A 57,671-nucleotide genomic window follows, 5' to 3' on the forward strand; every position below is an offset into this window, starting at 1 on the left:
TTTTGATCTGAAATCGCCCCGTCAACCACGATGGCCGGCATTCCGGCCTTTACAAAAGTGACCCGTTGTAAGAGCGGAACCACTAGCCGCCGTTACCCAAATAACGGATATGCACCCCAAAAAAAACCGCACATCTGAAGCAAGCCCTACCCCATTCAGGCCTTCACCAATCTCGAAGCCAGCGCCTTGGCCTGAAGCGCCACATCCGTCACCGCCGTGCTTTCCCACCACATCCCGCGCAATGGCGGGCCCATGGCAAACAGGCGTTCACTGACCTGCCCCTGGGCATCCAGGACTGCGCCGGACACATCCGCCGCAATCCCCAACGCCAACGGCCCAGGCCTGATCAACCCGCGTTTGAGCAACTGCTGCGGCAACGGCCGGGCCACGCGGCGCCAGTCGTATTCGATGCCGCTGGAGTTGATCAGCGCTGCCCCCGACACTTGGGTGATCGCCTGTTCGCCTCGATAACGCAAGCGAATGGTTACGCCCTCGCCCGAAGGCTCCAGCCCTTTGAAAGACGCCGCTTGAATCCGCAAGCGCCCTTCCTCATGCAGCCGCGCTACCAACTCTGCGCTCAATGGCGGCGAGCGGTGGTGATGGCTTTCCCACCAGGGCCGCACATGCCGCACGAACTGACGTTTCTCCCGCTCGCTGGCCTGGCTCCACAACCGGCCGATATGGGCACGCACGGTGTCCAGCGGCGACTGCCAATCGATGCCCTGCTCCAGCGCGATCCGGCATTGCCGACGCACTTCGCGCAGCAACTGCCGAGGGCTGCGAAGGCCGTGGTCAGCGGCAAGAAAATCCTCCCAAGCCGGCGGTTGCCGGCGCACATGGGGCAACAAACCGTGGCGTGAGAAAACGTCGATAGGTCCGCGATGCCCGGCCTGTTCCAGGGACACCACCGCGTCGACCATGGTCAGCCCAGAACCGATGATCAGCACCCTGGACTGCGGGTCGAGTTGGGTCATGGCCTGCACATCCCACGGGTCCACCGCCGCGGCGTTCAAGCCGCTGGATTCGGTTTGTGGCGTGCGCGCCGCCGGGAACATGCCGGTGGCCAGTACGGCAAACGCACCGCGCAGTTGCTGGCCGTTGTCGAGGGTCAGCAGGGTTGAATCCGCGTTCACTTGCAGGTCGACCACTTGCGCCCTGACATGCTCCACCGTGGAAGCCGACAACACCTTGGCCTCAGCCAACCGTTGCTGCGCATACAGGCCAAAAATCCCGCGGGGCGGGAACAGTTCGCTGATGGGCACGTGCTGCTGGTCCGACTCCGGCCAGCCGCCAGCGCCGATGTAGTCAGTGAGCCATTGAGTCAGGTCATCGGCATTGTCCGGGTCAACACTCATGCGTGCCGCGTTGCCGTTCAGGGTGTGGCCCAACTCCACAGCGCTGTAGGCCTCGCCACGCCCGAGCTCGGCGCGCGGCTCGATCACCAGGATCCGACGCTGACCACCTAGACGCAGCAGTTGCACGGCCAGCATCGTCCCACTCAGGCCGCCGCCGACGATCAGTACATCAGCGTTGCGGATGGATTCACTCATGCAGGTTCGCCCTTACTGTTTACCCAGGTAAATATCATGCAAGTCACCCCGCGCCAGCAATTCAGCGGCGCTGCCGCTCAAGGCTACGCGCCCAGTATCCAGCACGTAACCCTGGGACGCATAGGTCAGCGCGACGTTGATGTTCTGCTCGGCGATCAGGAAGCTCACCTGCTGCTCGCGGTTGAGCTGCGCGATGATCTCGAAAATCTCCTGCACGATCATAGGCGCCAAACCCATGGATGGCTCGTCGAGCAGTACCAAAGTAGGACGAGTCATCAACGCACGGCCGATGGCGACCATCTGCTGCTCGCCGCCCGAGGTGAGCCCGGCGCGGGTGTGGCGCTTGGTCTTGAGCCGGGGGAACCAGGCGTAGATGCGCTCCAGGTCGTGCTCCATTTCCTTGCGGCTCAGGCGTCGCACAAAGCCGCCGCTGCGCAGGTTGTCTTCCACCGTCAGTTGGCCGAACACATGGCGCCCCTCCAGCACATGCACCATGCCCTGGCGCACGCGCTGGCTGGGGTCGACATCCGCCAGGTCCTTGCCTGCGTACTCAATCACACCTCGGCTGACCTCGGCGCGCTCGGCCCGCAACAGACCAGAGATGGCCTTGAGGGTGGTGCTCTTGCCGGCACCATTGGCACCGAGCAAAGCGACAATGGCGCCCTTGGGCACGCTCAGCGAGACCCCGGCCACCGCCAGGATTGCGCCGTCGTAGATCACTTCAATGTCATTGACCGTCAGCAGTGACGCGCTTTCGGCTTCAGTGGCAGGCTGGCTCATGGCTTATTCATCCCCCGTGCAGGTGCGTGGCGTGAGGCCTTTTTCCTTGGCGAACGCGGCGGATTTTTCATCGATCAACGGGCGCAGCAGCCCACGGTCGGCAGCGATCCATTCGCTGACCAGCGTCCAGTTGGCGCCGTCCCATTGCTGCACGCGCGCAGAACCGCCGCCTTCATGGTCGCGGCATGACAGCTTGAGGTTCTGCATCAGGCCCAGGTAACCCATGGCCTTGAGGCGTGCGTCGTCGATATTCAGGTGTTCCAGGCCCCAGCGGCCTTCTTCACCATTGAGTGGACGCTTTCCGAACTTGGCCTGACCGGTGCGGATCGCCTCTACGGCCACGGCCGCGTTCACCAAGCCGGAGTTGTAGTACACGCTGCCGAAGTTTTTCAGGTCCTTGAGGTCGCTGTGGCCCTTGTCGAGGATGTATTGCTTGAGGCGTTTGTGGATCTCAAAATCGGCGCCGGCCGGGTATGGCGTCAGCGCCAGGTAGCCCTTGGCGGCAGCGCCAGCGGGCAATACGTCTTCGCTGGAACTGGCCCAGATGTCGCCGATGATATGGTCAACCGGGAAGCCGAAGCGCGCGGCGGTCTTCACCGCCACCGGCGTCGACACGCCCCAGGTGCGCAGGAACACCCAGTCCGGGTTGGCCTGGCGTACCTGACGCCATTGCGCGGACTGTTCATTGCCGGGGTCAGCCACCGGAATCTGGATATTTTCAAAGCCGTATTTCTCGGCCAGCAATTTCAGCGGGCCGAGGGTTTCGCGCCCATAGGCCGAGTCGTGGTAGACCGTGGCGATCTTCTTGCCCTTGAGTTTGTCGAAGCCGCCTTCGCGCTGGGCAATATAGTTCACCAGGGTCGAGGCTTCGCTGTAGAAGGTCAGCATCACCGGGAAGTTGTAAGGGAACACCGTGCCGTCGGTGGCTTCGGTGCGACCGTACCCGAGGGTGATCAGCGGGATCTTGTCCACCTCGGCCCGCTCGCTCAAGGCATACGCCGCCGGCGCGCCGTTGGGCTGATACACCGCGACCGGCGCGCCATCCAGGCCATTCTTGAAGCGCTCGTAGCACTCGATGCCCTTCTCTGCCGTCCACTCGGTCTCGCATTCCTGCCACACCAGTTTCACGCCATTAATGCCGCCTTCGACCTCGTTGATATAGCGCAGGTAGTCGATCATCCCGGCCCACACCTGCACGCCGCTGGACGCGTAGGCGCCCACCCGGTAAGTCGCCAGGGGGAAGAACTGCTGGTCGGCCGAGGCCATCGCCTGGGGTACGGCAGCGGACAACGCCGCCAACGCAAAAGCCGCACTGACCAGGGATCGTTTTAAGGATGCACGCATGGAAATTCTCTTATATAGGTCAGAAACGTAGGGGCCACTGACGCAGCCGATCGCGAAGGTTGTGCAACAGGCGAATCAAGCCCTCGGGTTCCTTGATCAGGAACACGATGATCAACACGCCAAAAATGATTTTCTGCAGATTCTGCAACTGCCCCGCGTCCACCGCGCCGCCGAACAGCGCTTGCCCCGCGTGGCTGAGAAAGATCGGCAGCAAGCTGATAAACGCAGCCCCCACGAAGTTGCCGGCGATGCTGCCCATGCCACCGATAATGATGATGAACAGGATCTGGAAGGAGCGATTGATATCGAAGCTGCTGGCGCTGGCCGTGCCCAGGTAGGCAAACGCCCACAGCGCGCCGGCGATGCCGAGGTAAAACGAGCTGACCGCAAACGCCAGGCGCTTGTAGCGCACCACCGGGATGCCGACCACGGCGGCAGCGGTGTCCATGTCGCGGATCGCCATCCAGTTGCGCCCCACTTGGCTGCGCACCAGGTTGACGGCGGTCCAGGTCAACAGCAGCACCGTGACCAGCGTCAGCCAGTAGCGGCCCAGCGGCGTATTAAGGTCATGGCCGAACAGCGCCAGTTTCGGCGCCGAGATAGTCCCGGACGATCCGTAGTTGTAGAACCACGGGAATTTGACGAACAGCCATTCCAGGAAAAACTGCGCGGCTAACGTAGTGACCATCAGGTAGAAGCCTTTGATCCGCGAGCTGGGCAACCCGAACAACAGGCCGACCAAGGCGCTGATAATCCCGCCGCCCAGCAATGCCAGCGGCAATCCCAGCTCCGGCAAGCGCAGCAGAAATCCGTAGGTCGCGAAGGCGCCGACCGCCATGAAGCCGGCCGCGCCCACCGAGGTTTGCCCGGTGTAGCCGGTCAGCAGGTTCAAACCCAACCCGGCCAGCGACAGCACTAGAAACGGGATCAGGATCGCATTGAGCCAATAGTCATTGCCCCACAGCGGCACCACGATAAACGCCAACGCCAGCAGGCCGAGCAGGCCCCAGGGCACACGTCGCGGGACCAGCAACAACGGCGCGGTTTCTTGAGCAACAGGGATCGACATGGTTTCAGACTCGCTCAATAGCGCGCTCGCCGAACAGGCCGGCGGGACGGATATACAGGAAGGCCAGGGCCAAGACGTAGGCGAACCACGGCGTGATGCCGCCGCCGATCAGCGGGCCGATATACACCTCAGCCAGGTTTTCCGCAGCGCCGACAATCAGCCCGCCGACAATCGCGCCACCAATCGAGGTAAAGCCGCCGATGATCAACACCGGCAAAGCCTTGAGCACCACCAGCGACAGCGAAAACTGCACCCCCTGGCGCGCGCCCCATAACAGCCCGGCCACCAGCCCGACAATGCCGGCCACCGCCCAGACGATCTGCCAGATGCGGTTGAGGTTGATGCCGATGGACAGCGCCGCTGTGGTGTCATCCGCCACTGCGCGCAACGACACACCGATGCGGGTCTTGTTGAACAGCAGCGCGAGCACCGTCACCAGCACCACGGCAGCCGCTGCGGCGATCAGGTCGAACTGGCTGAGCATCAGCGGGCCGACAAACAGCGGCACGTCGTCGATGCCCAAGTCCAGGGCGCGCACTTGCGCCCCCATCAAGCCCTGGGCCAGGCCTTCGATAATGAATGACAAGCCGAGGGTGGCCATGAACAGGGTGATCTGAGAGCGGTTCACCAGCGGGCGCAGCACCAGGCGCTCGATGAGCAACGCGCCGACGATCATCACGATCACCGTCAGCAGCAACGCGAGGGCAAACGGCACGCCCTGGTCATGCAGGCTGACAAAGGTCAACGCCGCAAACAGCAGCATCGCGCCCTGAGCAAAATTGAACACACCGCTGGCTTTGTAGATCAGCACGAAGCCGATGGCGACGAGTGAATACATCGTGCCGGCGAGCAGGCCGCCAAGCAGGGTTTCGAGGAAGAAGGTCATCAGTGTACGGCTCCCAGGTAGGCGGCGATCACCTCGGGATTGGCCTGTACTTGCGCCGGCGTGCCGTCGCCGACCTTGCGCCCGTAGTCAAGCACCACCACGTGGTCGGACAGTCCCATCACCACGCCCATGTCGTGTTCGATCAACACCACGGTGGTGCCGAGGTCGCGGTTCACGTCAGCGACGAAGCGCGCCATGTCCTGTTTCTCTTCTGCGTTCATCCCGGCCATGGGTTCGTCGAGCAGCAACAGGCTAGGTCCGGCGATCAGTGCACGGCCCAACTCCACACGCTTTTGCAGGCCGTAGGACAGGTTGCCCACCAGCACATCGCGGTGTGCTTGCAGCTCAAGGAACTCAAGAATGCCTTGGCCCCGCTGGCGAAAGGCCGCGGCCTCGCGGCGCGCGCGTGGCAAGCCGAGGGCCTGCTCGATAAAGCTGCTGCGCATGTGCCGCGACAGGCCGGTGAGAAGGTTGTCGAGCACGCTCATTTTTTTGAACAGCGCGTTGTTCTGGAAGGTGCGGCCAATGCCTCGGCGCGCGGCGCCCAAGGGGTCGATGCGGTGGAAATGTTGCTGTTCGAAGACGATCTCGCCGGCGTCAAAGCGATACACGCCATTGAGCACATTGAGCAACGAACTTTTACCGGCGCCGTTAGGGCCGATCAACGCGCAGATCTCGCCGCGCTGCACGTCAAAAGACAAGGCATTGATGGCCTTGACCCCTTTGAATGACAGCGAGATATCGCGCACCTGAAGAATAGCGTCGCTCATGCGATATCCCGTTTGAGTTCAGCCAGCCACACGGGCTCGGCAGTGGATTTGAGTGGCTGCCAGATAGAGGCCAGGCGCTGGAAACCCAGCAGTTTGCGTACACGGTTCTTTAGTAAACGGCGCAGTCCGCTTTGAGGGTGGGCGATGGCCCAGTCGCACAGGCGTCGGCGCCAGGTGCCGCGGGGTGCAAGGCGGCTTTCGATCTCATCGGCCAGGTGCCGCAAACGCTCCGGCGACAGCAGCAAGCCGGTGGGCGCCACTTCACTGCGATCGCGCTGCGCCGAGGCAAGGCTTTCCGGGAAGGCCAGGCCGTGGCCGCTGCTCAGCCATTGCTCCAGCAGCACCGCCAGACCGCCTTGCCAATGGGTGCCCTCCTCGCTCCACAGTGCGGTTTCGCCGGAGGGTTGCCACCAGCGCTGCAAATGCTGCGCAGGCTCGACCGGGCCGAGCAATTGGGCGAAATCCAACCGCTGGGTGAACGTCCAATCGCGCTGACGACCTTGAGCGTAGGCGTGGCTGGGATGCATACGCCACAGGTGTTGCTCCAGGGCCTGCGGCTCAAGGTCATCGGCCAGCGTCAGCACTTGCGCGCCGACGGAATGGGCCGCCAACGCCAGCAACAGCAGGTTCGGCTCAAAGGCGCCGCTGAGCACCAAGCGAGACTGTTCACTTAAACCTTGCTGGCGCAAACCATCGGCCAGGCGCTCGACGTCGCGCAGGGTGTCGATCCAGCGCCAGGCATACCACTGGCCCTGGCGCTTGTGGCGCAGAGCGATGTGCAACGGCGTGAGTTGTGCCCAGCGTTGCAGGTGTTCCAGGAGGGCCTTGGGTTCGAGCACGCTCATAGGTGTTTGCTCCTATTGGGAGGTGTGCGTGCGGTGGTCCGCTGGCTTGATTATTTGGATCGACACGGGACAACTGTGGGAGGGGCGGTGCGACGATTCGACTTGCTCCCGATGGCGGTGGGTCAGTTAGACCACCTTTGACTGAGCCACCGCTATCCGCGGCAAGCCCCCTCCCACATTGGATTTATGTGCATTGGAAAGATCGCGATAGCTGGCGCCCGGGTGGTTGGCTCCCAGTCGCGCACCGTCGCCAAACAACTTCTCGCGCAACGTGCCTTCGGCGTATTCGGTCTTGTACACCCCACGCTTCTGCAACTCCGGCACCAGCCATTCCACAGCGTCGATAAAGGTTTCGTGGGTCAGCGCATAGGCCAGGTTGAAGCCGTCGACGTCGGTCTCTTCGACCCATTCCTGCAACAGGTCTGCCACCGTCTCCGGACCGCCGACAAACAGCGGACCGAAGCCACCGATGCCGACCCAGTCCGCCAGTTCATTCGGCGTCCAGACTTTATTCGGATCGGCCGTGGAGAAGGCTTCCACCGCCGATTGAATGGCGTTGGTGTGCACATGCTTGAGCGGCTCATCCGGTTTGAACTGGCTGAAGTCGATGCCGGTCCAGCCGGAGATCAGCGCCATCGCGCCTTCGTAGCTCACATAGGATTTGTAGTCGTCAAACTTGGCTTTAGCCTTGGCGTCCGTTTCGTCGACGATCACCGTCTGCAAATTGAAGATCAGGATTTTCTTCGGATCACGCCCGGCCTCGGCCGCACGACGGCGGATGTCGGCAACGGTTTTTTTCAGCAGCACCTTGGACGGCGCGGCGACGAACACGCATTCGGCCTGCTCGGCGGCAAACTGCTTGCCACGGCTGGACGCGCCGGCCTGGTACAGCACAGGCGTGCGCTGCGGCGACGGCTCGCACAGGTGAATGCCGGGCACCTGGAAGTGTTTGCCGACGTGTCGGATCTCGTGGATTTTGCTCGGATCACTGAAAATCCGCCGCTCGCGGTCGCGCAGTACCGCGCCCTCCTCCCAACTGCCTTCCCAAAGCTTGTAGCAAACCTCCAGGTATTCCTCGGCGTAGTCGTAGCGTGCGTCGTGTTCGGTCTGGGCTTTCTGGCCGAGGTTCTTGGCGCCGCTTTCCAGGTAGGAAGTGACGATATTCCAGCCGATACGGCCCTTGGTCAGATGGTCCAGGGTCGACAGCCGACGCGCGAATGGATACGGATGCTCAAACGACAACGAAGCGGTGAGACCAAAGCCCAGGTGCTCGGTGACCAACGCCATCGGCGCGATCAGCGACAACGGGTCGTTGACCGGCACTTGGGTGGCCTGGCGAATCGCCGCATCACCGTTGCCGTTGTACACATCGTAGATGCCCAGCACGTCAGCGATAAACAGACCGTCGAACTTGCCGCGCTCCAGAATTTTCGCCAGATCGGTCCAGTACTCCAGGTCCTTGTACTGCCACGAACGGTCACGGGGGTGCGCCCACAGGCCGGGAGATTGATGGCCGACGCAGTTCATGTCGAAAGCGTTCAAGCGGATTTCACGGGACATCACAGCACTCCGTTGAGGTGGTAGTTGCCGACAATCTGGTATTTGTTGCGCAACGGATCATCCAGGGTCGACGGCAGCGCGGTGCGTTGCCCGGTCAGTTCAAATTCCGCGTTACTGGCGGCGATGAGGGCTTCGGCGGCGGCGATCTGCGCCTCGGTGGCGGCCACCGGGCTCGGGTGGGTTTCGGCGCGTTCGAGCAAGGCAGCGGCCACATCCACACGGATCTGCAAGTCGCCGAAGCGGCTGATCACATAGGGGTCAGCGCTTTTTTCGACATGGCGGCGGGTGCTGTCCAGCAGTTGGCGCGCGAGATTCAAGGCAGTCATGGGTCAGGTTCCTCAGTTCCAGGCGTGGCGCGCAGGTTTCACGCCGTTGAGCACGAAGTTGCCGATCAGGTGGTATTTCCAGCGGGCCGGGTCGTGCAGGGTGTGGGTGCGCGCGTTGCGCCAGAAGCGGTCGAGGTTGTGCTTGGCCGTGACCGAACGGGTGCCGGCCAGTTCGAAGAGTTTGCTGCTGGCGAGCAAGGCGGTTTCGGCGGACAGCACCTTGGCTTGGGCGACGATCAGCGAGGCGTTGGCCACGGTGTCTTCGTTCGGTTGCGCCAAGGCTTGGTCAACCGCGATGCCGGCCTTGGCGAGGATCGCTTCGGTGCCGTGCACGCGCCATTCCAGATCGCCGATGGCGGCGATGGTGAACGGGTCTTGCCAGCCGTGATCCTGCTGGCTGTCGATCCAGGGACGGGCCTGGCGCGCGAAGATTTTTGCCTGTTCAAGGGCGCCGAGGGCAATGCCGGTATCAACTGCGGCCTGGATGATTTGCGAAATCGGCCCGTCGGCCGTGGGTTGGTCAAATGCCAGGTGGGCGGGAATCACCGCGCTCAAGGGCACAGTCACGCCGTCGAGGGTCACGCCGCCGCTGGCGGTGGTGCGCTGGCCGAAGCCGTCCCAGTTGTCGATCACGGTCAGGCCTGGCGCGTTGCGCTCGACAAAACCAATGAACGCCTGGCCCTTTTCGTTATTGCCCACCGTGGGCACGATATGGGCGAACAGTGCGCCAGTGCAGTAGAACTTTTCACCGTTGATTTGCGCGGTATCACCGTGAAACCGGATTTGGGTGTCAAAGGTGCCGGCGTTTTTGCTCTTGGCCTCGGAGAAAGCATTGCCGAAGCGGTAGCCCGCCAACACCTTGCCGAAGTAATAGCGCTTCTGCTCCTCGGTGGCGGTTTGCAGGAGGATGTCGACGACACCCAGATGGTTCTGCGGGATTTGCCCCAAGGACGGGTCTGCGGCGGAGATCAATTTGATCACTTCGGCCACGGTGACATAAGACACACCGGCGCCACCGTAGGCCTTGGGAACAGTGATGCCCCACAGGCCGCTGGCGGAGAACTCGTCGAGTTCGTCTACCGGTAAGCGACGGTCGCGGTCACGCACGCTGGCATCGACGGCGAAGCGTTCGGCCAGGCGCGTGGCGACCTCGATGGCCTCCGCGTCCGAGCGGATGATATGGGCAGGGTGTTGAGGATGGGCTGACATGGGCCGACTCCAGGCTCCAGGGATATGCAGGAGCTACAGCAGGAGTCGTGCCACATGAAAAATAACTTTAAAAACAATGAGTTAAATTAAAAGCTCGCAAAGAACGGGAGCGCTGTCATACAGCAAACTGTCTAGTCACTGTTCACCTGCAAACAGTAACGTATGGAACACGCTCTATGCAGGGGTGCGAGGAGCCCCTTCGACAATGTACTTATCAAGGTCCGATTTATAAGGCGGCGAAAGCCCTTCCACGTTAAAACTCACATAAACGAGGGGCGTGAAAAAAACCGGTTTTGCAGTCCACACGGGAATTTCCAAGGTTTCTACCGATTTAACTTCAACCCTGAAGTGACTGGAGCCATTCCCCTCAATCTTCCCAATGATTGTTTGACCTATGCTCATGCCAACGAACGGTTGGATAACCAATTTGAGCTCTTCAGCCTCCACATCAGCATATTGGACGACACCGCCCTGTGATGGCTCCAGGGATGGTGCGGGGTTCACCAGCACGGGGGGTTGTTCGTCTTTCATGGTGCATCCTCCAGTGATTGATTAAATCGCCGCCAACCAACCACTTCCGGGCAGTGATGCCATAAACCTATGCCCGGCACATGAGACAAACAAGCTGTGAAACTTGACAGGTGCTCAGCAGCATCTTTGTAGACAAGGCCGCTAAATCACCACGTTGCGCACAAAGCGCACGGCGACCTCGCTATCGTTGCGATAGGCGTGGGGCTGGTGGCTGGCGAACATGAAGAATTCGCCGGCGCCGATGGTGTTTTCCTGGTCGCCCACGACCAGCGTCAAGCTACCCTCAAACACAAACAGCTGCTCGCTCCAGCCTTCCAGGTCGGGGTCCGGGCAATAGCGATCACCGGGTTCGAGGCGCCACTCCCACAATTCAACCTCGCGCCGCGCGGTGGCCTTGGCCAGCAATACCGCCTTGCTCCCGGCAATTTCACCGGCCCAGGCCAATTCGTTGATGCGGCTGTGATCACGTACGTCCGGAGCCTGGATCAGGTCGCTGAAGGCTACGTCCAATGCTTCGGCCACGCGGTCCAAGGTGGACAGGCTTACGTTTTTCTCACCCGCTTCGATGGCCACCAGCATGCGCCGGCTGACCCCGGACTTTTCCGAGAGCGCGGTCTGGCTCAGGTCGGCGGCGTGGCGCAGGCGACGAACGTTTTGGCTGACGTGCTGCAGGACCGAGGCCCGTTGTGGATTTTCTTTGTGCACTATATTGCTCAATAGGTGGGTGTGCGCAGTATACTGCCCAGCGTGCGGCGCATTGTGCGGTCCGTACCTTTCCCTGTGCAAGACCGAGCCGCCATGACCACCGCCAAAACCCCTTCGCGTTTCAACCGCTTCAGCAAAGCCGAATGCATTCTGGTGTTTATCACCATGATCTGGGGCGGCACCTTTTTATTGGTGCAGCATGCTATGACGGTGAGCGGTCCGATGTTTTTCGTGGGTCTGCGCTTTGCGGCTGCGGCCATCGTGGTGGGTTTCTTCTCGTTGCGCACGCTGCGCGACCTGACCTTGTTTGAATTGAAGGCCGGGGTGTTTATCGGTGTGGCGATCATGTTTGGCTACGGCTTGCAGACCATCGGCCTGCAGACGATCCTGAGCAGCCAGTCGGCGTTTATCACCGCGCTCTACGTGCCGTTCGTGCCGTTGTTGCAATGGCTGGTACTCGGCCGTCGCCCTGGGTTAATGCCGAGCATCGGCATCATGCTCGCGTTTGCCGGGTTGATGCTGCTGACCGGGCCTGCGGGGGCTTCGCTGAATTTCAGCCCAGGTGAAATCGCGACCTTGATCGGTGCCATTGCGATTGCGGCGGAAATCATCTTGATCAGCGCATTTGCCGGTCAGGTGGATGTGCGCCGGGTGACGGTGGTGCAATTGGCCACAGCCTCACTCCTATCGTTTTTGATGGTGGTGCCGATGGGCGAGGCGCTCCCGGGGTTTTCGTGGTTGCTGCTTTTCAGCGCCGTGGGCTTGGGCTTGACCAGCGCGGTAATCCAAGTCGCGATGAACTGGGCGCAACAGAGTGTTTCACCGACACGAGCCACGTTGATCTACGCCGGCGAGCCGGTGTGGGCCGGTGTGGTGGGGCGGATTGCCGGCGAGCGGTTCCCGCCGATTGCGATGCTGGGGGCGGTGTTGATCGTGGTGGCAGTGATTGTCAGCGAATTAAAGACGAAGGGGCAGAAAGCGCTCGCGTTGGCTGAAGAGCTGGAGCAAGAGCGTCAGAATTGAGGTTCGTTTTTTGGAGTTGCCTCGCAGCCCTGCAGGAGCATACGCCCTCGCCACAGGGGTAATTCCAGCCTAATGAAACAATGCCAAATGGGAAGTTTCAGCCTACCTTGTAGGATCCTGCCACATCTTGCCGTTTGGTGATCATCAAAGCGGCACGTATGATGCATCCCAAACTCCCGCAGATTAGAAGCCTATGTCCCTGATAGTTCTACTGCTTCTGCCATTCATTGGCAGCTGTCTAGCGGCCTTGCTGCCGCACAATGCACGTAACACCGAATCCCTGTTGGCCGGCCTTGTGGCCCTGGTCGGCACCATTCAAGTCGCCCTGCTCTACCCCCAGATCGCCCACGGTGGCGTGATCCGCGAAGAATTCATGTGGTTACCCAGCCTTGGGCTGAACTTCGTGTTGCGCATGGATGGGTTTGCCTGGCTGTTCTCGATGCTGGTGCTCGGCATCGGCGCGCTGGTGGCGCTGTATGCGCGCTACTACATGTCGCCGGACGATCCGGTGCCACGTTTCTTCGCATTTTTCCTGGCTTTTATGGGCGCGATGCTCGGGCTGGTGATCTCCGGCAACTTGATTCAAATCGTATTTTTCTGGGAACTGACCAGCCTGTTCTCGTTCCTGTTGATCGGTTATTGGCACCATCGCGCCGATGCGCGACGCGGCGCCTACATGGCGTTGATGGTCACCGGTGCAGGCGGCTTGTGCCTGTTGGCAGGCGTGATGTTGCTGGGGCATATCGTCGGCAGCTATGACCTGGACCTGGTGCTGGCGGCGGGCGATCAGATTCGCGCGCACGCGCTGTACCCGGTCATGCTGGCCCTGGTGCTGATCGGCGCCTTGAGCAAAAGCGCGCAGTTCCCGTTCCACTTCTGGCTGCCCCACGCCATGGCGGCACCGACCCCGGTGTCTGCCTATCTGCACTCGGCGACGATGGTGAAGGCCGGCGTGTTCCTGCTGGCCCGCCTGTGGCCCTCGCTGTCGGGCAGCGAAGAATGGTTCTGGATCGTCGGCGGTGCCGGCGCCCTCACTCTCCTCCTCGGCGCTTACTGCGCCATGTTCCAGAATGATCTCAAAGGCCTGCTGGCCTACTCCACCATCAGCCACCTCGGGCTGATCACCTTATTGCTGGGCCTCAACAGCCCGCTGGCGGCCGTCGCGGCGGTGTTCCACATCCTCAACCACGCCACCTTCAAAGCCTCGCTGTTCATGGCGGCGGGCATCATCGACCACGAAAGCGGCACCCGCGACATCCGCAAGCTAAGCGGCCTGGTGCGCCTGATCCCGTTCACGGCGACCCTGGCGATGGTGGCGAGCGCATCCATGGCCGGCGTGCCATTGCTCAATGGATTCCTGTCCAAAGAGATGTTCTTCGCCGAAACCGTGTTTATCTCGGCCACTCAGTGGGTGGAAATCGCCCTGCCGATGATCGCAACCATCGCCGGCACCTTCAGCGTGGCCTATGCGCTGCGTTTTACAGTCGATGTGTTCTTCGGTCCGCCTGCCAAAGACCTGCCCCACACACCCCACGAGCCACCACGCTGGATGCGTGCCCCCGTCGAGTTGCTGGTATTCACCTGCCTGCTGGTGGGCATTTTCCCGGCCCAGGTGGTCGGCTCGATCCTCGCCGCTGCGGCACTGCCGGTGGTCGGCGGTGTACTCCCGGAGTACAGCCTGGCCATTTGGCACGGCTGGAACGCACCGATGATCATGAGCCTGGTGGCCATGACCGGTGGCGTGGTGCTCTACCTGATGCTGCGCAAGCAGCTCAAGCTCGGCCGTTTCAAGTACCCGCCGGTCATCAGCTACTTCAACGGCAAGCGCGGCTTTGAGCGCAGTCTGGTGGTGATGATGCGCGGCGTGCGCAAAATCGAAAAACGCATCAGCACCAAGCGGCTGCAGACCCAGTTGTTCCTGCTGGTGATCGTCGCGGTGATCGGCGCCATGATCCCGATGTTCAACAGCGGCCTCAGTTGGGGCGACCGGCCGAAGATCCCCGGCTCCATCGTGTTCGTGACCCTGTGGCTGCTGGCAATTGCCTGCGCCCTGGGCGCCGCCTGGCAAGCCAAATACCACCGGCTGGCGGCCCTGACCATGGTCAGCGTGTGCGGCCTGATGACGTGCATCACCTTCGTATGGTTCTCCGCGCCCGACCTGGCATTGACTCAACTGGTGGTCGAAGTGGTCACCACCGTGCTCATCCTGCTCGGCCTGCGCTGGCTGCCACGGCGGATCGAAGAAGTCTCGCCACTGCCCAGCTCGCTACGCAAGGCGCGCATTCGCCGCCTGCGTGACTTCCTGCTGTCCACCGTGGTCGGTGGCGGCATGGCGCTGCTGTCCTACGCGATGCTGACGCGCCAGACGCCCAACGATATTTCCTCGTTCTACCTGAGCCGCGCCCTTCCCGAAGGCGGCGGCAGCAACGTGGTAAACGTGATGTTGGTGGACTTCCGTGGCTTCGACACCCTCGGCGAAATCACCGTACTAGGCGCCGTGGCGCTGACGGTGTACGCCCTGCTGCGACGCTTCCGCCCGTCCAAGGAAAGCATGCAACTGCCTGCACAACAGCGCCAACTGGCGCCGGACGTGGCGACCGACCTGGTCAACCCGCGCCAGGCCAGCGATACCGCCCTGGGCTTTATGATGGTGCCGGCAGTGCTGGTACGCCTGCTGCTGCCGATTGCCCTTGTAGTGTCGTTCTACCTGTTTATGCGCGGCCACAATCAACCGGGCGGCGGTTTTGTCGCCGGCTTGGTGATGTCGGTGGCGTTTATCCTGCAATACATGGTGGCCGGTACGCAGTGGGTCGAGGCACAAATGAGCCTGCGGCCAATGCGCTGGATGGGCTTCGGCCTGTTCTCGGCAACGCTGACCGGGATCGGCGCGTTGTTTGTCGGCTACCCGTTCCTCACCACGCACACCTGGCATTTCAGCCTGCCGCTGCTGGGCGATATTCATGTCGCCAGCGCGCTGTTCTTCGACGTCGGCGTATACGCCATGGTCGTCGGCTCGACCTTGCTGATGCTCACCGCCCTCGGTCACCAGTCAGTGCGCGCGCATAAACCGAGCAACCAGGCCAAAGTAGTCGCCGCAACAGAAGGAGCCGCCTGATGGAAGAAGTCATCGCAATTGCCATTGGGGTCCTGGCGGCCTCCGGCGTCTGGTTGATCCTGCGGCCACGGACGTTTCAGGTGGTGATGGGCCTGTGCTTGTTGTCGTACGGGGTCAACCTGTTCATTTTCAGCATGGGCAGCCTGTTTATCGGTAAAGAGCCGATCATCAAGGACGGCGTGCCGCAAGACCTGCTCAACTACACCGATCCCCTGCCCCAGGCACTGGTGCTGACGGCCATCGTGATCAGCTTCGCCATGACCGCACTGTTCCTGGTGGTGCTGCTGGCGTCACGGGGCCTGACCGGCACGGACCATGTGGACGGCCGGGAGCCCAAGGAATGAACTGGGTCAACCAACTGATCGTCGCCCCCATCCTGCTGCCGTTGCTCACCGCAGCGCTGATGCTGATGCTCGGCGAAAAACGCCGCCCGCTCAAAGCCAAGATCAATCTGTTCTCCAGCGTCATCGGCCTCGGCATCGCGATCCTGCTGTTGTACTGGACGCAAAAAGGTGGGCCCGGCTCGATTGGCGTCTACCTGCCGGGCAACTGGCAGGTGCCATTCGGCATCGTGCTGGTGGTGGATCAACTCTCGGCATTGATGCTGGTGCTCACTGGGATTATCGGCGTGAGCGCGCTGTTGTTCGCCATGGCCCGCTGGGACCGTGCCGGTACCAGCTTCCATGCGCTGTTCCAGATCCAGATGATGGGCCTTTACGGCGCGTTCCTCACGGCGGACCTGTTCAACCTGTTCGTGTTCTTCGAGGTGCTGCTGGCCGCGTCCTACGGCTTGATGCTGCACGGCTCGGGCCGCGCGCGGGTGTCGTCGGGCCTGCATTACATTGCGATCAACCTGCTGGCGTCGTCGCTGTTCCTGATTGGCGCGGCGATGATCTACGGCGTTACCGGTACGCTGAATTTTGCTGATCTGGCACTGAAAATCCCGCTGGTACCGGAGGCCGATCGTGGCCTGTTGCATGCCGGTGCGGCGATCCTCGCCACCGCGTTTTTGGCCAAGGCCGGCATGTGGCCGCTGAACTTCTGGCTCGCGCCCGCTTACTCCTCGGCCAGCGCGCCGGTGGCGGCGATGTTCGCGATCATGACCAAAGTCGGCGTGTACACCGTGCTGCGCCTGTGGACGCTGCTGTTCTCCGGCCAGGCCGGCGCTTCGGCGTTGTTTGGTGGCGACTGGCTGGTGTACGGCGGCATGGCAACCATCGTCTTCGCTGGGCTAGCAATGGTGGCGGCGCAACGCCTGGAGCGCATGGCGAGCCTGAGCATCCTGGTGTCGGCCGGCATCCTGCTGTCGTCGGTGGGTTTCGCCCAGCCGAGCCTGACCGCTGGGGCGCTGTTCTATCTGGTCAGCTCGACCCTCGCGTTGAGTGCGCTGTTCCTGCTGGCCGAATTGATCGAGCGTTCGCGCTCGGCCAATGACCTGCCGTTGGATGAAGAAATCGATGCATTGCCCAAGGCCATGGAGTCGTTGCACCCGCGTCCAGGGGTCAACCTGGATGACGAGCAGAAAGCCGTAGTCGGCCAGGTGATCCCTTGGACCATGGCGTTCCTGGGCTTGAGTTTTGTCGCCTGCGCACTGCTGATCATCGGCATGCCGCCGCTGTCCGGGTTTATCGGCAAGCTCAGCTTGCTGAGTGCGCTGGTCAATCCACTGGGCCTGGGTAGCGGCCAGGAAGGCCCGATTCGCCCTGCGGCCTGGGGCCTGATGGCATTGCTGATCCTGTCCGGACTGGCCTCGCTGATCGCCTTCGCCCGTCTGGGTGTCCAGCGTTTCTGGACCCCGGAGGAGCGTCCATCGCCCTTGCTGCGCCGCTACGAATGCGTGCCGATTTTCTTCCTGCTGGGCCTGAGCATCCTGCTGACCTTCAAGGCCGAGCCGCTGATGCGCTACACCCAAGCCACCGCCCAGAGCCTGAACAACCCGGAAAGCTACGTGATGGCGGTCATGGCCACGCGACCAGTGCTCAGCCCTGAAGCCAAGACGGCCGCTCTGGAGGTGCAACCATGAAGCGCTTGCTCCCTGCCCCGTGGTTGTCCCTGGCATTGTGGGTGCTGTGGCTGGTGCTGAACCTCTCCGTCAGCCCTGGCCATCTGCTGCTGGGTGCTGCGCTGGGGGTGCTCGCCCCACTGCTGATGGCGCCGTTGCGCCCGCTGCCGATCCGTATCCGCCGACCTGGCGTAATCATCCGCCTATTCTTCCTGGTGGGCCGCGATGTGATCGTCTCCAACCTGCAAGTGGCCTGGGCTGTGCTGACATGCGGCTCGCGCCCACCGCGTTCGCGCTTCATCAAGATCCCCCTGGACTTGCGTGACGCCAACGGCCTTGCCGCCCTGTCGATGATCACCACCGTGGTGCCCGGCACCATCTGGTCGGAACTGGCGCTGGATCGCAGCATCCTGCTGCTGCACGTCTTCGATCTGGAGGACGAAGTGGCCTTCATCGAACATTTCAAAAGCGCGTACGAGCGGCCATTGATGGAGATCTTCGAATGAGCGCCCTGCTCTCCAATGCAATCCTGTTCAGCCTGTTCCTGTTCTCCCTGGCCATGGTGCTGACGCTGATCCGCCTGTTCAAAGGCCCTTCAGCTCAAGACCGGGTACTGGCGCTGGACTATCTGTACATCCTGGCGATGCTGATGATGCTGGTGCTCGGTATTCGTTATGCCAGTGACACCTACTTTGAAGCGGCGCTGTTGATTGCGTTGTTTGGCTTTGTGGGCTCGTTTGCCCTGGCGAAATTCCTGCTGCGCGGGGAGGTGATTGAATGATGCCGTTCTGGATGGAAATCGTGGTCGCGGTGCTGCTGGTGTTGAGCAGTGTGTTTGCGCTGATCGGCGCGATCGGTTTGCTGCGCATGAAGGACTTCTTCCAGCGCATGCACCCGCCTGCCCTGGCCTCGACGTTGGGAGCCTGGTGTGTAGCGTTGGCGTCGATCGTGTATTTTTCGGTACTCAAGTCCGGGCCGGTGCTGCACGGGTGGTTGATTCCGATTTTGCTGTCGATCACCGTGCCGGTGACCACGTTGCTGCTGGCCCGTACGGCACTGTTTCGCAAGCGCATGGCCGGTGATGACGTGCCGGCCGAAGTCAGCAGCCGCCGCGCCGATAAAACACCGTAGCTCCGGCACTTTATCAGCGCTAGCTTGCGAAGCTCGTCAACGATAACGCAGCACTTCATGCTGAATCGTGGCGCACTCAGGTTTTCGCGAGCAAACTTCGCTCCAACAGTGATTGAAGGTCCGCCCGCCTCAGGGGGTGCAAGGACTCAAGCACGCCACGGCTTGGCTGAACCGCTCAATACAAAGTTCAGGTCAGGCCGATTATTCTGCGTCCAGTGGGCGACCTCGTAGTTGTAACCGTCATAGGACACCTTCTCGTTGGGCGTCGCGTAGGCCTTGGTCGCCACCCAGACCGGCGCGCAGTTACCGGCTTGTTGGGCTGTGACGTTAACCGTATGACTTGCACTGGCGCTGCGATTGTCGGCATCGGTCACCATGAGGTTGATGGTGCGTGGGCCAGCCGTGGCAGGCGCGGTAAGGATCGGACCGATCCCGGAGGAAGACGCCGGCGAAAACTCATTTGCCGTCCATGCATAACGCAGGTTGCCGCCACTCGACCCCGCGCCCGACAGAGTCAGCGTCTTGCCTGCCTCCACGGAAATCGGACCGCTGATTATCGCCTGCGGTGCAGGGCTATCCACTGGCTTGGGCTCTATCACGACGTCCTTGGACAGTGAAGTCGGATTGGGGGAACCGGTACGGTAAACCAGCACCGTAACCCTGCCGGTCGTACTTTGCGTGACCTCGGGCGCCTTCGCCACGATATTCGGGGCACTCACATTCTGGTAAGCAAACGCCGGCGAAAACGCCCAGCTATAGCCGCGAACATCCCGCAGATCATTGACGACGGCGGTAAAGACAGCCACCTCACCGGACATCAGCGTCTGCGGCCCCTCTACCCTGTCGGGTTCGGGCGTGGGCTCATCGGACTCGACCTGAATGCTGCGCGTGACGGTATTACTGCGGTTCTCGCTGTTGGTCACCGTCAGCGATACCGGGAAACTGCCCGCTTTCTCAGGCGCTTTGAAATCAGGCGCCACTGCGGATGAACTGGATGGCTCAAAATCAGCGGCATTCCACCGATATGTCATCTTGGCCGAAGAATGGGGGATCTCTGAACTGGACCCATCCAACTGAAAGGTTTGAGCGCTTTTTATCGACGAAGGTCCCTGGATTTTGGCATAGGGGTCAGTGTCTACGGGTTGCCTGCGCCTGACGACAACGGAGGTCTCCAGTGTCACGGTATCGGCCGGAAGGCTGATTTTTTCAGGATAAGGATCGTTCTCGGTGCCCGGTAACTTCATCAGCGGCGTGACACTGACACTGAACATAAAGGGCGTACTGACAGAGGGCGTGGGGGCAACGATGCGCAAACTCTTCTGCGTCACGCCGATGGGCTGGGTCCATCCGTCCGGCACGGTCCAGCGATATTGGAATTCGGGGTCCTCTGCGCCTTCGTGGGATATGTCGGCCGTCAATTCCACCCAGGTCCCTCCGTTAGCGGAAGAGGCGCCAATGATTTCCCCTTTGATCCGCACGGAGGGAAGGACTTTCAGCGTCTCACTCCGGGTGTTCGCCATCTTGCCGTCAGTAATCTGCACCTCGACCGGGTACTCCATGAATTGCGGCGCCGATGGGGCCTCAATCAACGCGTAACGCCCGTTGACCTGCGGATTGAGTTCAACAGGGATCTTCCAACGATACGTAAACGGCGCTGCGCCTGCATTGGGCACACTCGTCGATCCCGCCTCCACCATCAGGGGAGCGCGACTGTTGCGGTAAGAAGACGCTATGGGCTCACGTTTCTCCCCGGTTTTTATCTTCATGACAACTGACGGGGCAAAAACAAGCGGCACGTCGTTACCCAGGTACGCATGCAGCAATCCGCGAATCTGCCGCTCGTTGACCGCCCCCCAACCAGCCTCGTGCCCCTTCACACCATAACGTCCACCGCCCATGATGCCTTGGGGTGCGGGGCCGTACGTACAGTCTTTGTGAATGGTGTAAAGGCCTAACGTGCCAGCTTCAACCGCATTTTCTTCGGTTGGCAAAGGCGTTTGCGGACTGATCAGATCGCCCCACTTGATTTTTTCCCTGTCAGTCTGACGGGTGATATTCGGCGCCGCAGGCTCGACATCGAAGCACGTCTCGCCAGCGTCATAGGACGCATATTCATCCGCCAACCTGAACAACGCATGACCGATTTCATGGGGAATCGAGGTGATGGCCAGCGGCGTATTGGCAGACGGTTTAAAGATATAAATCTTATTGGTACTGGCGAGACCGCCGACGCCGACCTGGTGGTATGTAAACTTTGAAAGTTTAATCGAAACGTCATAGATGCCATGCCCCAGTTGATTACTGTGCCGCATGATCGTTTCAATATTCTTAGTATCCGGCTCACCCGATACCGGCGAAACATGGTCAAAGCGTAAAAAACCCACTTTATCTTTAATCGCATCGAACACAGTATCGCCCATAATAATATCGATGGCGGCCTGGGTATCGTCACGAAAGGCCTGCATATCGTCTTGGGCATAACCATCGCCGACAATTGCAAACACCAGCGGCTTTCTCTGGGTGCTACCGTCCGGATTAAGCATGACCACCTTGTCGCTGTCGATATCGCCTAGGACACCGCGCAAAGGTGCTCGCTTCGCCAAGCGTTCGATGGCCTGGCGATCGAGTTCCAGTAACGGCTTGCGCATCGCTGCGCCATCGAGTGAGTCAACCGCCTTGAGGTCAATACGAAAGATCTTGATCCTGGACACTTGGCTGTCGTAAGGAAGCAATACTTCTTCAGTGCCTTCTACAGCAGATTCCGCACTGACACTTGATATTGCACCTGTTATCTCATTAAAAACTTCGCCGCGACGATAACGACTGTCATTAATGGTGCTGCTATAAAGCGTATTGCCATTGGCGTCCACAGTAATAACTTTCCATCCCCGCTCAACATCGGCATGTTCCGCCAAAATCGCCGGAGGCACCTTGTAATTACCGAGGGAAACTTCAGCAACATCTAGCGAATCGTGCTGACTTTGCAGTTGCATCCACACACTTTGAGCTTGGGAGATCGGCATCCACACCAGTAGCGCCAATACAGTTATTATCTTATTCATTCCAATATCCTTCGTACCGGTGAGGAAATCAAAATTCTTTAAGAGATAAAACTGTTTCGCCGCACACTACGCTAACGTTCTCTGATTTGAGTCAGGATCATAAATTGATGTTTGTCAAGAAAGGTGACTCAGGCACATTGCCACGAGTCAAACCCGGCAACTGCAATTAGCCTTCATTCGGTACACCAGTCGGCACATAGTGAACACCTGCCAGCCACTCCACGGCAGCGTGTTTGCGCTGATCGGTGCGACCGGGTTGTTGCGCATGAAGGACGTCTTCCAGCACATGCAGCCGCCTGCCCTCGCCTCGACGTTGGGGGCCTGGTGTGCTGCTGGCCCGTACGGCGCTGTTTCGTAAGCGCATGGCCGGTGATGACGTGCCCGCTGAAGTCAGCAGCCGCCGCTGAGCTCTGAGGCGAACACGGTAAAAATGTGGGAGGGGGCTTGCCCCCGATCGCAGTGGTTCAGTCAGTTCATCTGTTGCAGACTCACCGCAATCGGGGGCAAGCCCCCTCCCACACTTGATCGCTGTTGCCAGGTGGAAAGCAGTCGGCTGTAGACCTCATGGACACAGACCCCTGTGGGAGATGTCGAGCTTTAGCGAGGCTTCGAAGGCGGCGGAACTGTTGGCAGGTATGTTGGCTGACACAGCGCTATCGGGGGCATGTCGAATCCTCACACCGTCCCTCCCACACTCGATCGGGTGAGCCGCTCACTAAAACGGTGTGCAAAAAAAAAGCCCCGAACCAGTCGGGGCGTTTTTCATCCAGCGTTTGCCAATCAGGCCTGATCAGCCAACCGCCACGTCGTCCCGCCCTTCCCGTCTTCCAACACCACGCCCATCGCGGTCAGTTGGTCACGGATACGGTCGGATTCCGCCCAGTCCTTGCCTGCGCGAGCCGCCAGACGCGCCTGGATCAGCGCATCAACCTCAGCCGCATCCACGCGCCCTTCGGCGCCGGCTTGCAGGAAGTCATCGGCTTCCATCTGCAATACACCCAGCACGCTGGCCAGCTCTTTCAAGCGAGCAGCCAGGCCAGCCGCTGCGTCGAGATCGCTCTCGCGCAGGCGGTTGATTTCACGCACCATTTCGAACAGCACCGCGCAGGCTTCGGGTGTGCCGAAGTCGTCGTTCATGACTTCGGTGAACCGTGCCACGAACGCTTCGCCGCCAGCCGGTGCAACGGCGGGCAAGCCTTTCAACGCGTGGTAGAACCGCTCCAGGGCGCCTTTGGCGTCCTTGAGGTTGTCTTCCGAGTAGTTGATGGCGCTGCGGTAGTGGCTGGACACCAACAGGTAACGCACTACTTCCGGGTGGTACTTTTCCAGCACGTCGCGAATGGTGAAGAAGTTGTTCAAGGACTTGGACATCTTCTCGCCATTGATGCGGATCATGCCGCAGTGCATCCAGGCGTTGGCGTAGGTCTTGCCGGTGGCGGCTTCGCTCTGGGCGATTTCGTTTTCGTGGTGCGGGAACTCAAGGTCGCTGCCGCCGCCATGAATGTCGAAGGTCTCGCCCAGGCAGCAGGTGGACATCACCGAGCATTCGATGTGCCAGCCCGGACGCCCGGCGCCCCATGGGGATTCCCAGCTCGGCTCGCCGGGCTTGGTGCCTTTCCACAGCACGAAGTCCAGCGGATCCTGCTTGGCTTCGTCGACTTCGATACGCGCACCGATGCGCAGGTCTTCGATCTTCTTGCGCGACAGCTTGCCGTAGCCCATGAACTTGGCGACGCGGTAGTACACGTCGCCATTGCCGGGGGCGTAGGCATAACCCTTGTCGATCAGGGTCTGGATCATGGCGTGCATGCCAGGGATGTGGTCCGTGGCGCGCGGCTCCATGTCCGGCTTGAGGATGTTGAGGCGAGCCTCGTCCTCATGCATCGCGGCGATCATGCGCTCGGTCAGCGCGTCGAACGACTCACCGTTTTCATTGGCGCGGTTGATGATCTTGTCGTCGATGTCGGTGATGTTGCGAACATAGGTCAAGTCATAGCCGCTGAAACGCAACCAGCGGGTCACCAGGTCGAAGGCAACCATGCTGCGGCCGTGGCCGATGTGGCAGTAGTCGTACACGGTCATGCCGCACACGTACATGCGCACCTTGTTGCCATCCAGCGGCTTGAAGACTTCTTTGGTCTTGCTGAGTGTGTTGTAGATCGTTAGCACGACAGTTCCTTAAAACAGAATCACTGGCCCCACGAATCACGCAAGGTCACGGTACGGTTGAATACCGGAGCGCCTGGTTTCGAGTCCTTGATATCCGCGCAGAAGTAACCTTCGCGCTCGAACTGGAAACGGTCTTCCGGCTGTGCGTCGCCAAGCGATGGCTCAGCACGACAACCAGTGAGTACTTGCAGGGAATCAGGGTTGATGTTGTCGAGGAAACTGGCGCTGTCTTCTGCCTTCTCAGGGTTCGGTGAGCGGAACAGGCGATCGTACAGACGCACTTCGCACTCGATGCTGGCCGCAGCCGGCACCCAGTGGATCACGCCTTTGACCTTGCGGCCTTCAGGGTTCTTGCCGAGGGTTTCCGGGTCGTAGGAGCAACGCAGCTCAACGATGTTGCCATCGGCGTCCTTGATTGCTTCGTCGGCGCGGATCACGTAGCTGCCGCGCAAGCGCACTTCGCCGTTCGGTTCCAGGCGCTTGTAGCCTTTTGGCGGCTCTTCCATGAAGTCATCGCGGTCGATGTAGATTTCACGGGCGAATGGCAGCTTGCGCACGCCGAGTGCTTCGTTCTGCGGATGACGCGGCAGTTCGAGGTGATCGACCTTGTCTTCCGGATAGTTGGTGATCACGACTTTCAACGGACGCAAGACGCACATGGCGCGCGGAGCATTCGCGTCGAGGTCCTGACGGATGCTGAATTCGAGCATGCCGAAGTCAACCACGCCATCGGAACGGTTGGTGCCGACCATGTCGCAGAAATTGCGGATCGACGCCGGGGTGTAGCCGCGACGGCGGAAGCCCGACAGGGTCGACATGCGCGGGTCATCCCAACCAAACACGTGCTTCTCATCGACCAGTTGCTTGAGTTTGCGCTTGCTGGTGATGGTGTAGTTCAGGTTCAGGCGGCTGAATTCGTACTGACGCGGGTGCGCCGGAACCGGCAGGCTGTCCAGGAACCACTCGTACAGCGGACGATGGCTTTCGAACTCCAGGGTGCAGATGGAGTGAGTGATGCCTTCGATGGCGTCCGACTGACCGTGGGTGAAGTCGTAGTTCGGGTAGATGCACCACTTGTCACCGGTCTGGTGGTGGTGGGCATGGCGGATGCGGTACATGATCGGGTCGCGCAGGTTCATGTTCGGCGAAGCCATGTCGATCTTGGCGCGCAGTACGCGGGCGCCGTCCGGGAACTCACCGGCGCGCATGCGGGCGAACCAGTCGAGGTTCTCTTCCACGGAACGGTCGCGGAACGGGCTGTTCTTGCCCGGTTCGGTCAGCGTGCCACGGTATTCCTTGGCCTGCTCCGGGGTCAGGTCGTCGACGTAGGCCTTGCCGGCCTTGATCAGCTCGACGGCCCAGTCGAACAACTGGTCGAAGTATTTGGAGGCATAGCGCACTTCACCGGACCATTCGAAGCCCAGCCACTTGATGTCGCTTTCAATGGCGTCGATGTATTCCTGGTCTTCCTTGGCCGGGTTGGTGTCGTCGAAACGCAGGTGCGTGACGCCACCGAACTCCTGGGCCAGGCCGAAGTTCACACAGATCGACTTAGCGTGACCAATGTGCAGGTAGCCGTTGGGCTCTGGCGGGAAGCGGGTGACGATCTGCGTGTGCTTGCCCGAATCCAGGTCCGCCTGGATGATCGGGCGCAGGAAATTGACCGGGACGGCAGGTCCGGCCTTGGAATTCGAGGTAGTGTCGACAGTGGGCTTGCTCATAGGATCCTTGAACAGACAGGTTCGTGGCCGGTTGGGGCCAGATAAAACAAAGGCCGTATCATAGCTGATGCTGTCAAGCTGCTGACAGAGCGCGGTCAAAAACTGCTGCATTTATTGCTGCTTTTATGACGGGCGCGGTAAAAAACCACCTCGAAATTCCTGCAAGGCACGCTAAACTGCGCGCCTTGGCCGCAGTTTAGCCAAACCGGTAAGGCGCCAAGGCGCTCAAACCCACGAATTTCCTGAAAGAGTAGTGAACATGACTCAAGTCAAACTGACCACCAACCACGGCGAGATCGTCATCGAGCTGAACGCCGAGAAAGCGCCGATCACCGTCGCCAACTTCATCGAGTACGTGAACGCTGGCCACTACGAAAACACCGTTTTCCACCGCGTCATCGGTAACTTCATGATCCAGGGCGGCGGTTTCGAGCCAGGCATGAAAGAGAAGAAAGACAAGCGTCCAAGCATCCAGAACGAAGCGGACAACGGCCTTTCCAACGACAAGTACACCGTTGCCATGGCCCGTACCATGGAGCCGCATTCGGCCTCCGCACAGTTCTTCATCAACGTGGCCGATAACGCCTTCCTGAACCACAGCGGCAAGAACGTGCAGGGTTGGGGCTACGCCGTGTTCGGTAAAGTCACCGAAGGCCAGGACGTTGTCGACAAGATCAAAGGCGTGTCCACCACGTCCAAAGCCGGTCACCAGGACGTTCCAGCAGAAGACGTAATCGTCGAGAAAGCCGAGATCGTTGGGTGATATTGCTGATTTCAGATTTGCATCTGGAAGAGGAGCGCCCGGACATCACCCGGGCGTTTCTGGATCTGCTCCACGGCCGCGCCCGTGGCGCCCAGGCGTTGTACATTCTGGGGGACTTCTTCGAAGCCTGGATTGGCGACGATGGGATGACCCCTTTTCAACGTTCGATTTGCGCAGCCCTGCGCGAGCTGAGCGACAGCGGCACCCCGATTTTTATCATGCATGGCAACCGCGATTTCCTGATCGGCAAGGCGTTCTGCAGAGCAGCAGGCGCGACCTTGCTCAAGGACCCGAGTGTCGTGCAGTTGTATGGCGAACCCGTGCTGTTGATGCACGGCGACAGCCTCTGCACCCGCGACGTGGGTTATATGAAGCTGCGGCGCATCCTGCGTAACCCGATTGTGCTGTTTATCCTGCGTCACTTGCCCTTGCGCACCCGCCACAAGCTGGCGCGCAAGCTGCGCAGTGAGAGCCGGACACAGACGCGCATGAAGGCCAACGACATTGTCGATGTAACCCCCGAGGAAGTGCCGCGGGTGATGCAGCAGTTCGGCGTGCGCACCCTGGTCCACGGCCATACCCACCGCCCGGCGATCCACAAACTGCAGATTGGCGAGCAGGCGGCCAAGCGCATTGTGCTGGGGGATTGGGACAAGCAGGGTTGGGCGTTGCAGGTGGATGAGCAAGGGTTTCAGTTGGCGGCGTTTGATTTTGTGAATCCGCAGCTGGCATTGCCTGGCGCCTGAGACCTCAAACACCACTGATCCAATGTGAACAGAGATCAAAATGTGGAAGGGGGCTTGCCCCCGATGGCTGTGGATCAGTCAGCATTTTTTGGCTGACCCACCGCTATCGGGGGCAAGCCCCCTCTCACATTTGATTGCATTCCAGTCCGTGTGGATCAGTGGCCGCTTGCTTCCGGCCCCGCCTTGGCGCCAAACGGCGGCTTCGCCAGCCACACCAGCAGCATCAATCCCATGAACATCCACCCCAACAACGTGAAGTAATCCACGGTGGACATCATGTACGCCTGGCTGGTGAGGATCTGGTCCAACTGCGCATAGGCCTTGTGCCCTGCCCCACCCAACGCATCCAGCGCATTGCGCGTGGCCGCGTCATAGGTGGTCATGTTCTCGCTCATGTACGCATGGTGCTGGTCCGCCCGGCGAATCCAGATCCAGGTGGTCAGCGACGCCGCAAAACTGCCGCCTAACGTACGCAGGAAGGTTGCCAGGCCCGCACCGTCGGCAATCTGGTGCGGTGGCAGGTCGGACATCAAGATGCTCAGGGTCGGCATAAAGAACAGTGCAACACCAATCCCCATGAACAACTGCACAAGGGCGATGTGGGTGAAGTCCACTTCATTGGTAAAGCCTGCGCGCATGAAGCAGCTCAAGCCAATCGCCAGGAACGCCAGGCCCGCCAGCAGACGCAGGTCGAACTTGTGCGCGTACTTGCCCACGAACGGCGACATCAGCACCGGCAGAATCCCGATCGGTGCCACCGCCAGGCCGGCCCAGGTGGCGGTGTAGCCCATCTGGGTTTGCAGCCATTGTGGCAGGATCAGGTTGATGCCAAAGAAGCCCGCGTAACCGAGGATCAACACGATGGTGCCGATGCGGAAGTTACGGTAGGCGAACAGCCGCAGGTTGACCACTGGGTGCTTATCGGTCAGTTCCCAGATGACGAACACTGCCAGGGCAATCGCCGAAATCGCCGCGCCGATGATGATGAAGTTGGATTCGAACCAATCCAGGTCATTGCCCTTGTCGAGGATGATCTGCAAGGCGCCGACCCCCACGATCAGGCTTAACAACCCGACGTAATCCATCGGCTGATAACTGGTGACCACAGGTCGCTTCTTCAGCTGCGCACGCACCACCATCACCGCAAAGATGCCGATGGGGACGTTGATAAAGAAGATCCACGGCCAGCTGTAGCTGTCGGTGATCCAGCCGCCGAGGATTGGCCCGGCAATCGGCGCGACCACCGTGACCATCGCCAGTAACGCGAGGGCCATGCCGCGCTTCGCCGGCGGGTAGACCGCAATTAACAAGGTTTGGGTCATCGGGTACAACGGCCCCGCCACCAAGCCTTGCAGTACCCGAAAGCCGATCAGCTCGGGCATCGAAGTGGAAATCCCGCACAGGAACGACGCCAGCACAAACAGAATGGTCGCCCACAGAAACAGCTTCACCTCGCCAAAGCGTCGGCTCAACCAACCGGTGAGCGGCAAGGCGATGGCGTTGCTCACCGCAAACGAGGTGATCACCCAGGTGCCCTGCTCCGAACTCACGCCCAGGTTGCCGGAAATGGTCGGCAACGCCACGTTGGCGATGGTGGTGTCGAGCACCTGCATAAAAGTCGCCAGCGACAGGCCAATGGTGGCCATCAACAGGCTGGGTGGCGTGAACGAGGCGTTATTGCTCATCAGCGTTGCACAGCCTTGGGAGCGGCGACGCTGTTGTCATGGATCAACTGGGTGATCATGGCATCGGCTTCGGCCAATTGGCGGTCATACACGTTGGTGGTGAAAGAGGCCTTTTGTGGCGGCTGTTGCGCCAGAACGGGACCGCTCTGGTCGTGCAGGTCCACATTCACCACGGTGCTCAAGCCAACGCGCAGTGGGTGCTTGGCCAACTCTTCGGCATTGATATGGATGCGCACCGGTACTCGCTGCACGATCTTGATCCAGTTACCGGTGGCGTTCTGCGCCGGCAACAGGGCGAACGCACTGCCGGTGCCGGCGCCGAGGCTGTCGACGGTGCCGCTGTATTTCACATCGCTGCCATAGATATCCGACTCGATGTCCACCGGTTGGCCAATGCGCATGTCGCGCAGTTGGGTTTCCTTGAAGTTGGCGTCGATCCACAGTTGGTTCAGCGGGATCACGGCCATCAATGCGGTACCCGGCTGCACGCGCTGGCCCAGTTGCACGGAGCGCTTGGCGACATAGCCGGTGACCGGCGCGATCAGGGTGCTGCGCGCATTGGTCAGGTAGGCCTGACGCAATTGCGCGGCGGCAGCTTGCACGTCCGGATGGGACGAGATCACCGTGTCATCCACCAGGGCGTTGCTGGTTTTGAGCTGCTGCTCAAGGTTGGTCAGGGCGTTCTTGGCGGCCGTCAGACTGTCACGGGCATGGGACAGTTCCTCCAGGGAAATCGCCCCGCCCTGGGCCAGGGTCTTACGACGGTTGTAGTTGTCCTGAGCGGTCTGCACATCGGCTTTCTGCGCGTTGACCTGGGCTTTCATGCCATCAACGTTGCTGTACAAGCCACGCACCTGACGCACGGTACGCGCCAGGTTGGCCTGGGCACTTTGCAGGCCGACGGCGGCGTCATTCGGGTCGAAGTTGACCAGCACCTGGCCCTCGTGGACCAAGTCGCCATCGTCCGCGCCGATGCTCACCACGGTGCCGGTGACCAGCGGGGTGATTTCCACCACGTTGCCGTTCACATAAGCGTCGTCGGTGCTCTCGTTGAAGCGCCCGTAGAATTCGTGCCAGGCCCATACGCCGAGGACGCTGAGGATGACGATCAGCGCAAGGCTGATCAGCATGACTTTGCGTTTGCGCGGGTTGTTGTCTTTGGGTTGTTCTGTAGCGTTAGTGTTTTCGGCAGTGGCCATGACAAATACCTCAAATTATTCTGTGCGAGTGGCTGGGGTGGTCGACGCCACGTTGTCGGCGTTGAACCCGCCGCCCAGGGCCTGCATCAATTGAATCGATAGAGCGATCTGCCCGGCATTCAGGGTCGCCAGCTGACGCTGGGCCTGCAGCAATTGCTGTTCGATGCTGAGCACGTCCAGGTAGTTACCGATCCCGGAGCCGTACCGCTGAAGCACCGTGTCGTAGGACTGCTGGGCAATATCGGTAGCGTGTTGCTGGGCCTGGATCTGCCGGCCGGTTTCGCGCAGTTGCGAAAGGGTGTTGCCAATATCACCCAAGGCTTGCACCAGGGTTTTGTTGTATTGGGCCACGGCGAGGTCGTAGTCGGCGTCGCGGGCATCGAGGCCGGCGCGCAGGCGGCCGCCGTCAAAGATCGGCAGCGAGATCGTTGGCGCGATATTGAAGAAGCGGCTGGCCGACCCGAACATCGCATCCCCCAGCAACGACTCGGCCCCGGCGCTCGCGCTCAGGTTGAGGTTGGGGTAGAAGCGCGTCTTGCTGGCCGCGATGTCCTTGCTCGCCGCCTCCACACGCCACCGTGCGGCGATCAGGTCCGGACGACGGCCCAACAGTTCGGCAGGCAACACCGACGGGACAGCAACGGCAGCGGGTTTCAACACACTGGGACGCGCCAGCTCATTGCCGCGATCCGGGCCTTTACCGAGCAGCACCGCGAGGGCGATCTTGGCACTCTGCAGTTGTTTTTCCGCGTCGATCAATTGCGATTGGGAGCTGGCCTCCAGGCTTTCGGTCTGCTGGTACTGATAGTGGCTGTCGATGCCCGAATCCAGGCGGCGCTTGCTGAGATCGAGCATTTGCCGGGTGCGCTTGAGGTCGTCAGTGGCCAGGTCGCGCACGATATGGGCCTGGCCCAGGTCGCTGTAGGCCTTGGCCACATCAGCAGCCAGGGTCAGGCGCGCGGCCTGTTGATCGACTTCAGCGGCACGGGCCTGGCCCAATGCAGCTTCCCAGGCGGCGCGCTGGCCACCCCAGAGGTCGAAGGTGTAGTTGAAGCTGGCACCGATTTTTCGCACGGTGGAGTACGCATCGCCCTGCCCCAGCGGGTCCTGATCCTTGGCCAGCCGCGAACGGGTCACACCGGCGCTGGCATCCAGGGTCGGCATGCGCGACGCGTCGGCGGCGTAGGCGGCCGCTTCGGCCTGATGGGCACGGGCGCTCGCCACTTGCATGTCGGGGCTGTTTTGCAGGGCTTCATGGATCAGGCCGTCGAGCTGTGGGTCGCCGAGGCCTTTCCACCAATCGGCGCTGGGCCAGGCCGCACTCGACAGGGTCACGCCGCTCAGGGATTTACCGGCTTGCAGAGTGTTGGCGTCGAGGCGCTGGCCTTGGGTGTCGAGGCCGCTGAAATTGGCGCAACCGGCCATGCTCATGGCGACCAGCACTAGGCATAGGGCACGTGGATTCATCATTTACCTACCCGCTGAAGGGTGATGGGATCACCCGCAGCTATCAGAATTTTCTTGAGGATCTGTTCCAGGGTTTCCAACTCGCCGGGCTCCAATACGCCCGCCAGTTGGTTCAGCGCCTGGGCGCCGATGTGCGGCAGCATGTCCGCCAGGCGCTGGCCGTCGGCAGTCAACACCAACTGCACCTGGCGTCGGTCCAGCTCGGAACGCTTGCGGCTGAGCAGGTTTTTTTGCTCCAGGCGATCGAGCATGCGGGTCATCGAACCGCTGTCCAGAGACAGGTTGCGGCACAGCTCCGCCGGGGTGTCGACGCCGAACTGGGCCATGATGATCAACACCTTGAACTGCGCGGCCGTGATGCCGTGGGGTTCCATATGGGTGTCGATGATGCGGTCCTTGAGGATCGCAGCGCGGCCCAGCAACAGGCCGAGATGGCAGTTGTGGAAGTTTTCGGGGGTGAAATGGGGCATCGAAAGTCACCTTATTGCTGCCTAGGCAGCGAATGTATGACGAGATGTTACTGCTTAGGCAGCGAATGTCAAATGGAATAATTAGCTTGCTTGCTAATTCGACGACAGGCGGGAGCAAATGTGTGAGGGGGCTTATCCCCGATCACGGTGTGTCAGTCACTACATCTGCTGACTGTCACACCGCAATCGGGGGCAAGCCCCCTCACACATTTTTTGACCGACTAAGACTTAGAAATCGCGCTTGTAGAAAATGTCGAGGGAACTGGCCACGCCACTCGCCACCTCCAGGTATACCTTCTTGCTCAGCAGGTAGCGCAAGGCAATGGTGCTGGCCGGCTCGAACACGCCCACGCCATAGCGCAGGCTGAGCTTCTCGGTGATCTTGCCGCTGGCTACCACGGCGGTGTTATTGCCGCTGCCCTGGGTGTCGAGGTCGAAGTCCTGAATGCCCAACTTGGTGGCGATGTCCGAGGTCACCCCGGCGCTGCCCATCAAACCCAGGCCCAGCGCCGCTTCGGCGAGCATGTTGTTGTCTTCGCCAGTGGTGGTGCGTGAACGCCCCAGTACCAAGTACGACAACGCATCCTCTTGGGCCATCGCCGGCTCGGAGAAAATCTGCGTGGTCGGTTGCTCGGCGCTGCCGCTCAGGCGAATACCGGCGGTCACGGTCCGGGACGGCTCTGTGGTGACACGCACTGCCTCGATGTCCAGGAACGGCTGGTCCAGAGGGCCGGCAAACAGCAGGCGCGCCCGCCGCACATTGAGCCGCTGACCGTAAGCGCGGTAGCGGCCATCGTTGAGCCAAAGCTCACCACGAGTGTCCATGTTGTCGCCGATATGCACATGGCCCTGCACCTTGGCGGTGAGGCCGAAGCCTGAGAAGTTGAGCTGGTCTTCGCCCACTGCCACGTCGATATCCATGGCCATGGCCATCGCTGGCTTGCCCTCCTCGGTCTGACTGCCGACGATGATAGTGTCGTCCGAGACCTTGACCGTCGACGGCGGCAATTCGCGCACAGTGATGTCGCCACGCGGGATCTTCACTTTGCCGGCAATCGCCAGTTTGTCGTCCTTCAAGGTGATCTTCAGGTCCGGCGCCACTTCCAGCGTGGCGTAGGGTTCGACTGTGACCGGCAATTGCGAGCCTTGCAGACTGAGGTCCACGGCCAGGGCCTGACCCCAGTCGATCTGGCCCTTGAGGCTGCCCTGCCCGGCTTTGCCACTGCGCCAACCACCATTGAGCTGCACGCTTTCGCCGGCGATGAGGGCCTGCACGTTCAGGCCTTCGAGGCTGACGGGCAACTCCGGACCAGAGACTTCGCCGCCGATCAGGTTCACATTGCCGTTGATCTGCGGCGCGAGCAGGCCACCGGAAATCCGGCCGTTGCCGTTGAGCTTGCCGTTGAGGGTTTCCACCATCGGCACAAACGGACGCGCCACCGCCAGGTCCAGCCCGGTGAGGCTGAAATTGCCAGTGATCGGTTTGTTCTTCGGCAGCGGATTAATCTGCGCCTGCAACAGCAATTCACCGAGCTTGCCACCCCGGAAGTTCAACTGTGTGTCGATGCGCTTGGGGTTGAGGGTCGTTTCAAGCTTGAGGGTGTCGTAAGGAAAATCCAGCCACTGGTCCTTGTCCTTGACGCGCAAAGTGCCGCCGCTGGCATCCACCGAAATCAAGCCCTTGGGGCCGCTGTCGGGCAGGTCGAGTTGGACATCGGCATTGAGCCTGCCGCGCCAGGCAAAATCCTTGGGCAAAAAGGCCGCGAGGCTGTCGATTGGGAATTGCTTGAGGTGGTAACGCAACTTGGGCTCGGGCATCAGGCGCTGGTCTTCGCCGCACAGGCTGGCGCCGCCGGAGACCCAGCAATGCGCCGCGAAGGTCAGCTTGCCGTCGGCCATGTAGTCGATTTTGGCCGGGGCTTGCAGTTTCCAATCCTGCCCGCCGGCCTGGACATCACCGCTGGCCAGGCGCCCGCGCCAGTTGCCTTTGTCGAGGTTGCCGTCCAGGGCCAGGGCCAGCTTGACCAGCGGACCGGCCAAGTCGAGCTGGACCTTCTGGTTCTTGATGTCGCCTTGAGCGCTGGCGGTCAGGGTGCCGATCTGGGTGTCGCCGCTTTGAATACCGCTGCCTTTGAGGTCGATCTTGGCGCGCTGGGCGCTGTCGAGGGTAGCGCCGAGGCTGAGGCTTTGCAGGCGGTTGTCGGCAAACGCCAGTTGCTGGCCCTTGATGTCGAGTTTGCCCTGAGGCGCATTCAGGCTGCCGGCCACGTCGAGGCGGCCATTGATCTGCCCGCGTAACTGCGGCCAGAGCTGGGCGAGGCGCGCCAGCTTGATGTCGATCTGCCCGGCCAGGCGTTGTTGCAGGCTGCCGCTGCCGTTGATGCGGTTGTCACCCAGGCGAATATCCAGGTTGGCCAGGGTCCATTGCTCCCCTGCACCTTCGGCCTTGGCCGCCAGCACGGCGGTTTGGCCCCGCAGGCGGCCCTTGAGGTCGAGGTCGGCATTCAGCTTGAGTTGCTCGTTCTTGAACTCGCCCTTGCTGCGCAGCGGACCGGCCAACGTACCCGGCAGTTCAGCGACCCAGTACGCCGGATTGAGCGCCGACAGGTCCAGCGCGGTATCCCAGGCGATGCCATCGGCGAACTGCAGGTTCAGATGGCCTTCGGCCTTACCTTGACCGGCGGTGAGTTTCAGCTCGGGCAGGAAGACTTGCTTGAGGTCGCCACTGAACGGCGTGACCACATTGAACTTGCCGGCCGGGCCGTCGAGGTCGGCCTTGAGGTTGCCCAGGTAGTTGCCGTCTTTATAGGAAATCTCGCCGTTGAACGTACGCACCGTCACTTGGGGTTCGTCGATCACGGGATAGAGGCGATGCCAGGGGAAGTCGAGCCAGTCGATCCTGGCATCGGCTGTGAAGCCTTGTTGCCAATCCAGGTTGGCACTCAGCTTGAGGCTTTGCTTGTCACCGGCATTCAGGTCCAGGCCCGCAATTTGCGCGCCGTTGGCGTCGACTTTGCCTTGCAGCAGCAGGTCCACCGGACCTTTCTCTGCCGGTAGCACGGCCTTGCCGAGCAGTTGGTAGCCGTTTTTCAGATCACCCTTGGCGGTGAGGTCCAGTTGATTGAGTTGCAGGGTGTCGGGCAGATCGGCGCTGGGCTTGAAGCCGTCAGCGGTGATGTGCAACTGGGCCGGAAGGTTTTCAGCCAGGGGTTGCAGCTCGCCCTGCAGTTTGGCCGGCAGGTAGCCGCTGCTGTCGGCGTCGAGTTTGAGGGTCTTGAGCAGGTCGCCGTCGACCTTAAGGGCAACTTTCCAGGGCGCGCCGCCGGGCGCGTAGGGCAGGCTCAAGTTCCCGCTGGCGGTCAACGGCCAGTCGCCAGTGGGTTGCAACAGGCCAGACAGGTCCAGCACCAGATCGTCGCGCTGCAGGTGCACTGAGTCGATTTGCATCCCGGCGGCGGTCCAATGCGCCGCCAGTTGCAGGCCTTTAAGCTCTTCGCTGCCGTTGAACACCAGGCTACCGACGCGAACGTCGCCTAACTGGAGAGCAACCGGCAATTTCAGATCTGGCAGTACAAGGGGGCCGCTGCTTTCTTCGGTGCTGGGTGGAAATTGCAGAATGACCTGATCCACATCCAACCGGTCAATACACAAGGTCATGCGCAGCAGGCAGGCTGGCGACCACTCGAACGCGGGCGCCTTGAGTTCCACGCGACTGGTGTCTTGCTGCCACAGCAGATGATCGGCGCTCCACTGGCCGCCCAAACGGCCCTGGAAATTCTCCACACTCAAACCCGGCACTTGGCCCAACGCCCAGCGGCTGCCCGCCTGGCTGCCCAGTACCGCCCACAGTGCCAGCAACAGCACGGCGAGGATGGCCACCACGGCCAGCCCCGCTATTTTCAAACCACGCATCACAGCTCAGGCCCCATGGAAAAGTGCAAACGAACGCCGCCCGGGTCTTCCAGGGCGTGGGCCAGGTCGAGGCGGATTGGCCCCACCGGCGATACCCAGCGGATACCGACACCCACGCCGGTTTTCAGGCTGGGCAGTTCCAGGGTGTTGAACGAGTTGCCCTGGTCGATGAAGGTCGCGATCCGCCATTTTTCGGCGATGGAATATTGATACTCGGCGCTCAAGGCCACCATGTAGCGGCCACCGATGCGATCACCTTGGTCGTTCTCGGGCGACAGCGTCTGGTACTCATAACCGCGCACGCTCTGATCGCCACCGGCAAAGAAGCGCAACGACGGTGGCACCGACTTGTAGCCATTGGTGGCACTGCCGCCGAACTGCGCCCGCGCCAGGAAACGATGATTGTCCCACAGGGTCGTCAGGCCTTTGACCATGGCCGTGCCGTACAGCAAGTTGGTGTCGGAGCCCAGGTCTTCCTTCGCCACCTTCGTGTCGAATTGCAGGCGGTAGCCGTTGTGGGGGTCGATGCGGTTATCGCTGCGCAGATAGGAATAACTGATACCAGGCATCAGCAGGTTGCTCAGGCCGGAGTCGTTGCCCAGGCGATATTCTTCGCGCTGGTACTTGAGAGAAATCACCCGTGTCCAGCCACTGGGCAACTTGCTGTGCCATTCGGGGCCGACGGTAAGCAATTTACTCAGGGTGTCGGTGTTCGCCAGTTCTTCATTCTGGTAGCCGCCAGCGAAGCGCAGTTTGTCGGTGAGCGGCGGGTCCAGCGGAATGTCGTACCACAGGCCGACGTTCTGGCGCGGAGCCGAGAGTTCTGCTTCCCAGCCATAACTATGGCCCTGGTGGTTAACCCAGTGACGGGTCCAGTTGGCCTTGCCGCGCGGACCGACGTCGGTGGAGTAACCCAGGCCCAGGCCCATGGTGCGCGGCTTGCGTGTGTCCAGATTGACGGCCACCGGGATCACGTCTTGTGTCGAGGCGGTGGGGCTGGCATCCACGCGCACCCCTTCGAAAAAGCCGCTGGCTTGCAGGTTCTGGTTGAGTTCGGCGATCAGTTCGGAATCGTAGGGGTCACCGTTTTTGAACGGCACCATGCGTTGCAGCAGTTCGTCATCAAACGGCGTGTCGCCGGCAAAGCTAACCTTGCCCAGGCTGTAGCGCGGGCCGCTGTCATAAATGAGTTCGATATCGGCGACGCCTGCTTGTGGGTCCACCGCGAGTTTCTGGCTGGTAAAGCGCCCGCTGAAAAAGCCGTAGCGCGAGGCTTGATTCTGAATCAGACGCTTGGCGTCTTCGTAGTGGCCGTGGTTGAGCACGGCGCCGGAGATAAGATCATCGCTGGCAGGCACGCGAAAAGACTTAAGGTTCGCAGCCTCGCCGTCGACCCGAATAGTCACGTTGCGTAAATGCACCGGTTCACCGGGGTCGACGCGGAGGATCAGGCGCGGGTTCTTGCCGCCTTTCACCTCGCTGTCGATGTTTGGCTGATAGAAGCCTAGTGCCTGCGCCGCTTTGCGCGCCTGCTCTTCGGCACCACGGCTGAACCGCAGCAAGGCCTCTTCGTCACGATCGCCAACCCCGCCGATGTAGCCTTCAATGTTGGCTTTCAACGCGTCGTTTGAGGGTTTGATCCGCACGTCCAATTCGCTTAGCGCAAATGCGCCGCAGCTTGTGAACAGCAGAACCAAGCCGCTGGTAAATCTTCCTGGAAACTTCATAGGCGCGGATGCTACACGAGCTGGGGGAAAACTTAGAACTCAGACGATTCTGAAAAATTCTGCATTAAGCCGTTGCAGCATGTAACAGCTGGGGATTGGGGTGGAAAAAGACATGCTCCAGGATAGGCCCTACAGCGACTTCGCCGATTTCCTCATAGCCCTGGCGCTTGTAGAAATCCAGGTAGCGGGAATTGCCGGTGTCCAGCACCACACCCGAAGAGTGCGGGTCTTCGGCGCACCAGTTGTGCACCGCCTCCAGCAACTGTTCACCGTAGTGTTTGCCCTGGAACTGCGGGTGAATGCCCAAAAGCGGCAGCACATGCACCGATTCGCTCGGCAGGCACGCCAGCACGGCGTGATGATAATCAAGATAACGCCGCGTACCGCGCACGCCAGTGCTCAGCCACATGCGCAGTTGCCACGCCCAGCTCTCAGTGATCCCCAGGCGCCGTTGCGGGGGTGCGATCAAGGCAATGCCGATCAGCCGATCATTCACAAACAAACCGATCGCCGGAAGTTTTTGAAAGAAATGCTGCTTGACCAGCTCCCGCACGGTGGCGCGTACCCGCTGCTCATAACCTGGGCGTTCGGCTTCGAAGATGTAGGCAAACGTCGGCTCATGCCGATAGGCCTGGTACAGCAGGGAGCGGGCCTCGCGGGAATAGCCGCTGTTGAGCAAGCGAACTTCGCCAATGGCAGTGTCAGTCATACAATCAATCTCCCTGGGCGCCACTCAATAGATGGCGTTCTTATGGGTACGAACCTACGCAGCACCAGTCGTTCCCAGACATTAGCAGCGCATCTGTCCTACCGCCACGCTGGCCCCCGTCCGACTTGTCCGCTAGCATCGCCCTTTTGCCAGACTGGACCGCCGACCATGAAAATCGTCTCCTTCAATATCAACGGGCTGCGCGCCCGCCCCCATCAGCTGGCGGCGCTGATTGAAAAGCATCAACCCGATGTAATCGGCCTGCAGGAAACCAAGGTCCACGACGACCAGTTTCCTCTGGCCGAAGTACAAGCACTGGGCTATCACGTTTACTACCACGGCCAAAAAGGCCACTACGGCGTGGCGCTGCTTTCGCGTCAGCCTGCGTTGAGCCTTCACAAAGGCTTTGCCAATGACGAAGAAGACGCCCAGCGTCGTTTTATCTGGGGCACCTTCGCCGATGAAAACGGCAACCCGGTGACCATCATGAACGGCTATTTCCCACAGGGTGAAAGCCGCGACCATCCAACCAAATTCCCCGCCAAGCAGCGCTTTTACGAAGACCTGCAACAGTTGTTGGAAAGCCAGTTCAGCAACGATCAGGCGCTGGTGGTGATGGGCGATGTGAATATTTCCCCGGAAGACTGCGACATCGGCATCGGCGCCGACAACGCCAAGCGCTGGCTGAAAACTGGCAAGTGCAGCTTCCTGCCCGAAGAGCGCGAATGGATGGCCCGCCTGAAAAACTGGGGCCTGGTGGACAGCTTCCGTCACCTCAACCCGGACGTGACCGACCGCTTCAGTTGGTTCGACTACCGCAGCCGCGGCTTTGAAGATGAGCCCAAGCGTGGGCTGCGAATCGACCTGATCATGGCCTCCAACGGTTTGCTGCCACGGGTCAAGGATGCCGGCGTGGATTACGACCTGCGTGGCTTGGAAAAACCGTCGGACCATGCACCGATCTGGCTTGAACTGAGCTGATCCCCCTGACTGTACTCGGGTCAAATGTGGGAGAAGGGGCAAGCCCCCTCCCACACCTTTGATCATTTGAGTGTCAGTCACATTATTGAAATCCCACTGACTTAATCTCGCGGCACTCCCTTTGGCTTGAGAAGGTGCCGGCATGATGCTGCGCGTTCTGTTCCTGTTGTGTTGCGCATTTTCCCTCTCCGTTGTGGCTGCCCCCCTACCCGTTCCCGATCAAGGCCCGGCCTTGCGAATCCAGGGCTCCAACACCATTGGCGCGGCGCTGGCCCCGGCATTGGCCAAGGGTTTGATGGAGCATCAAGGGTTGCAGAACGTGCACAGCGAACCTGCCGAGGGCGCCAATGAACAGCGCGTGATCGGCAAGACACGCCAGGGCAAAACGGTGACTATCGACGTCGCAGCCCACGGTTCCAGCACAGGCTTTGTCGCCCTGAAGAAAACCAGCGCCGACCTTGCGGCCTCGTCACGACCGATCAAGGACAGCGAACTGGTAGACCTTGAACCACTTGGTGACTTGAAAAGCCCCGACGCCGAACACGTGATCGCCATCGATGGCCTGGCAATCATCCTCAACCCACAGAACCCGCTGAATACACTGAATACCGAGCAACTGGCGCAGATCTTCAACGGTGAGGTCAGCACTTGGGAGGCTCTGGGCGGCATCGGCGGCGCGATTCATATCTACGCCCGCGATGACCAGTCGGGCACCTACGACACCTTCAAGGAATTGGTGTTGCGCCTGCGCGCCAAGCCCCTGGTTTCTTCGGCCAAGCGTTTCGAGTCCAGCGAGGCATTGTCCGATGCGGTGAGCCAGGACCCTCAGGGCATCGGTTTTATTGGGCTGCCCTACGTGCGCCACGCCAAGGCCGTGGCGATTGTGGATGGCGACTCGCAACCGATGTTGCCGCTCAACAGCCTGATCGCCACCGAGGATTACCCGCTGTCGCGCCGATTGTTCTTTTACCTGCCGCCCACCGCCCATAACCCGTGGGCCAAGGCGCTGGTGGACTTTGCCCAGAGCAGCAAAGGCCAGGCGATTGTGGCGGCCAGTGGGTTTATTGCGCAGCAGGTGCAGGCCATGGCCGTGGAACCGCGCCCGACAATGCCGGATGACTATCAATCCATCGCTCGGGACGCTCAGCGCTTGACCGTGAATTTTCGTTTCGAAGAAGGCAGCGCCAGCCTGGATAACAAGGCGCGCCAGGATGTACAGCGGGTGGTGGCGTATCTCAAGGGTCACGACAAGCTGGACAAAAAGGTGACGCTGGTGGGATTCGGCGATACCAAGAACGATCCGCAGCGGGCGGCGCTGCTGTCTAAATTGCGGGCGATGGCGGTGCGACGGGAGTTGGTCAAGAGCGGCGTAGTACTGCGAGATATTCGCGGGTTTGGTGCGCAGATGCCGGTGGCGGCGAATACGGCGGATGAGGGGCGGATCAAAAATCGGCGGGTGGAGGTTTGGGTGTACTGAGGACTGCCGGATCTTCAGTGCCTGATCCTGCCTCATCGGGAGCAAGCCCCCTCCCACAGGTGACCGCGTATCTCCAGTAGGAATACTGTCGAATGTGGGAGGGGGCTCGCCCCCGATTGCAGGCGACGCCGTATTACTGCCCGCTGCGCATCAACTCTTTAGGCACATATTTGCCGATTTCAAACTTGCCGATTGCAGCGCGGTGCACTTCGTCCGGGCCGTCGGCCAGGCGCAGTGTGCGCTGCATCGCGTACATGTAGGCCAGCGGGAAGTCGTTGGAGACGCCTGCGCCGCCGTGGATCTGGATCGCGCGGTCGATGACCTTCAGCGCTACGTTTGGCGCCACCACCTTGATTTGCGCAATTTCGCTTTTCGCCACTTTGTTGCCCGCGGTGTCCATCATGTACGCCGCTTTCAGGGTCAGCAGGCGCGCCATGTCGATCTCCATCCGTGAGTCGGCGATCTTGTCGATATTGCCGCCCAAGCGTGCCAATGGTTTACCGAACGCGGTACGGCTGACCGCGCGTTTGCACATCAACTCCAGCGCACGTTCGGCCATGCCAATGGAGCGCATGCAGTGGTGGATACGGCCTGGGCCAAGACGACCTTGGGCAATTTCAAAGCCGCGACCTTCGCCAAGCAGTACGTTCTCATAGGGCACACGCACGTTGTCGAACAGCACTTCGGCGTGGCCGTGAGGCGCGTCGTCGTAGCCGAACACCGGCAGCGGGCGCACGATTTTCACGCCGGGGGTGTCCACCGGCACCAGGATCATCGAGTGCTGCTGGTGGCGCGGCGCGTCGGGGTTGCTCAGGCCCATGAAGATCAGGATCTTGCAGCGCGGGTCGCAGGCGCCGGAGGTCCACCATTTCTTGCCATTGATCACCCACTCTTCGCCCTGGCGTTCGGCGCGGGCGGCCATGTTGGTGGCGTCGGACGAGGCGACGTCCGGTTCGGTCATGGCGAAGGCCGAGCGAATCTCGCCGCGCAACAGCGGTTCGAGCCAGCGTTGTTTCTGCTCTTCGTTGGCGTAGCGCACCAGTACTTCCATGTTGCCGGTATCCGGTGCCGAGCAGTTGAACGGCTCCGGGCCCAGCAGTGAACGGCCCATGATTTCGGCCAGCGGCGCATATTCGAGGTTGGTCAGGCCGGCGCCCAGTTCGGACTCGGGCAGGAACAGGTTCCACAGGCCTTCGGCTTTAGCCTTGGCTTTCAACTCTTCCATGATGGCGGTGGGCTGCCAGCGGTCGCCTTCGTTGACCTGGCGTTCGAACACCGGCTCGGCCGGGTAAACGTAAGCATCCATAAACGCGGTGACGCGTTCACGCAGTTCCTGAACCTTGGGCGAATAGGCGAAATCCATGAGCAGCTCCCTTCTTTGAGAGGTTGTTTAGGTCATGCAATCGATGCTAGAACAGCGCTCATAATTTACCTAGCCTATTCTCGGCGTGTATTAACATTCATCACCGATATATGATCGGCGTCTCAGCACGCAACAAATCGCCACCTAACAATAAGAGCGCAACCCAATGAATCTGAGCAAGGTCGACCTCAACCTCTTTATCGTCTTCGACGCGATCTACACCGAAGCCAACCTGACCCGCGCCGGTCAGATCGTCGGCATCACCCAGCCGGCGGTGTCCAACGCCCTGGCACGCCTGCGCGAGACCTTCAACGACCCGCTGTTTGTACGCACCGCTCAGGGCATGGTGCCCACGCCGATGGCGCAGAACATCATCGGCCCGGTGCGTAATGCGCTGTCGTTGCTGCGAGTGTCGGTACAGGAAAGCCGTATCTTCAATCCGCAACAGGCGGCCAAGACCTACCGCATCAGCATGACCGACCTCACCGAAGCGGTGATTCTGCCGGCGCTGTTCCAGCGCCTGCGCCGTCTGGCGCCGACGGTAGTGATCGAAAGTTTCCTGTCCAAGCGCCGCGAAACCACTAAGGAACTGGCCGCCGGGCGCCTGGATTTTGCGGTGGATGCGCCGCTCAACACCGACCCGCAAGTGCGCCACGTCAAGCTGATGGAAGACCGCTACGTGTGCGCCATGCGCAAGGGCCACCCGATGGCGGGCAAGGACAAGCTGACCCTCGACGATTACCTGGGGCTGACCCATATCCACATCTCCAGCCGCCGCAACGGCCTGGGCCATGTCGACCTGGCCTTGGGCAAGATGGGCCTGCAACGCAAGATCGCCCTGCGCTCCCAGCATTACCTGATGGCCTCGCAAGTGCTGCAGCAGACCGACATGGTGATGACCGTGCCCGAACGCTTCGCACGGCGCCATGAGTTGCACTGGGTCAACCTGCCGGTCAACGATGTGCCTCCGGTGGAAACGCACCTGTACTGGCACGAAAGCACCGACCAGGATCCGGCCAACCGCTGGATGCGTGAGCAGATGATCGAGTTGTGCCAGCAGGTTACGGCCCATGAGAAGAAGCTGGACAAACAACAAGCCTGAGGTTGAAGCGCGCACCTTGTGGGAGGGGGCTTGCCCCCTATGGTCAGCGAAGCTGGCCTTGACGTTTACGTCAACCTGCCATTAGCTTAGCGCCAGGACCTTCTTGAGCGCCGCCATGAGCATCACCTACAGCATCTCCGACCTCGCCCGCGAGCTCGACATCACCACTCGCGCCATTCGCTTCTATGAAGAACAAGGCCTGCTGACCCCGGAGCGCCGGGGCCAGGAACGCATCTATTCGGCACGAGACAAGGTCAGCCTCAAGCTGATCCTGCGCGGCAAACGCATCGGTTTTTCCCTGGCCGAATGCCGCGAGCTCATCGAGCTCTACGACCCCAGCAGCGGCAACCACATCCAGCTCAACAGCATGCTGGCCAAGATCGCAGAGCGCCGCGAGCAGCTTGAGCAACAGTTGCTGGATATCGAACAGATGAAACTGGAACTGGACACCGCCGAAGAGCGCTGCACCCAGGCCCTCGCGCACACCATGAGCCAGGCTGGCCATTGATCAGAAGGTAACTGCCATGTCCCACCCATCAAATCCACTCCCCTCCCATGTGCGCCTGGTCGAAGTCGGTCCGCGCGATGGGCTGCAGAACGAAGCCCAACCCATCAGCGTGGCCGACAAGGTGCAACTGGTGGACGCCCTCAGCGCGGCGGGTTTGAGCTACATCGAAGTTGGCAGTTTCGTCTCGCCCAAGTGGGTACCGCAGATGGCCGGTTCGGCCGAGGTGTTTGCGCAGATCCAGCGTAAGCCCGGCGTGACCTATGGCGCACTGGCACCGAACCTGCGGGGTTTTGAGGATGCGCTGGCGGCCGGGGTGAAAGAAGTCGCGGTGTTTGCGGCAGCGTCCGAGGCGTTTTCCCAACGCAATATCAACTGTTCCATCAGTGAAAGCCTGGAACGCTTTGCGCCGATCATGGCTGCAGCCCGGCAACATGGCATCAGCGTGCGCGGCTATGTGTCCTGCGTGCTGGGTTGTCCTTACGAAGGCGAGATTGCGCCAGAGCAAGTTGCCGCAGTCGCGCGGGAGTTGTATGCCATGGGCTGCTACGAGGTTTCCCTGGGCGACACCATCGGCACCGGCACGGCGGGCTCAACCCGGCGGCTGTTCGATGTCGTCGGTGCGCAGGTGCCACGGGACAAACTGGCGGGCCACTTCCATGACACCTACGGCCAGGCGGTCGCCAACATCTACGCCAGTCTGCTGGAGGGGATCAGTGTGTTCGACAGCTCTATCGCGGGCCTCGGCGGCTGCCCTTACGCCAAGGGCGCCAGCGGTAACGTTGCCACTGAAGACGTGGTCTACCTGCTCAACGGCCTGGGGATCGACACCGGCATCGACCTGCAAGCATTGATTGCCGCAGGCCTGCAAATCAGTCAGGTCCTAGGCCGCCCTACGGGTTCGCGGGTGGCCAAGGTCCGTAATGCCGTTTGAGTAGAGCAGCCGTGACAATGTGTTACCGCACGACTACACATCGAGTAACACGGGAACATATTTTGTCGAACTTTGCGTAAGCCAAATCCGAACAAAAAACTAACATGCTGATTTTAAAGGCTTTTTAAAAGTTGGCACGGCTTCTGCTATCTCTATGGCATAACAAGAATAAAAAGCGCCAAACCTAATAAAAATAAGACGAAACGACTCTGACATAACAAAAACAACACGGCAGAGACGCAGCTAACAGATTTTTTTGGAGAAGATGTGCTTCGCAGGGTACGGCTCGCCGAAACCCGCAACCGGTTAGAGAAAAATAAAACTACCTCAGGTAGCTACCCACTGGTTGGATCGGTCACGAAGAAGCAGGTCAGCGCTCAAAAAAATACGTTTGCTCTTGACCCCGCATGGGGGTCGCTAAAAACAGCGGTAAAGGGTCACGGCTACCAAAAACAACAACAGGCCGCCCTTCAATAATAAAAAAGAGCACGCAACGACAAATTAAAGGGGACCCTCGGGTCCCCTTTGTGCTTTCTGCACATGGCCTTTTCAGACCTCTGTCCCCTGCTCCGCGGCGGCGTTGTTGAGCACCGACCGCGTCAGCGTGCGCATGGCCTGTTCTTCTTGCTCCCACTGCGCCACGCGCAGCAGGTTGAACTGCTCGATATAAAACGCACTTTGCATCGCGCCATCCACCAGAATCTCTTCCCTGGGCTTACCCAGCACAGTCATCAGGTTATCGACCAATTCGGTGTGTGTTGCCTGCCACTGCGCCCTGTCCGGCGCGCTATCCTCCAGCGCCTGCCAGTCCGAGACCGCTTCGAGCGCCTCGCCCTTGGCCCGGTTCAGCGCGGTACCGGGCGCCGTCAAGGCCTCAAGCTCCTGAGGGTAGCGAGTGCGCAAGTGCTGTTGCCAGAAACGCCGCTCGGCAAAAAACGCTGACTCATCCGCAACCATCCGCTCATGCGCGAGCACCTGCGTATAGGCCTGGTCGAGTGCTGCCGGGCTTACATTGGCTTGCTGGGGAAACAACATGCCGCGGGATTTGACGGGCAGGTCCAGCCGGTCCGCCAGACCGACCCGATAGGCCAGGATGACTTCGACCTGCTCGGTGAACCCAGGCCCTCGCGCCTCGACGTCCCGTTGCGCAAGGGTGTCCACCAGATGCAGGCGAAACAGTTTTTTCGCGGTGCTGATCAGTGCGCCCTCCGCGTGCGCATCCCCCGCTTGTACCAGGGCCCTTGCGCCGATCAGTTCCCTTTCAAGGTTCATGAACTCCACCGTGGTGCCATCGCCACAGGTGACTCGATCATCTGCGGTGCTGAAGAGCGTTTCGCGGATGTCTTGACTTTGCTGTGCTGCTTCCAGCATGTCCCACACCCGCGCCGCCAGGGCTGCACGGGTGTTGGATGAGGCATATTCGGCGCTGCGTGTGGTGTCGGCCAGTACCGTGAAGAACGGCGCCGAGTCGGCACTGGCACTCAGGTCATCCCACAGGATCCCGCGCTCGGCCTGCAGCGCCGTCGGTGTATCGGCCAGCCAGAGTACCCGCGCTTCGTCGGCGGTGACATGGTCTGCCCATTGCGCCTGATTCACCGGAAACTCACCGGGAAGGCGCACCCGGGTAGCCTCCGAAAAGGGGTTGTCATGCACAGAGATCCGTTCCAGATGCTGGAACGCGTACTCCGGCAGTGTCGTGAGCCGATTGGTATGCAGGTCGATCCGCGCCAGTTGAGTCAGTTGCTCGACGCCCGCCGGGAAACGAGTGGTCCCGGTATCGCTCAGATACAGCTGGTTCAGACTGCGCATGTTGCGCACGTCGGCGGTCCATCCAAGGTTGCGATTGCCGGAGAGGTTTAGAATCTTGAGGCCATGCATGCCTTCCAGGCGCGCTCGGCTTTGCTCGGTCAGGCGGATATCGTTGCGGCTCAGGTTGAGCTTGGTCAGCCCAACGCCCGCATTGGCGAACTCCGGCAGTTGAGTGAGGTTGTTCTCACGCATGTCCAGCCAGCGCAAACCGCCGAAGGACTGCAGAAACGGCAGGGAGCTGTCCGACAGCCCCATGCGCCGTAAAGTCAGGCGGCCCACGTGGTCCATATTGGCACTGAGCTGCGGAAGCTCGTCGATGACTTCACCAGACAGATCCAGGACATGCCCGATAGACGTGCCATCTGCCGCGAACGCCGTAGCCGACTCGCGCTGCCAGGCGTATCGCACGGTCGCGCTGACCCGACGCCTGGCGCTGCGGTAACCGGGCTCACCCTGTTGCTGCCAGGCGACCAATTCCCGGTCTAGCTGTGCGAACTCTTGTTCAAGCTGATTGAGCCTGGCCACCAGCGCCGCACTGCCACGGCCTTGCAACCCCAGCATCTCGACCACCGCCTCGATGGATTTCGACGGGTACAGCATCATTGCTTTCATCACGCACACCGAGGGCCATTGCTGTGCGCCGCCCACCGGGCTGAGCGGGTAGCCGATGCGCCCGTCGGCCAGGCGCATGGGCGACTTGAACCCCGGCTTGAAAGCTTGCAGGCGCAGGGCTTGGCGGCTCGCCTGTTCGCTCAACGGCTGAGTGGTGATCTGTGCCTTCAAGGTCGGCGTCGATTCGCGTATTCGCGGCATGTCGAGGCCCTGATCCTCGGTGGCCACCAGTAGCGCGCTGTAGAACGCGTCTTTATCGGCACGATGGTACGAAGCCACTTGCGGTTCGCGGTACACCGCCCATTCCTTCATGCTGACGCGCACAAGGCGCCGCTGTCGCGGGGCGTCCGCACGGCCTATGCGGTCCAGCACCGGCCCGTCATAGGTGCCTGCACGCAACTCGATGCCGACACCGTCGAGGCGGCCGGGCAGCGCCGCCAGCTTGTGCAGCGCCAGGTGTACGCCATCCATGGTCAATTCACTGTCAAACAGCATGTCGGTATGCGCACGCATGACCCGTGCTTTTTGCAGGTAACAACGAGCCTCTTCGGCCAGACGCAGGGGCAACCGGGATGTGCTGTCCAGGTGCACCAACTCCTCAGGGCTGGCGTGGTTGGCCAGCTCCTCGGCGGCAAGCCGGGGCAGTCCGGGGAAGCTGTCCTGGATCAGCTGTGCATGAGTATTGCTGGGCCTATCACCGGCCAAAACCTCCTCGCGGTACAGCTTGCTCTGGGTGTTCTTCGCCACCTCCAGCAACCGGTCACGGTACCTGAGTGCTCTCGCCTCGGGCGTACGCTGCGCGGGCATCATAAGCTGCGCCTTTGCCTCCAAGTCTTCTCGGCTTGCCGGCCGGGGAATGGGATCGCCTTCCTCGTCCGTCAGCCCACCAAAATCCAGGCGAGTACGGAGATCGTGCAGCACGGCCTCTTCGTCGAGCAGTTGACGGATTTCAGGCTCACTCAATTGTTTGAGAAAAGCTGGCAGCAACATGCCACTGTCGGTCTGCTCGGCATCAAGCTTCACCACCTGGCTGCGCGTCCTGACCCGGTCAGAACGCCAGGTCAGATTGCCTTCGGCATCAAAGATCACCAGCACCCTGGATTTTGGCCACAGGCCGTTGTCCATCAGCAATTTCAATTGCAAGGTCGCGTCGACCCGGCCGAACACCTGCGGATCATCGCTGCTCAACTGGTCGATAAACGCCTGGTGCTTGCCCGCCAACTCAAAGCGCCGCAGGGTTTCGCTGAATATCGGTGGCGGCAGTTGCTGCTCGACATAGATACGGCGCAGTTCATCATCGGACACCCCGCTGATCAGCCGAAGCTGCTCCAACTGGTCATCGCTCAGGCGCTCGACACGGGGGCCCATACGGCGCAACAAGGTTGTGCGATCCCAACTCAAAGGCTGTTCAAACTCGTGCACCCACGCGCCTTCGCCGTTATGCCGGATACGCGGTGCATAACGCGTGTCACCTTCGGGATGGATCAGTGTGAAGGCATTGCGGCCCCGTGCGGCCTGGACTTCATAGTGGCCGCCACCTGCAGCCGGCAAGTACAGGCGCCCCTCGTGGGGATAGAGTCCATCGGACTGCGGTACAAGACCGGCCGGCAATGTAACCTGATGCTTGTAGGCACCCGGGCTGAAGTCATACAGACGCGGTCGCCCGCCCATCTGAACATGCACCAGCCGTCTGACCAACGCGGTGTCCTTCAACACCGTCAGCGCCTTGGGGACCGCCAGCCCCGCCACATTCAGCGCCACCGCCGAGAGATGTGCCCAGGCCTGGTGCGTGTCGCCGTCGGACCATGACTCAAGGCCCTCACACACCTCGCGAGCCATCTGTATCGCCCCCACCACCAGCATCACTTCACCGAGCACCGGCACCACGAACGCCGCCAGATTAAGAATATCCAGGGCCCTGCTGCCCCACGACCAAAGCCAGGCATTGTAGGTTCGCGTAGTGATGTCGTCGGTCGAGACCGCGCCGGCACTGGCGTTGTTCATGATCGAACGCACGCGCTGCAGCGCGCTGTCGTACCACACGTCTTTCCAGACCTTGCCGTAGTCCCCCTGGCGCTGGACCGGCGTCCTTTTGCTTGCATCAAAATCATTGCTGAAGCTGTACCCCTCTTCAGGGTCAAGCAACATTTTAAGCTTGGCAAAAAAATCATTCTGCTCGGCCAGTGGCACAAATTGGCTGAAGAACGTGCGGTACTGTGCGCGGCACAGGCGTAGGGTCAGTGCTTCGGTGAAAGCGCCCACGTTGTCATAGGCCTTTAGCGGATAAAGCGGATCGCCGGGGATGTAAACCATGCACGGCCGAGGCACGATCTCGGAGTTGACCAGGTACTGCTCCATCACCCGCGGGCCGATGATCAGGATGCTGTCCAGCTCCAGCCCCAGCAGTCGAAATCGACAGAACGCGACATCATCACCCGCCCATTTGCGTCCAGCCGGGTCGATCAGGATCTGTTTGATCAGCGCATGCTGAGACGGGTCGATATCCGCCTTCATCAAGGCGATCTCAGCGGCCAGTTCCAGTTGGTTTCGATGGCTGGTGATCAGCGTGCTGTAGAGCTTTCCGGGCGGCGCTTCTGGCACCGCGTTTATGTGCGCATTGATCGTGGTACGCACGTGTTCGAAGTATGACTTGCCCAGGTCAAGCTCCCGACACAACTGGGCAAAACGATAGGCGTCAATGTCCAGTTTTTGCGCCTGGACACTCCACACAGAATGAATGACGCGTACGCGGTAGCTGTGAAAGTTGTAACAGGTGATCAGGTGGCAATCACCGCACACCGGTGCGGTGGCCTCACTCGCAGTGAAGTTATTCAGCGCCGCTTCAAGCAGGCTCAGGCCTTTATAGAAATAAAACTCGGGCGCCAGTGCATGCTCGCTGTCGGGTTCCAACTCAGCGGGTCCGGGGTTGCATGTGGTGTTCGCCATCTTGCGCGCATAGAACACCTGGCGAACGTCCAGGCGTTTACCGAACGTTTTCTCGATGGCGGCAACCAGTAATGGCTCGGCGTAGTCCGCCGGATTTTGCAGCGAACCAAGCAACTGATCGAGCTGGTTCAGCGAGCGCCGACTGCGCTCGTGAACCTTCTTGAGCCGCTCCTTGGCTGGCGCTTGCGCCTGTTTGTACCAATCCGGAATACGCAGGCCCACGGCGGTCAGTTCGGTTTTACGCGCGTCTACTGCATCGGTGTACCACCCGGGCGTGTTGTCGCGGATTACCGTGACGTGAGGGCCCTGATCCTCCTCAATGTCAGGTGTCGCTGGGTCTGTCATGTGCATCGCCTTCAGATAGCGGAATATCCCGCCACTCTAGGCAATGGGCCCCATACCGAAGCGGTAGCCATGCACCGCGTTTCAGGCGTCGCCCTGCAGCTCCTGGAGACTGATTTCGCGCATCCTGAACTTCTGGATCTTGCCCGTCACCGTCATCGGGAACTCCTCCACAAACTTGAAATGCCGAGGCGTCTTGAAGTGCGCTATGCGGTCCTTGCACCACGCCTGCAACTCCAGCGCATTGGCCACATGGCCAGGGTGGAACTTGATCCAGGCGACAATTTCTTCGCCGTAGCGCGCATCGGGAATGCCGATGATCTGCACGTCAGCCACTGCCGGATGGGTGAAGAAGAACTCTTCCAGCTCCCGTGGGTACACGTTTTCGCCGCCTCGAATGATCATGTCCTTGTTGCGCCCGGCAATGCACACGTAACCGTGTTCATCCATGCTGGCCAGGTCGCCGGTGTGCATCCAACCGGCGTCGTCAATGGCCTCTCGGGTGCCTTCGGGGTTGTTCCAGTAGCCGAGCATCACGCTGTAGCCACGGGTGCACAGTTCGCCGATCTGGCCGCGTGCAACGGTGTTGCCCGCCTCGTCGATGATCTTGTTTTCCAGTTGCGGCTGGGTGCGACCGACAGTGGTCACGCGGCGTTCCAGGTCGTCATTGGCGCCGGTCTGCAGCGACACCGGGCTGGTTTCGGTCATGCCGTAGGCAATCTGTACTTCGCCCATGTGCAGTTCGCTGATGACCCGGCGCATCACTTCGATGGGGCACGTGGCGCCGGCCATGATGCCGGTGCGCAGGGTGGACAGGTCAAAGTCGGCGCGGCCCGGATGATCGAGCATGGCGATGAACATGGTGGGCACGCCATACAAGCCGGTGGCGCGCTCTTCGGCGACGGCGGTGAGGGTCAGCAGCGGGTCAAAGCCGTCATTGGGGTAGATCATGGTGGTGCCGTGAGTGATGCAGCCCAGGTTGCCCATCACCATGCCGAAACAGTGGTACAGCGGCACCGGGATCACCAGACGATCCTGCGCGGTGAGGCCCAGGCTTTCGCCGACCATGTAACCATTATTGAGTATGTTGTGATGACTGAGGGTGGCGCCTTTGGGGAAACCGGTGGTGCCGGAGGTGTATTGAATGTTGACCGGTTGATCGAAGTGCAGGCTGGCCTGGCGCGCGTGAAGTTGCTCAGGCGCAACGCCGGCGCCGAGGTTCGCCAGTTGCGACCAAGGCATAAACCCCGCGGGCGGCTCGGGGTGAAGGCTGATCAGGCCGCGCAGGTCGGGGTTCAGTTCCTGCAACATGGCATGGTAATCGGAGGTCTTGAACGAACCGGCACACACCAGCCATTGGCAGCCGGATTGCTTGAGCACGTAGGCAAGCTCGCTGCTGCGATACGCCGGGTTGATGTTGACCAGGATCACGCCGAGCTTGGCGCTGGCGATCTGGCTGATGCACCACTCCGCGCAATTGGGCGCCCAGATGCCCAGGCGATCGCCGGTCTGCATGCCCAATGCGAGGAACGCGCGGGCATGCAGCTCAACCGTCTCGGCCAATTGCTGCCAGGTGTAACGACGTTGCTGATGAAGCACTACCAGCGCTTCGCCCTGCGGGTATTGCGCGACGGTGCGATCGAAGGCCTGGCCAATGGTCATGGCCAACAAGGCCTTGTCCTGAGCGCCACGGCTATAGCTCGGCTGCGGTTGATCCATAACGACCCCTGTTGTCTTTTTTGTAGGTTGACGTAAACGTAAACTACGATTGACAGCACCACAACGCAAGCTTACGTTAACGTAAAGGTGAGCGCCCTCCTCTGATGAGCCCTCCATACAACAACAACGCTGATATTTAAGGTGCCTGTCCATGAGTTACCCGTCCCTGAACTTCGCCCTCGGTGAAACCATCGACATGCTGCGCGACCAGGTGCAGTCCTTCGTGGCCAAGGAGATCGCGCCTCGCGCGGCTCAGATCGACAGTGACAACCTGTTCCCCGCCGACCTGTGGCGCAAGTTCGGTGACATGGGCCTGCTGGGCATTACCGTGGCCGAAGAATACGGCGGCGCCGGCCTGGGTTACCTGGCCCATGTGGTGGCCATGGAGGAGATCAGCCGTGGTTCGGCGTCTGTAGCGCTGTCCTACGGCGCACACTCGAACCTGTGCGTGAATCAGATCAACCGCAACGGTAATCACGAACAGAAACTCAAATACCTGCCCCAACTGATCAGTGGCGAACACGTCGGCGCTCTGGCCATGAGCGAGCCGAACGCCGGGTCAGATGTGGTCTCTATGAAACTGCGCGCCGACAAGCGCGGCGACCGCTACGTGCTCAACGGCAGCAAGACTTGGATCACCAATGGTCCCGACGCCAACACCTACGTGATTTATGCCAAGACCGACCTGGAAAAAGGCCCTCACGGCATCACTGCGTTTATCGTCGAGCGCGACTGGAAGGGTTTCAGCCGCAGCAGCAAATTCGACAAGCTGGGTATGCGCGGCTCCAACACCTGCGAACTGTTTTTCGATGACGTCGAAGTGCCCGAGGAAAACATCCTCGGGGTGCTCAACGGCGGCGTAAAAGTACTGATGAGCGGCCTCGATTACGAGCGTGTGGTGCTGTCCGGGGGCCCTACGGGGATCATGCAGGCCTGCATGGACCTGATCGTTCCCTACATCCACGACCGCAAGCAGTTCGGCCAGAGCATCGGCGAATTCCAGCTGATCCAGGGCAAGGTCGCCGACATGTACACCCAACTCAACGCCAGCCGCGCCTACCTCTACGCCGTGGCCCAGGCCTGCGAGCGCGGCGAAACCACGCGAAAGGACGCGGCCGGGGTGATCCTCTACAGCGCCGAACGCGCCACCCAAATGGCCCTGGACGCGATCCAGATTCTCGGCGGCAACGGCTACATCAATGAATTCCCCGCCGGCCGCCTGCTGCGCGACGCCAAACTGTATGAAATCGGCGCCGGCACCAGTGAGATTCGGCGGATGCTGATCGGTCGTGAACTCTTCAACGAAACTCGCTGAAGGAGCGCCCCATGGCCACCTTGCACACTCAACTCAACCCGCGTTCGGCGGAGTTTGCCGTCAACAGCGCGGCGATGCGCCAACAGGTCGACGCCCTGCACACCTTGCTCGCCCATGTGCAACAAGGCGGCGGCGCCAAGGCGCAGGAGCGGCACACCTCACGTGGCAAATTGCTGCCCCGTGAGCGCATCAATCGCCTGCTCGATCCGGGCTCGCCGTTCCTTGAACTCAGCCAATTGGCCGCCCATCAGGTGTACGGCGAAGACGTGCCTGCAGCCGGGGTAATCGCCGGGATCGGTCGCGTGGAAGGCGTCGAATGCATGATCGTCGCCAACGACGCAACGGTGAAAGGCGGTTCGTATTACCCACTGACCGTGAAAAAGCACCTGCGCGCCCAGACCATCGCCGAGCAGAACCGCCTGCCGTGCATCTACCTGGTGGACTCCGGCGGCGCCAATCTGCCGCGCCAGGATGAAGTATTCCCCGACCGCGAGCACTTCGGGCGGATCTTCTTCAACCAGGCCAATATGAGCGCCCAAGGCATCCCACAGATTGCGGTAGTGATGGGCTCGTGCACAGCCGGTGGCGCCTATGTACCCGCCATGGCGGACGAAGCGATCATGGTGCGCCAGCAGGCCACCATCTTCCTTGCCGGCCCACCGCTGGTAAAAGCCGCCACGGGTGAAGTGGTCAGCGCTGAAGACCTCGGTGGGGCCGATGTGCACTGCAAGATATCCGGCGTGGCCGACCACTATGCCGACAGCGACGAACACGCCCTGGCCCTGGCCCGACGCAGTGTGGCCAACCTCAATTGGCGCAAGCAGGGCCAGTTGGTGCAACGCGCGCCAGTGGCGCCGTTGTACAGCAGCGATGAGCTGTACGGCGTGATCCCGGCGGATGCCAAGCAGCCATTCGATGTCCGCGAAGTGATCACACGGTTGGTGGACGGTTCGGTGTTCGATGAATTCAAGGCGCTGTTCGGCACAACACTGGTGTGCGGTTTTGCGCACTTGCACGGCTACCCGATTGCGATCCTGGCCAACAACGGGATTCTGTTTGCCGAGGCGGCGCAAAAAGGCGCGCACTTTATCGAATTGGCCTGCCAGCGCGGGATTCCACTGCTGTTTTTGCAGAACATCACCGGCTTTATGGTCGGCCAGAAATACGAGGCCGGCGGCATCGCAAAGCATGGCGCCAAGCTGGTCACCGCCGTGGCCTGCGCCAAGGTGCCGAAGTTCACGGTGATCATCGGCGGCAGTTTCGGCGCCGGTAACTACGGCATGTGCGGCCGCGCCTACGACCCGCGTTTTTTGTGGATGTGGCCCAACGCACGCATCGGGGTCATGGGCGCCGAGCAGGCCGCCGGCGTGTTGGTGCAGGTCAAGCGTGAGCAGGCCGAGCGTGCGGGCAATGCATTCAGTGCTGAAGAAGAAGCCGCGATCAAGCAGCCGATCCTCGATCAGTACGAAACCCAGGGCCACCCCTACTACTCCAGCGCGCGCCTGTGGGACGACGGTGTCATCGATCCGCAGCAGACCCGCGAGGTGCTCGCCCTTGCGCTGTCCGCCTCCCTGAACGCCCCTATCGAGCCGAGCCGCTTCGGCGTGTTCCGCATGTAATCGGAGCTGTACCCATGAGCGATTTCAACACCCTCGAACTGATCACCGACAGCCGTGGCTTCGCCACCCTGTGGCTCAGTCGTGAAGCCAAGAACAACGCGTTCAATGCCGAAATGATCCGCGAATTGATCATTGCTCTCGACCAGGTGCAAGGCGATCCATCCCTGCGTTTTTTGGTGCTGCGCGGGCGCGGCAAGCACTTCAGTGCCGGCGCGGACCTGGCCTGGATGCAGCAGTCGGCCGAGTTGGATTACCACACCAACCTCGACGACGCCCGCGAACTGGCAGAGCTGATGTACAACCTGGCCAAGCTGAAAATCCCGACCTTGGCCGTGGTGCAAGGCGCAGCCTACGGTGGCGCCCTCGGGTTGATCAGTTGCTGCGACATGGCGATCGGCGCCGATGACGCGCAGTTCTGCCTGTCGGAAGTGCGCATTGGCCTGGCGCCGGCGGTGATCAGTCCGTTCGTGGTGCAGGCCATCGGCGAACGCGCGGCGCGCCGGTATGCTCTGACGGCCGAACGCTTTGGTGGCCAACGTGCGCGAGACATCGGTTTGCTGGCCGAAAGCTACCCGGCCGGTGAGCTGGATACCCAGGTCGAGCAGTGGATTGCCAACCTGTTGCAAAACAGCCCGGCAGCGATGCGCGCGAGTAAAGATCTGCTGCGTGAAGTGGGCAACGGCGCCCTCACCCCAGCACTGCGCCGCTACTGCGAAAACGCAATTGCACGGATTCGCGTCAGTGCCGAGGGGCAGGAAGGATTGAGGGCGTTCCTGCAAAAAAGGTCACCGAGCTGGCAATCCCAGGAGCCGCGCCCATGAGTACACTGACGACCCTGCTGGTAGCCAACCGAGGTGAGATTGCCTGCCGGGTGATGCGCACCGCCAAAGCAATGGGCCTGACAACCGTGGCCGTGCACAGCGCCATCGACCGCGATGCGCGGCACAGTCGCGAGGCGGATATTCGCGTGGACCTGGGCGGCAGCAAGGCCACGGAAAGTTACCTGCAAATCGATAAGATCATCGCGGCCGCCCACGCCAGCGGTGCCCAAGGGATTCATCCGGGCTACGGCTTTTTATCGGAAAACGCCGGTTTTGCCCGGGCGATTGAAGCCGCCGGCCTGATCTTCCTCGGCCCGCCCGCCTCGGCCATCGACGCCATGGGTAGCAAATCCGCCGCCAAGGCGCTGATGGAAACCGCTGGTGTGCCGTTGGTGCCGGGTTATCACGGCGAAGCCCAAGACCTGGAAACCTTCCGCGCCGCCTGCGAACGTATTGGTTATCCGGTGCTGCTAAAAGCCACAGCGGGCGGCGGTGGCAAGGGCATGAAGGTGGTTGAGCACGTCGACCAACTCGCCGAAGCATTGGCCTCCGCCCAGCGTGAAGCACTGTCGTCGTTTGGCAACGGCCAGATGCTGGTGGAGAAATACCTGCTCAAGCCGCGCCATGTGGAGATCCAGGTATTTGCCGATCAACAGGGGCACTGCCTCTACCTCAATGAACGCGATTGCTCGATCCAGCGTCGGCACCAGAAGGTCGTCGAGGAAGCGCCAGCGCCGGGGCTGAGTGTTGAACAGCGCAAAGCCATGGGCGAAGCCGCCGTGCGTGCCGCCCAGGCCATCGGCTACGTTGGCGCCGGTACCGTGGAGTTTTTGCTGGATGCGCGCGGCGAGTTCTTCTTTATGGAAATGAACACGCGGCTGCAAGTAGAACACCCGGTGACCGAGGCCATCACCGGCCTGGATCTGGTGGCTTGGCAGATTCGTGTCGCCCAGGGCGAAGCGCTGCCGATCAGCCAGGAACAGGTGCCACTGATCGGCCATGCGATTGAAGTGCGCTTGTATGCCGAGGACCCGGCCAATGACTTCTTGCCCGCCACCGGGCACTTGGCGCTGTACCGCGAATCCGCGTCGGGCCCGGGGCGTCGGGTAGACAGCGGCGTTGGGCAAGGGGACAGCGTTTCGCCGTTCTACGACCCGATGCTCGGCAAGTTGATTGCCTGGGGCGAGGACCGTGAGCAGGCACGTCTGCGATTGCTGGGTATGCTCGATGAGTTTGCCGTCGGCGGGATCAAGACCAACCTGGGCTTCCTGCGGCGCATCATTGGCCATCCCGCATTTGCGGCGGCCGAACTGGATACCGGATTTATTCCGCGTTATCAGGATGAGTTGCTGCCAGTGCCCGGTGAGTTGAGCGATGAGTTCTGGCAAGCGGCGGGTTCGGCATTTATGCAGAGCTTGCCGGCGGGTGAAGGGCCTTGGGCGGACACCCGTGGGTTTCGTGCCGGGCTACCCGCCGAGGTTTCCCTGCACTTGAGCTGTAATGGGCAGGATCGCCGAGTGACAGTGGGCGAAGATGTTCCGCGACTGTGCGGGGAGCGCCTGCTGATCGACCATCACGGCGTGCGTCATTCACATCTGGCAGTACGTCGCGAGGGCACCCTGTTCTTGCGTTGGGATGGCGAGATGCATG

At 60.9% G+C, this 57,671-nt stretch carries 43 protein-coding genes and 1 pseudogene (1 of these 44 running past the window's edge); 19 read left to right on the top strand and 25 right to left on the bottom strand.

All coding sequences use genetic code 11. The features are described 5' to 3' along the window. Nucleotides 1-155: 155 nt before the first annotated feature. The 12 genes from ACEN2T_RS24795 to ACEN2T_RS24850 all read right to left on the bottom strand — a co-directional run bounded on the left by ACEN2T_RS24795 (nt 156) and on the right by ACEN2T_RS24850 (nt 11,575). Nucleotides 156-1,550 (bottom strand): FAD/NAD(P)-binding protein, encoded by a 1,395-nt coding sequence (locus ACEN2T_RS24795; RefSeq protein ID WP_442117724.1) that lies wholly within the window; start codon nt 1,548-1,550, stop codon nt 156-158. Nucleotides 1,551-1,562: 12 nt separating this feature from the next. Further along, entirely contained in the window at nt 1,563-2,330 is a 768-nt protein-coding gene (locus ACEN2T_RS24800) for an ABC transporter ATP-binding protein (protein WP_442117725.1), read from the bottom strand. A 3-nt stretch (nt 2,331-2,333) separates the two neighbouring features. Continuing rightward, nucleotides 2,334-3,674 (bottom strand): ABC transporter substrate-binding protein, encoded by a 1,341-nt coding sequence (locus ACEN2T_RS24805; RefSeq protein WP_032889756.1) that lies wholly within the window; start codon nt 3,672-3,674, stop codon nt 2,334-2,336. A 19-nt stretch (nt 3,675-3,693) separates the two neighbouring features. After that, on the bottom strand, nt 3,694-4,743 hold the full coding sequence (locus ACEN2T_RS24810; RefSeq protein WP_181639988.1) for a branched-chain amino acid ABC transporter permease: 1,050 nt from the start codon (nt 4,741-4,743) through the stop codon (nt 3,694-3,696). A 4-nt stretch (nt 4,744-4,747) separates the two neighbouring features. Beyond that, complete coding sequence (locus ACEN2T_RS24815; protein ID WP_442117726.1) at nt 4,748-5,629, bottom strand: branched-chain amino acid ABC transporter permease; 882 nt, start codon at nt 5,627-5,629, stop codon at nt 4,748-4,750. Then, nucleotides 5,629-6,399: an ABC transporter ATP-binding protein gene (locus tag ACEN2T_RS24820; RefSeq protein WP_032889762.1), complete on the bottom strand. Its 771-nt coding sequence runs from the start codon at nt 6,397-6,399 to the stop codon at nt 5,629-5,631. The genes ACEN2T_RS24815 and ACEN2T_RS24820 overlap by 1 nt, the downstream gene beginning before the upstream one ends. Further along, the gene (locus tag ACEN2T_RS24825; RefSeq protein WP_181643823.1) at nt 6,396-7,244 is read right to left on the bottom strand and encodes an acyl-CoA synthetase; all 849 of its coding nucleotides are present in this window, start codon (nt 7,242-7,244) and stop codon (nt 6,396-6,398) included. The genes ACEN2T_RS24820 and ACEN2T_RS24825 overlap by 4 nt, the downstream gene beginning before the upstream one ends. 126 nt (nt 7,245-7,370) lie before the next feature. Beyond that, a complete protein-coding gene (locus ACEN2T_RS24830; protein WP_032889765.1) occupies nt 7,371-8,804 on the bottom strand; it encodes an LLM class flavin-dependent oxidoreductase in 1,434 nt (477 codons plus the stop codon). After that, complete coding sequence (locus ACEN2T_RS24835) at nt 8,804-9,130, bottom strand: acyl-CoA dehydrogenase (protein ID WP_032889767.1); 327 nt, start codon at nt 9,128-9,130, stop codon at nt 8,804-8,806. Before ACEN2T_RS24835 ends, ACEN2T_RS24830 begins: the two co-directional genes overlap by 1 nt. A gap of 12 nt (nt 9,131-9,142) precedes the next feature. Then, the gene (locus tag ACEN2T_RS24840; RefSeq protein ID WP_032889769.1) at nt 9,143-10,339 is read right to left on the bottom strand and encodes an SfnB family sulfur acquisition oxidoreductase; all 1,197 of its coding nucleotides are present in this window, start codon (nt 10,337-10,339) and stop codon (nt 9,143-9,145) included. Between the two features lie 174 nt (nt 10,340-10,513). Further along, nucleotides 10,514-10,870: a hypothetical protein gene (locus tag ACEN2T_RS24845; protein ID WP_032889770.1), complete on the bottom strand. Its 357-nt coding sequence runs from the start codon at nt 10,868-10,870 to the stop codon at nt 10,514-10,516. Between the two features lie 141 nt (nt 10,871-11,011). After that, nucleotides 11,012-11,575, bottom strand: coding sequence for a helix-turn-helix domain-containing protein (locus ACEN2T_RS24850; RefSeq protein ID WP_442117727.1), 564 nt, complete (start codon nt 11,573-11,575; stop codon nt 11,012-11,014). 93 nt (nt 11,576-11,668) lie between these two features. Between ACEN2T_RS24850 and ACEN2T_RS24855 the strand changes: the two genes are divergently transcribed. The 7 genes from ACEN2T_RS24855 (at nt 11,669) to ACEN2T_RS24885 (ending at nt 18,846) form a co-directional block, all read left to right on the top strand. Next, on the top strand, nt 11,669-12,598 hold the full coding sequence (locus ACEN2T_RS24855; protein ID WP_442117728.1) for a DMT family transporter: 930 nt from the start codon (nt 11,669-11,671) through the stop codon (nt 12,596-12,598). Between the two features lie 193 nt (nt 12,599-12,791). Beyond that, nucleotides 12,792-15,713 (top strand): monovalent cation/H+ antiporter subunit A, encoded by a 2,922-nt coding sequence (locus tag ACEN2T_RS24860; protein WP_032889775.1) that lies wholly within the window; start codon nt 12,792-12,794, stop codon nt 15,711-15,713. Continuing rightward, nucleotides 15,713-16,057 (top strand): Na+/H+ antiporter subunit C, encoded by a 345-nt coding sequence (locus tag ACEN2T_RS24865; RefSeq protein ID WP_003192163.1) that lies wholly within the window; start codon nt 15,713-15,715, stop codon nt 16,055-16,057. The genes ACEN2T_RS24860 and ACEN2T_RS24865 overlap by 1 nt, the downstream gene beginning before the upstream one ends. Next, on the top strand, nt 16,054-17,736 hold the full coding sequence (locus ACEN2T_RS24870; protein WP_032889777.1) for a monovalent cation/H+ antiporter subunit D: 1,683 nt from the start codon (nt 16,054-16,056) through the stop codon (nt 17,734-17,736). The genes ACEN2T_RS24865 and ACEN2T_RS24870 overlap by 4 nt, the downstream gene beginning before the upstream one ends. Continuing rightward, a complete protein-coding gene (locus tag ACEN2T_RS24875; RefSeq protein ID WP_032889779.1) occupies nt 17,733-18,221 on the top strand; it encodes a Na+/H+ antiporter subunit E in 489 nt (162 codons plus the stop codon). Before ACEN2T_RS24870 ends, ACEN2T_RS24875 begins: the two co-directional genes overlap by 4 nt. Then, nucleotides 18,218-18,496 (top strand): K+/H+ antiporter subunit F, encoded by a 279-nt coding sequence (locus ACEN2T_RS24880; RefSeq protein WP_005789171.1) that lies wholly within the window; start codon nt 18,218-18,220, stop codon nt 18,494-18,496. Before ACEN2T_RS24875 ends, ACEN2T_RS24880 begins: the two co-directional genes overlap by 4 nt. After that, nucleotides 18,493-18,846, top strand: a complete 354-nt coding sequence (locus ACEN2T_RS24885) for a Na+/H+ antiporter subunit G (RefSeq protein WP_032889780.1) — start codon at nt 18,493-18,495, stop codon at nt 18,844-18,846. Before ACEN2T_RS24880 ends, ACEN2T_RS24885 begins: the two co-directional genes overlap by 4 nt. 146 nt (nt 18,847-18,992) lie before the next feature. Here ACEN2T_RS24885 and ACEN2T_RS24890 read toward each other — a convergent pair whose 3' ends face one another. Then, nucleotides 18,993-21,908 (bottom strand): M64 family metallopeptidase, encoded by a 2,916-nt coding sequence (locus ACEN2T_RS24890; RefSeq protein ID WP_442117729.1) that lies wholly within the window; start codon nt 21,906-21,908, stop codon nt 18,993-18,995. A 175-nt stretch (nt 21,909-22,083) separates the two neighbouring features. Between ACEN2T_RS24890 and ACEN2T_RS24895 the strand changes: the two are divergent. Further along, a pseudogene (locus ACEN2T_RS24895) lies at nt 22,084-22,315 on the top strand (monovalent cation/H(+) antiporter subunit G). A 373-nt stretch (nt 22,316-22,688) separates the two neighbouring features. Here ACEN2T_RS24895 and cysS read toward each other — a convergent pair. Continuing rightward, nucleotides 22,689-24,077, bottom strand: coding sequence for a cysteine--tRNA ligase (cysS, locus tag ACEN2T_RS24900; protein WP_032889792.1), 1,389 nt, complete (start codon nt 24,075-24,077; stop codon nt 22,689-22,691). A gap of 20 nt (nt 24,078-24,097) precedes the next feature. Continuing rightward, entirely contained in the window at nt 24,098-25,798 is a 1,701-nt protein-coding gene (locus ACEN2T_RS24905; protein WP_032889794.1) for a glutamine--tRNA ligase/YqeY domain fusion protein, read from the bottom strand. Nucleotides 25,799-26,057: 259 nt separating this feature from the next. On the opposite strand from ACEN2T_RS24905, the gene ACEN2T_RS24910 reads away from it, so the two are divergent. Beyond that, nucleotides 26,058-26,561: a peptidylprolyl isomerase gene (locus ACEN2T_RS24910; RefSeq protein ID WP_032889796.1), complete on the top strand. Its 504-nt coding sequence runs from the start codon at nt 26,058-26,060 to the stop codon at nt 26,559-26,561. Continuing rightward, the gene (lpxH, locus tag ACEN2T_RS24915) at nt 26,558-27,307 is read left to right on the top strand and encodes a UDP-2,3-diacylglucosamine diphosphatase (RefSeq protein ID WP_442117730.1); all 750 of its coding nucleotides are present in this window, start codon (nt 26,558-26,560) and stop codon (nt 27,305-27,307) included. Before ACEN2T_RS24910 ends, lpxH begins: the two co-directional genes overlap by 4 nt. Before the next feature lie 155 nt (nt 27,308-27,462). Here lpxH and ACEN2T_RS24920 read toward each other — a convergent pair whose 3' ends face one another. The 7 genes from ACEN2T_RS24920 to ACEN2T_RS24950 form a co-directional block, all read right to left on the bottom strand. Further along, nucleotides 27,463-28,992, bottom strand: coding sequence for a DHA2 family efflux MFS transporter permease subunit (locus tag ACEN2T_RS24920; protein ID WP_032889801.1), 1,530 nt, complete (start codon nt 28,990-28,992; stop codon nt 27,463-27,465). Then, nucleotides 28,992-30,191 (bottom strand): HlyD family secretion protein, encoded by a 1,200-nt coding sequence (locus ACEN2T_RS24925; RefSeq protein WP_095184413.1) that lies wholly within the window; start codon nt 30,189-30,191, stop codon nt 28,992-28,994. The genes ACEN2T_RS24920 and ACEN2T_RS24925 overlap by 1 nt, the downstream gene beginning before the upstream one ends. A gap of 15 nt (nt 30,192-30,206) precedes the next feature. After that, nucleotides 30,207-31,658 (bottom strand): efflux transporter outer membrane subunit, encoded by a 1,452-nt coding sequence (locus ACEN2T_RS24930; RefSeq protein ID WP_122680625.1) that lies wholly within the window; start codon nt 31,656-31,658, stop codon nt 30,207-30,209. Further along, entirely contained in the window at nt 31,658-32,128 is a 471-nt protein-coding gene (locus ACEN2T_RS24935) for a MarR family winged helix-turn-helix transcriptional regulator (RefSeq protein ID WP_095184411.1), read from the bottom strand. The genes ACEN2T_RS24930 and ACEN2T_RS24935 overlap by 1 nt, the downstream gene beginning before the upstream one ends. Before the next feature lie 228 nt (nt 32,129-32,356). Further along, on the bottom strand, nt 32,357-36,040 hold the full coding sequence (locus ACEN2T_RS24940; protein WP_122680624.1) for a translocation/assembly module TamB domain-containing protein: 3,684 nt from the start codon (nt 36,038-36,040) through the stop codon (nt 32,357-32,359). Beyond that, nucleotides 36,040-37,767 (bottom strand): autotransporter assembly complex protein TamA, encoded by a 1,728-nt coding sequence (locus ACEN2T_RS24945; RefSeq protein ID WP_442117731.1) that lies wholly within the window; start codon nt 37,765-37,767, stop codon nt 36,040-36,042. Before ACEN2T_RS24945 ends, ACEN2T_RS24940 begins: the two co-directional genes overlap by 1 nt. A 64-nt stretch (nt 37,768-37,831) precedes the next feature. After that, entirely contained in the window at nt 37,832-38,476 is a 645-nt protein-coding gene (locus ACEN2T_RS24950; protein WP_032889813.1) for a GNAT family N-acetyltransferase, read from the bottom strand. Between the two features lie 168 nt (nt 38,477-38,644). Between ACEN2T_RS24950 and xthA the strand changes: the two genes are divergently transcribed. Further along, nucleotides 38,645-39,457 (top strand): exodeoxyribonuclease III, encoded by an 813-nt coding sequence (xthA, locus tag ACEN2T_RS24955; RefSeq protein ID WP_179178776.1) that lies wholly within the window; start codon nt 38,645-38,647, stop codon nt 39,455-39,457. Between the two features lie 142 nt (nt 39,458-39,599). Next, on the top strand, nt 39,600-40,934 hold the full coding sequence (locus tag ACEN2T_RS24960; protein ID WP_442117732.1) for a substrate-binding domain-containing protein: 1,335 nt from the start codon (nt 39,600-39,602) through the stop codon (nt 40,932-40,934). A gap of 133 nt (nt 40,935-41,067) precedes the next feature. Here the strand turns inward: ACEN2T_RS24960 and ACEN2T_RS24965 are convergent, their stop codons facing one another. Then, a complete protein-coding gene (locus ACEN2T_RS24965) occupies nt 41,068-42,297 on the bottom strand; it encodes an acyl-CoA dehydrogenase (protein ID WP_442117733.1) in 1,230 nt (409 codons plus the stop codon). Nucleotides 42,298-42,463: 166 nt separating this feature from the next. On the opposite strand from ACEN2T_RS24965, the gene ACEN2T_RS24970 reads away from it, so the two are divergent. The 3 genes from ACEN2T_RS24970 (at nt 42,464) to ACEN2T_RS24980 (ending at nt 44,838) form a co-directional block, all read left to right on the top strand. Next, nucleotides 42,464-43,399, top strand: a complete 936-nt coding sequence (locus ACEN2T_RS24970) for a LysR family transcriptional regulator (protein WP_095184407.1) — start codon at nt 42,464-42,466, stop codon at nt 43,397-43,399. Between the two features lie 115 nt (nt 43,400-43,514). Beyond that, nucleotides 43,515-43,907 (top strand): MerR family transcriptional regulator, encoded by a 393-nt coding sequence (locus ACEN2T_RS24975; protein ID WP_032889825.1) that lies wholly within the window; start codon nt 43,515-43,517, stop codon nt 43,905-43,907. 16 nt (nt 43,908-43,923) lie between these two features. Beyond that, nucleotides 43,924-44,838, top strand: coding sequence for a hydroxymethylglutaryl-CoA lyase (locus ACEN2T_RS24980; RefSeq protein ID WP_032889827.1), 915 nt, complete (start codon nt 43,924-43,926; stop codon nt 44,836-44,838). A gap of 549 nt (nt 44,839-45,387) precedes the next feature. Here the strand turns inward: ACEN2T_RS24980 and ACEN2T_RS24985 are convergent. Together ACEN2T_RS24985 and ACEN2T_RS24990 are read right to left on the bottom strand one after the other, a co-directional pair. Further along, nucleotides 45,388-50,550 carry an NEL-type E3 ubiquitin ligase domain-containing protein gene (locus ACEN2T_RS24985; RefSeq protein WP_442117734.1) on the bottom strand — a complete coding sequence of 1,721 codons (5,163 nt, stop codon included), beginning with the start codon at nt 50,548-50,550 and terminating at the stop codon, nt 45,388-45,390. Between the two features lie 81 nt (nt 50,551-50,631). Continuing rightward, a complete protein-coding gene (locus ACEN2T_RS24990; protein ID WP_122765500.1) occupies nt 50,632-52,266 on the bottom strand; it encodes an AMP-binding protein in 1,635 nt (544 codons plus the stop codon). A gap of 151 nt (nt 52,267-52,417) precedes the next feature. Here ACEN2T_RS24990 and ACEN2T_RS24995 point away from each other — a divergent pair, with 151 nt between their 5' ends. The 4 genes in view from ACEN2T_RS24995 to ACEN2T_RS25010 are tightly spaced (at most 14 nt apart) and all read left to right on the top strand, a layout consistent with a single transcriptional unit that may run on beyond the window. Continuing rightward, nucleotides 52,418-53,581: an isovaleryl-CoA dehydrogenase gene (locus ACEN2T_RS24995; RefSeq protein WP_032889830.1), complete on the top strand. Its 1,164-nt coding sequence runs from the start codon at nt 52,418-52,420 to the stop codon at nt 53,579-53,581. Nucleotides 53,582-53,592: 11 nt separating this feature from the next. Beyond that, complete coding sequence (locus ACEN2T_RS25000) at nt 53,593-55,200, top strand: carboxyl transferase domain-containing protein (RefSeq protein WP_122680618.1); 1,608 nt, start codon at nt 53,593-53,595, stop codon at nt 55,198-55,200. 14 nt (nt 55,201-55,214) lie between these two features. Further along, the gene (locus ACEN2T_RS25005) at nt 55,215-56,021 is read left to right on the top strand and encodes a gamma-carboxygeranoyl-CoA hydratase (RefSeq protein WP_099600981.1); all 807 of its coding nucleotides are present in this window, start codon (nt 55,215-55,217) and stop codon (nt 56,019-56,021) included. After that, nucleotides 56,018-57,671, top strand: the 5' portion of a protein-coding gene (locus tag ACEN2T_RS25010) for an acetyl/propionyl/methylcrotonyl-CoA carboxylase subunit alpha (protein WP_181643835.1). Its footprint extends 272 nt past the window's final position; 1,654 of the gene's 1,926 nt are visible here — the first part of the coding sequence; its start codon is at nt 56,018-56,020; the stop codon falls past the right edge of the window. Before ACEN2T_RS25005 ends, ACEN2T_RS25010 begins: the two co-directional genes overlap by 4 nt.

Source organism: Pseudomonas sp. W22_MBD1_FP4, from assembly GCF_052113765.1.
Lineage (GTDB): Bacteria > Pseudomonadota > Gammaproteobacteria > Pseudomonadales > Pseudomonadaceae > Aquipseudomonas > Aquipseudomonas sivasensis.

Bases quoted from the DNA above. Each gene is read 5' to 3' on its own strand.
- ACEN2T_RS24795 (WP_442117724.1), bottom strand. From the start codon at position 1,550: ATGAGTGAATCCATCCGCAACGCTGATGTACTGATCGTCGGCGGCGGC.
- ACEN2T_RS24800 (WP_442117725.1), bottom strand. From the start codon at position 2,330: ATGAGCCAGCCTGCCACTGAAGCCGAAAGCGCGTCACTGCTGACGGTC.
- ACEN2T_RS24805 (WP_032889756.1), bottom strand. From the start codon at position 3,674: ATGCGTGCATCCTTAAAACGATCCCTGGTCAGTGCGGCTTTTGCGTTG.
- ACEN2T_RS24810 (WP_181639988.1), bottom strand. From the start codon at position 4,743: ATGTCGATCCCTGTTGCTCAAGAAACCGCGCCGTTGTTGCTGGTCCCG.
- ACEN2T_RS24815 (WP_442117726.1), bottom strand. From the start codon at position 5,629: ATGACCTTCTTCCTCGAAACCCTGCTTGGCGGCCTGCTCGCCGGCACG.
- ACEN2T_RS24820 (WP_032889762.1), bottom strand. From the start codon at position 6,399: ATGAGCGACGCTATTCTTCAGGTGCGCGATATCTCGCTGTCATTCAAA.
- ACEN2T_RS24825 (WP_181643823.1), bottom strand. From the start codon at position 7,244: ATGAGCGTGCTCGAACCCAAGGCCCTCCTGGAACACCTGCAACGCTGG.
- ACEN2T_RS24830 (WP_032889765.1), bottom strand. From the start codon at position 8,804: ATGTCCCGTGAAATCCGCTTGAACGCTTTCGACATGAACTGCGTCGGC.
- ACEN2T_RS24835 (WP_032889767.1), bottom strand. From the start codon at position 9,130: ATGACTGCCTTGAATCTCGCGCGCCAACTGCTGGACAGCACCCGCCGC.
- ACEN2T_RS24840 (WP_032889769.1), bottom strand. From the start codon at position 10,339: ATGTCAGCCCATCCTCAACACCCTGCCCATATCATCCGCTCGGACGCG.
- ACEN2T_RS24845 (WP_032889770.1), bottom strand. From the start codon at position 10,870: ATGAAAGACGAACAACCCCCCGTGCTGGTGAACCCCGCACCATCCCTG.
- ACEN2T_RS24855 (WP_442117728.1), top strand. From the start codon at position 11,669: ATGACCACCGCCAAAACCCCTTCGCGTTTCAACCGCTTCAGCAAAGCC.
- ACEN2T_RS24860 (WP_032889775.1), top strand. From the start codon at position 12,792: ATGTCCCTGATAGTTCTACTGCTTCTGCCATTCATTGGCAGCTGTCTA.
- ACEN2T_RS24865 (WP_003192163.1), top strand. From the start codon at position 15,713: ATGGAAGAAGTCATCGCAATTGCCATTGGGGTCCTGGCGGCCTCCGGC.
- ACEN2T_RS24870 (WP_032889777.1), top strand. From the start codon at position 16,054: ATGAACTGGGTCAACCAACTGATCGTCGCCCCCATCCTGCTGCCGTTG.
- ACEN2T_RS24875 (WP_032889779.1), top strand. From the start codon at position 17,733: ATGAAGCGCTTGCTCCCTGCCCCGTGGTTGTCCCTGGCATTGTGGGTG.
- ACEN2T_RS24880 (WP_005789171.1), top strand. From the start codon at position 18,218: ATGAGCGCCCTGCTCTCCAATGCAATCCTGTTCAGCCTGTTCCTGTTC.
- ACEN2T_RS24885 (WP_032889780.1), top strand. From the start codon at position 18,493: ATGATGCCGTTCTGGATGGAAATCGTGGTCGCGGTGCTGCTGGTGTTG.
- ACEN2T_RS24890 (WP_442117729.1), bottom strand. From the start codon at position 21,908: ATGAATAAGATAATAACTGTATTGGCGCTACTGGTGTGGATGCCGATC.
- ACEN2T_RS24905 (WP_032889794.1), bottom strand. From the start codon at position 25,798: ATGAGCAAGCCCACTGTCGACACTACCTCGAATTCCAAGGCCGGACCT.
- ACEN2T_RS24910 (WP_032889796.1), top strand. From the start codon at position 26,058: ATGACTCAAGTCAAACTGACCACCAACCACGGCGAGATCGTCATCGAG.
- ACEN2T_RS24920 (WP_032889801.1), bottom strand. From the start codon at position 28,992: ATGAGCAATAACGCCTCGTTCACGCCACCCAGCCTGTTGATGGCCACC.
- ACEN2T_RS24925 (WP_095184413.1), bottom strand. From the start codon at position 30,191: ATGGCCACTGCCGAAAACACTAACGCTACAGAACAACCCAAAGACAAC.
- ACEN2T_RS24930 (WP_122680625.1), bottom strand. From the start codon at position 31,658: ATGAATCCACGTGCCCTATGCCTAGTGCTGGTCGCCATGAGCATGGCC.
- ACEN2T_RS24935 (WP_095184411.1), bottom strand. From the start codon at position 32,128: ATGCCCCATTTCACCCCCGAAAACTTCCACAACTGCCATCTCGGCCTG.
- ACEN2T_RS24940 (WP_122680624.1), bottom strand. From the start codon at position 36,040: ATGCGTGGTTTGAAAATAGCGGGGCTGGCCGTGGTGGCCATCCTCGCC.
- ACEN2T_RS24945 (WP_442117731.1), bottom strand. From the start codon at position 37,767: ATGAAGTTTCCAGGAAGATTTACCAGCGGCTTGGTTCTGCTGTTCACA.
- ACEN2T_RS24950 (WP_032889813.1), bottom strand. From the start codon at position 38,476: ATGACTGACACTGCCATTGGCGAAGTTCGCTTGCTCAACAGCGGCTAT.
- xthA (WP_179178776.1), top strand. From the start codon at position 38,645: ATGAAAATCGTCTCCTTCAATATCAACGGGCTGCGCGCCCGCCCCCAT.
- ACEN2T_RS24960 (WP_442117732.1), top strand. From the start codon at position 39,600: ATGATGCTGCGCGTTCTGTTCCTGTTGTGTTGCGCATTTTCCCTCTCC.
- ACEN2T_RS24965 (WP_442117733.1), bottom strand. From the start codon at position 42,297: ATGGATTTCGCCTATTCGCCCAAGGTTCAGGAACTGCGTGAACGCGTC.
- ACEN2T_RS24970 (WP_095184407.1), top strand. From the start codon at position 42,464: ATGAATCTGAGCAAGGTCGACCTCAACCTCTTTATCGTCTTCGACGCG.
- ACEN2T_RS24975 (WP_032889825.1), top strand. From the start codon at position 43,515: ATGAGCATCACCTACAGCATCTCCGACCTCGCCCGCGAGCTCGACATC.
- ACEN2T_RS24980 (WP_032889827.1), top strand. From the start codon at position 43,924: ATGTCCCACCCATCAAATCCACTCCCCTCCCATGTGCGCCTGGTCGAA.
- ACEN2T_RS24985 (WP_442117734.1), bottom strand. From the start codon at position 50,550: ATGACAGACCCAGCGACACCTGACATTGAGGAGGATCAGGGCCCTCAC.
- ACEN2T_RS24990 (WP_122765500.1), bottom strand. From the start codon at position 52,266: ATGGATCAACCGCAGCCGAGCTATAGCCGTGGCGCTCAGGACAAGGCC.
- ACEN2T_RS24995 (WP_032889830.1), top strand. From the start codon at position 52,418: ATGAGTTACCCGTCCCTGAACTTCGCCCTCGGTGAAACCATCGACATG.
- ACEN2T_RS25000 (WP_122680618.1), top strand. From the start codon at position 53,593: ATGGCCACCTTGCACACTCAACTCAACCCGCGTTCGGCGGAGTTTGCC.
- ACEN2T_RS25005 (WP_099600981.1), top strand. From the start codon at position 55,215: ATGAGCGATTTCAACACCCTCGAACTGATCACCGACAGCCGTGGCTTC.